This window comes from Fibrobacter sp. UWR4, assembly GCF_003149045.1.
In the GTDB taxonomy this organism is placed as follows: domain Bacteria; phylum Fibrobacterota; class Fibrobacteria; order Fibrobacterales; family Fibrobacteraceae; genus Fibrobacter.
Window position 1 is genome coordinate 1 of sequence record NZ_QGDU01000008.1, and the last position, 57,671, is coordinate 57,671.

Genomic DNA, 57,671 nt, shown 5'->3' on the forward strand with positions numbered 1-57,671 from the left:
CGTTGCTCGCCCCCTCGTGTACCGGAGTACACCACGGCGGCTCGCGCCTTGTCCCGCTCGTCCCTGGGAAAAATACGGTACGTCGGGCGTAATCGCGGCGCACGCCTCGCCCTGCTTGGCGCTCGGCGGAAACTTTCGGGTTGATGCCTTGTACGGCTGCGGCACCCGCGCCTCGCATCCCTCGGCCATCCGGCGGATATGTGCGTCGCGCCTTGTCCTGCTCGGTCCCGACGTGGACAGGTGTCGGGAGTATGTCATGCGTACGGCGGGATGGTTATCTTATTGGTGTTATAAATATGAAAGTAAAATTCCCTTTTTTCGTGGCGATTTCTGCTACTTTGCTTGTTGGTTGTGGAAGTGATGCCAAATCTACTGCTCCGGAACCTGTTTCAAGTTCGGAATCCAGTTCTTCGTTGGAATCTAGTTCCTCTGTATCATCGTCCTCGGAAGATTCAAGTTCTTCACTTGAGTCATCATCTTCTTTGTGGGTAGATAGGCACCTTGCCTGGGATTATCTTAATCCGGATATTGAATACAAGGAATTTACTGATGCTCGTGATGGCCATGTCTACAAGTATTTTGAATACGGCAATAATCTTCGGATTATGGCTGAGAACTTGAATTATTCGGATTCTGTGGCAAATTCCTTCCTTAGGGGGAATTCCTGGTGCATTGGCAATAGTCTTGATTCCTGCTCAAAGTATGGCCGTTATTATACATGGGCTATTGCAATGAACTTGAATCCGTACATTTACAATGAAGAAGTCTCTATGAAGCCGGAGGATAGCTTTAATTTGAACTACCAGGGGCTTTGTCCTGAAGGTTGGTTCTTATTTGCAGATGAAAATATTTTGGATTATACCCTAAGGAATGTTCGTGGAGAAGATTACTGCGCTTTACGGGGGTGGAATGCTTCTGTTTGTGCCGACAAGATTGGTTTTTCGGCTTTGCCTGGTGGTATTTATGAAGATGGGGAATTCAAGCATGTTGGAGAGGCCTTCTATCTCTGGACTGTGCTAAATCAAAAAATGGCTGATACGGGGGTTATGTGGATTCTTAGATTTAGCGAGACTGAAGATGGCGTGCGTACTCATTTTGGGAGGTACTCGATGAAAAAGTCTTCCGGAGCACCTATTCGTTGCTATCAAAAAATTGAAAAAAAATCATTGGATGTCATTGATTGATAGGGCTATGTTCCTTTTAACATAACTATAAAAAAAGGCGACAGCTTTATGCTGTCGCCTTTTGCGTTTAGCTTGCGGCCTTGCGGCTGGCCTGCTTCAGTTCCTTCGAGGCATGGCCGATCCAGCGGACGTTTGCGGGACCGCTGCCACCTTCTTCGATATCCGCCATCTGATCGTTGATATCTGCCAGGCATTCGGGATTCCTCATCAGGGGATTTTCATCTTGGATTTTTTGTTCCATATTGCATTTTCTCCTTGAGGCATTCATTTGCCTTATTATATATATCGTTTCTAATTGAGAAAATGTAAAGTCTAAAAACAAAAAAATCCGTCGGACGGGCCGGCGGATTTTTCCTTTTGAATTTTTTGGAAACTTAGATCTTCCATAGTGCAGGAATGGTGCTTGCGGAATCGTAGATGTCTTCGGCTTCGCGCATGGGGGCGGACTTGCTCTTGAGGGGGAGCATGCGGCGTGCATCTGCGTTGGCGTCGGCGTTGAATTCAACTGCTTTCTTGAACCAGCGAAGCGCGATGTTGTACATCTTGGCGCGTTCCAGAATTTTACCGATGGCGATGTAGGCGCTGCCGAATGCAGCACTGTCGTCGCTGGAGAACTTGTGGTAGGCCTCCAGTTCTGCTTCCCAGAAGTCCACTTCCTCGTAGCAGGGCGGAACCACGGATTCTGCGAAGGTGATGGCGTCCATGTTGCCTGCCTTTGCGTTTGCTGCAATGGCGAGGATTGCTTCTGCCAGTTCCTTACGGCCGGTCTTCTTTGCGATTTCTGCCCAGGGAGCCATAAAGCGGGTGACGCCGTGGAAAGACTGCATGCGGGCGAGTGCTGCATCAGCTTCTGCGAGGCCTGCGTCCTTTGCTTTCTTGTACCAGGTAGCTGCCTTGGCGTGGTTACCGGCTTCTTCGCACTTCTTGCCGAAATCGTTGGCCATGTTGCCGGATTCTGCGGCTGAAATGGCGGAGAGTTCCTCGGCGCTGCTACCGTCTTCATCCAGTTCGCTGGCGGAGAGGTACATTTCGTAAGCGACGTCCAGAAGGTTTGCACGTACGAAGTAGGTGGCAAGAGCCAGGGCGAGCTTGCGGGTGTAGGGCGGATTCTGGAGGACGTATTCCTGCCAGTCGGTTGCTTCGCCTGCGGGAATTTCTGCTGCGGATTCAGCACCTGCGGCAATTGCTGCTGCATGACCCTTGGCCTGGTTGATCTTTTCCAGAGCCTTGCGGCCTTCGGCGGAACTGGTATCCTCGACAGAGGAACCTGCGATCAGATCCAGCAGGGCCTGGGCAATCTTGAAGTGTCCCTGGTTCTTGGCCATGACAAGGCGGCTATAGTAGCTGGGTATTACGGATGCATCAAGATTCATTTTGCCCTCGGCACAAAAAATTTCAAGTGGTTAAAACCTAATAGTTCATAAATAGAATTTTTTATAAAGATGGTCTTTAGCTTTTGACACTTGAACGTCAAAATACGATAGTATATTTGTAGGCTGAAAAAATAGACCAGCCTGGAGATAGAAAATGAAACTTATTCATACTGCAGATCTGCATATTGGAAAGCGCGTATGCGAGCATTCCATGCTGGAGGACCAGAAGCGTATTCTGGATCAGATCATTAGGATTGTGGATGAGGAAAAGCCGGATGGCGTCCTTATGGCAGGGGATGTTTACGACAAGTCCGTGCCTAGCGCCGATGCGGTGGAAGTCCTGGATGAGTTCCTGGTAAAGCTTTCCCAGCGCAACACGAAGGTCTTTGTCCTGAGTGGCAATCACGATTCCGCCGAACGTATCGCCTTTGGCGGTCGCCTGATGGAAAATCGTGGCGTCCATATGTGTCCGGTTTATAATGGCAGTTTCGCTCCTGTGACCTTGAAGGACGATGCTGGCGAAGTGGACGTTTGGATGCTTCCCTTTGTGCGCCCGGCGACGGTGCGATCCTGCCTTGGTGCGGGAGAGCAGGCTGACGCTGAGCGTGAGCAGGTGACGGATTATACGAGTGCCATCCAGAAGGCGGTAAGCAAGATGGAACGCACACCGGGGCGTCGCAATGTTCTGGTGGCCCATCAGTTTGTGACTGGAGCCCAGGTGGATGAGGATGGTTCCGAGGAATTCGTGGGCGGCCTGGACAATGTGGAAGCCTACGCCTTTGACGGCTTCGACTATGTGGCACTGGGTCATATTCATCGTCCCCAGAATGTGGCGAAGAATGATGCGGGCGTTGGTCGCGTACGTTATAGCGGAACTCCTCTCAAGTATTCCCTTTCCGAAGCGAATCATGAAAAGTCCGTGACGGTGGTGGAATTGGGTGCGGTGAATGCCGATGGCGCTGCCGATCTTAAGATTCGTGAAGTTCCCCTAAAGCCCATGCGTGACGTGCGCAAGATCGAGGGCACTTTTGCGGAACTTGTTTCCCTGGATTTCCGTAATGCCCAGGAACGTGAAGGCAAGAGTCTGGAAGACTATGTCTACGTGTCCCTTACGGACGAAAACGACATTAACGATGCGGCCGCAAAGCTTCGCGGTTATTACCCGAACTTGATGCAGCTTAGGTACAATAATTCCCGTACCCAGAGCGCGGCCAACCTGGATTTCGAGAATGTGGACCAGAAAACTCCTACGGAAATCTTCCACGATTTCTTTAAGGAAATGAACAATCGTGAAATGGAACCTGAAGAAAGAGATTTCGTTAAGGATTTGATTGATTCCATTTGGGAGGGGAACAACTAATGAGACCGTTGAAGCTTGTAGTGACTGGTTTCGGCCCTTATGCCGAACGTACCGAAATTGACTTTGAAAAGTTGGGAACCCACGGTCTTTATTTGATCAGTGGCGACACTGGTGCCGGCAAGACCACCATCTTTGATGCCATTACCTATGCCTTGTTTGGAAAGGCAAGCGGAGATAATCGCGATGATGCGAAGCTTTTCCGCTGCACCAACGCCACTCCCGATGTTCCCACTGAAGTGGAATTGACTTTTGCCTACGATGGCAAGGAATACCGTATTTGCCGCAATCCTGAATATGAACGTGCGGCGAAGCGTGGTAGCGGTACTACCAAGGAACATGCTGCAGTTACGTTTTTCTACCCTGATGAAACAGGCAAGGTTTCTGCAACTAGCCGCAGTGTTTCCAAGGAAAAGGACGTTACGGATGCGGTAAAATCTGTGATGGGCGGGCTGGATAAGGATCAGTTCTCACAGATTGCCATGATTGCCCAGGGCGATTTCATGAAGATCCTTCTGGAAGATACGAAGAATCGCCGTGAAACATTCCGCAAGATTTTCAAGACCGAAAATTTCGAGAAACTTCAGAAGAGACTGAGCGATGAATACGGAAGGTTCAAGAAGAACTGCGAAGCGTTGATGCAGACTGCATGTACTCATGCACAGGGAATGCAGTGTGCAGAAGGGTCCGCCTATATTGCCGATGTGGAAACCAAGCTGGCTATGGCCCGTAACCTCCAGATTGCAGACTGGGGTGAAATTTGCGACCTTCTGAAAAATCTTATTGCTGAAGATGAAACTGTGGTAAAGTCTTCTGAGACGGAACTTGAAAATCTCAAGAGCCAGATTTCCGAACAGGACAAGGAACTGGGTAAGGCAAGCGCTGCCGTAAAGAACCGCAAGGACTTGAAGACTGCCCAGGAAAATCTTCCCCAGAAGAAGATTGAACTGCAGGAAAAGCTTGAAGCAAAGGCTGCCCAGGAAAAGAAACAGCCCGAACGTGACGATCTGCAGAAGCGGATTACTACCATTAACAATTCGCTGCCGCAGTATGATGGCGTCGAGCAGAAACGTGGCGACTTGAAGCAGAAGGAATCTGCCCTGAAGAATGCCTTGGAAAAGTTCAAGACGGAAGGCACTGCCGTAAAGACGCTAGATGACGAAATCCAAAAATTGAAGGCTGAACTTGCGACTCTTACGGATGCAGGTGCAAACCAGGCGAAGCTGGCTGCAGACATCAAGGATCTGGAAAAACGTCAGGTCGATATCCAGAATGTGGGCAAGCAGCAGAAGACTTATAACGATGAACTGTCCAAGTTGAAAGCCGCCCAGGAAGAATACCTGAAGGCGGAAGAAGGTTACAAGAATCTTCGTGATGAATACGAGGGAAAACATCGCGCCTTCCTGAATGAACAGGCTGGTATTCTTGCGGACGCTCTGACGGAAGGCTGTGAATGCCCGGTTTGCGGTTCCACGCACCATCCCCATAAGGCTTGCAAGTCTGTGGAGGCTCCCACTCAGGCCCAGCTGGAAACCATGAAGACTCAGGTATCCGCTGCAGAAACGAATCGCAACGACAAGAATGGAATTGCGGTCCAGTTGAAGGGCAAGTGCGAAAGCTTGAAGGTCGCTCTCCAGGAAGAACTGAACAAGCTCTTTGGGGAATGCGCCATCGAGGATGCCAAGGCACGCGGGAATGAAGAATTCCAGAAGAATCGCGATACCCTGAAGGTACTGAAGGAAAATCTTGATGCAGAAACCCAGAAGGTGAATCGCAAGCAGGAACTGGAAGATCTGGAAAAGGGTATTCCTGCCAAGGAAAAGTCCCTGGAAGAGAAGCGTACCGCAAACGAGGATCTGAACCGCAAGAATGCGGTGGCCGCTCAGGAAATCGAATCCCTGAAGAATACCATTGCTGAAATGCTGAAGGATCTTGCCTTCGAAAGTAAGGCGGCTGCCTCCGGGGAAATCCAGAAATTGCAGAAAGCCCTGGATGCTTCCAACAAGGCCCTGAAGGATGCTACGGATGCCTACAATGCTTGTGACGGCGAAATCAAGGCCTTGAATGGTCAGATCGATGCTCTTCTCAAGTCTCTGGAAGGTGTTCCCGAATATGACTTGACTGCTCTGGAAACCGCCGGCAATGCACTGAAGGATTTGCAGAACAAGAAGACGGAGGTCTGGAAGATTGCATCTGGACGTGTTACCGCGAACAAGAAGACTCTGGAAAATATCCAGACGGTTTCCGCCCAGCTGGGAAACGACTGCAAGAAGTTGCAGTGGCTCAAGACCCTGTCGGATACGGCAAACGGAACTCTCGGAGGCTGCGAAAAGCTGATGCTGGAAACCTACGTGCAGACTTCCTACTTTGACCGCATTATCCGTCACGCCAACAGGCGCTTTAGCCTGCTGTCTAACGGCCAGTATGAACTGGTCCGCCGTGAGGAGGCGTCCAATAACAGGACCCAGACGGGTTTGGACTTGAATGTCATCGACCACGCCAGCGGAAAGCAGCGTGAGGTGAAAACCTTGAGCGGTGGCGAAAGTTTCCTGGCGTCTCTGTCACTTGCATTGGGCCTTGCCGACGAAGTGCAGAGTTCCGCAGGGGGCATCCAGCTGGATACCATGTTCGTGGACGAAGGCTTCGGTTCCCTGGATGATGAAAGCCTGAAGTCTGCAATCAACGTGCTGCAGAATCTTGCAGGGGATCACCGTCTGGTGGGCATCATCAGCCATGTGAACGAACTTGAAAATAAGATTGACAAGATTGTTCGCGTGAAGAAGGATGAACGCAAGGTGAGCCGCGTGACTATCGAGGTTTAGGGATGGAGTAGTCCTTTGACACAGTTGATGAAGGATTGGGAATTGTCGTCGATATATGCGTATATCAGCACATCGTCATCATCATCTGCTGTGTCTCCGTCTCCATCCTTGTCGTCACCGCCATCGTCCATGTAAGTACCTTCCAGATAATTCCAGTATTCTTCCTTGCATAGGTCCTTTGTAATGGGCTTGCTCAAATTCTGATAGTGGCAGGTTTCCCCATTGCTAATGACATAGGCGGAATAGAGGGAATGACCATTGTTTTGGTCGTCCACCTGGACATGGTCTACGTTCACGAAAAAATCCTGCCCGGTGTACGTGAATATGAGGGAGTTGTCAATGACATCCCTGACAGAAATCTGTAGCTCGCTTTCGTACTTGGAATTGTAGGATTTTGCATCTTTCGCAAAGTGCCATGTGCCGATATAGCATTCCTCTCTTCCGCTAAGACAGCGGTACAAATCGTATAGAAAATAGGATGTACGTATGTTGATCGGGGTCTCTACCGGGGGATTCCCGTTTTCCGTTTGCCCAGATTCTTTTGGGCTTTCGAAAATAAGACTATCCCGCGTAATGATGCATCTTGAAAGAGTGTCCGTGCTGTCACCATACCAAACTCCGAAAACGGAAGTGTTTGTGGAATTCCAAAGTTCTGTGTAATTATCATCGCTAGTTACAAGTTCTAGGGTGCCGTCGTAGGAGATATAGTAGCTCACGCGAGCCTCAAAGGGATAGTTTTCCTTGCTCCATGCCAGTTTTCCATTCCTGTAAATGCACTGGTCGACCTTGAGGACTGAATTTATATAGATCTTCTCCTCTTCCTCATTTATGGAAATTGCGTATGCGGACCGGTTGAGATTTTCCTGGTTGTCGCTTGCGCTATTTGTCGAGCCATGATCGCAGGCGGTAAATATTCCCAGACAGGACGTTGCGATGCAAGCGCCTGTGATAAAAAGGATCTTTCTAAATAATTCGTTCAAGTACATTCTGACTCACTCCCAAAAAAGATGTAATCCTCAAAATTTAGTTTGTATAAAGTAAAAGGCAAGGTATTTTCTACCTCGCCTTTCATTTTGCAAACTATAGTTGCTTTTTGTAAAGGAATGTTTTAGTAGGTAACTATTACTTCCCAATCCATGGTGTAGTAGGCAGAACCGTCGTCGGTCTGTTTTATGGTCTTGTCGATTTTCTGTCCTACATCATTAATGGCGTAGCATTTTTTCGAGGTGTATTCCTCGTCGTCAAAGAATGCGTCTTCGTCGACAAACTTGGGGCATACCTGAATGATATTGATGCCCTTGGGCAATAGTACGGAAACTTCCTTGCTGCCAAACCAGTAGCCCACATCGTTACCGAGATTGATCGTTGTTGTCTTGACAGGATCCATTTCATCGATCCCATCTTTGCTGGACTTTATGGTAAAGGAAATTCGGGGTTCACCATCTTCCTTGTTTTTTTCGTCCATCGCTTTTAGCTGCTCGTATTTGAGCAGGTTGATGGTCAGGGTAGTCTGCGCTGTAGTGTAAACGGAAACTTCCTGCTTTGCAGGTTCCTTGATTTCTTCCTTTGGATTTTCGCCGGAATCAGAACTTGTAATTGCATCCGCGTAACCTCCTGAATTGCTGGATTTAGGAGTGGAGGCATCCTTTTCTGCAATCCATTCTCCACCGATGCACACATAGTTGTCATCCTTATCCTGGACGTATTTTGTTTCGCCTCTGTTGCTACTGTTACAAGCGCCCAGTTCGTAAATGCTGGAAACAGAAGAATCGTTTGGTGCAGATGATGACGAATCGTCAGAACATGCTGCGAAAAATGCGGTGACGGTTGCTGCAAGTAATATTTTCTTCATAAAAGCTCCTTTACTTTGTTGTGAATGCAACCTTTTCGAACTTAAGAAGAACTTGACGACTTTTTATGAAGAATGAATTTCGTTCAAATAAAAAAGGCGTGGTGTCGTTCTTCGCTTACTTACAGACTGAGGCTCGGCAAAGCCATTACGCATAAATAAACGACAACAACCCACGCCCCAATGGGACGTGAGCGTTTGCCTGCTATCTTCTGCGTTTGTGAATTTTGCCGATTCCAGTCTAGAAGATAAGAGCAAAGCTCAAAAAATCCGGTCGCGGTTTCCCGCTATGTATTGCAAATATATGTAAACAATTTATTTGTGTCAATAGCGCTTTTGCTAAAGTTGCCGTCTAAGCATCGAAAGTGTGCGCTTTTCTTGCCGATTCCAGTCTGCAATTTCGATGCGAAGACGGCGTTTGGGGCGTGGGGATGTTAGTATTCCGTAGCGAAAATTTTCATGTTATCGAAGTCGTGTGTTGGGTTGTCGATGATCTCCTGGATTCCGAAAGCGTTTTCGCCAGTTCGCAGATTGAACTTAGCGATGTCTTCCGCAAGCTTTGTTCCTGGGTAAACTTGCAACGGGAATTTCCCGATTTTGGAAATGCCATAACTGTTGATCAATTCTACATCGCGCCTGAAGGAGTCGTATGTCTGGAACGGGAGTCCGTAAATCATGGTAATTTCCGTTGCGATTCCTAAATCCCTGCACTTATCCAGTTTTTCAAGCAACAGCGATTCTGTTTTTTCGCTACCTCTTCGGATTGCTTTCAGAACGTCCGGCTGAAGACTTTGTACTCCGATTTCAAAAATAAGTTTAGGATTTTGCGCAGCCTCTTCAAGAAAGGAATCCGTTAGGAGTTCCGGTCGAATTTGGAGCGAAACCATTCCGTCGAAATTTATTTTACGAATAAGTTTCAAGTAATTAGCCCCGTGGCCTGCATAATCATTGAACAAAGGGTCAAGAATGTTAAGCTTCTTGATGTCGCTACTCTTGAAGAGTTCTAGCTCTTTGACCTGTCTTTCGTAGCAACCGACATGATGCACCTTCCTGCTGAGAGTGTCGCGGTGCTTGCAAAAACTGCAACGGAACGGACAACCCCTGCGAGTTTCCGCACGCACGGTGTTGATGGTTCCGCCAAGCATGATGTCTCCGGTGAGGTAAGGCGATTCCAAGTCCTCGAATTTCGGCAAGTCCAGAACGAGGGCACTTTTGGAATGGATATGGTTCTGTAGATTGGCGAAGACTTTTTCTCCGTATGAAAGTATGAATAAGTTTGCCTCCGGAAATCGTTTGCGCAATTCGCCCTCTGTTCCGAAAATGGCGGCCCCGCCCATGACGATGAAGGGTGTTTTTCCCGTATTTGCAAGGCGACTGCTCGCAATTTTTACGGCTTTTTCAAACCAGCCGAAAACGCTGAACGCCACTACATTGTACTTGCTTATGCGTACTTGGGTTACAATTTCGTCGGCGACAAGCTCCCAGTCAATGGAATACTTTCCCGATTGCGGGTCGTAAAAACGGTTCAGGTCGCAAGTGAAAACGTCTACGACGCTGCCGGTATTTTGCGGGCTTTTCTTGAATGCACTGACTAGGCAACTTACTCCGTAGGGAACCTCGGGCTCGTTTTCGCGGCAGAAATTGCTGCAGACGATAAGCATGCGGATGTGGTTTAGGTTTGCTATCATAAGGGCCTCCTATTTAACGCAGATGGTCCCGTTTTCGATAAGGAACGCGCGCAGATATTTGCAGTAGTCTCGTTTAAAGTTGGAAAACGCACGCTTGTCGCTAGGGGTGCCGGGCACGATAAGGAACTTTTTTGCTCCTTTGGACCTGTGCTGGAGAATGACGTGCTTGCCTTTGCGTGCAATTTCCCATAGCCGAGTGCTGAGAAGGCTGTTGCAGAGAGTGTTGATGTTCTTGTCGGTTGACAGGTTTACCATGTTGGTCTCCTTTTGCTGATGTTTTGCGGAAAGCGACAATCTCGCTTACGTTTACAGATTTAGATTTGCCTAAAGGGACAAAAGGGGACAAAAAATCCCTTGAGAAAAACTCAAGGGATTGGAAAGTACTTATCTTGGATTAGGTTAGTATTTGATTTGCTTTCTTATTTCTATGGAAATTTTTTTTATATCAAAGTCTGTTCTCGAATCGTCTACCAAATGCAGTAGGGGTGCAGGCTTTATGAGGTTTTGCCCTTGAAGGTAATCGCGGAGCTTTGACAGTTCCTGGTATGGCTTTGCCTTTGTGTTTTCGTCAAGGCGGGTGCGGTACTTCTTGAATTTTTCGATCCAGCGTTTTTCGTCCATCGATTCGTCGGCGGTGATTTCTGTAATCACCGAGGCGCGGTATTCGCGGACGGCACTTTCGAAGGACTTGCCTTGTTTGGCAAGGAGCGAATCCAGTTCTTGGAGAAGCGTGTTGTTTATGACTTTATTCATTGCAGCGTACGGTGAAGCTTTGTAACTTGTCGTTTGGATATTCCTTTTGAAGTTTCTTTATCTGTTTTATGCAGCACTTTACCTGCCGTTCATACTGATAGGAATACATGTTCTCACCGTGCGCGTTGACGCAGTTGTGTATGGCCTGGAACTCGTTTTCGATGGGTGCGCGGTTCTTGTATTCGTCTTGCAGTTTAGTGTAATCTTTCGCGTAGGCCTTTACCAGATTTTCAAGGCTATCCAGCTGGTTGTCACGAATTCTAACTTCGTTTTGCTCGGTTTGATAGGCGTTCACGTATTTTGCCTTCTCGTAAATGAGGCTGTCCTTGGTTTCCTTGCATTCCCTAATCTGCTCTATCTTTTCGTCGGTACAGGATTCCTTATCCCTCTTTAGATCCTCGGCAAGTCTTACATAACCGTTTAGCTGTTTTGCTATGCGCTGCAGAGAATCGACGGTAATCTTGTAATACGAGATGGTTGAATTTAGTTTTTCCTGTAGTGCCAGCCATTCGTTTTGTTTCTGGGCGGCTTCCTCCATCACTTCCCGGGCGATTTCGTAAGGCTGTCTTTCTTGTTCAAGCTTGTCATGCTCGTCAACTTTATCACCGCAGATGTACCCGCCCATGGCGCAAAGGGCGCCTGTGGCTCCTAGGGTTTTTGTCTTTTCAAGGAATGTCTTGTTCATGGTTTACCTTTGGTGAAAAAAATATACTTATTCTCGAAACTGCGAAATTATTATCCCAAAAATATTGAGATTTGGTAAAATTATTTTCGCTAATGTTTTACCAAATCTAATGAAAATATCGAGATTTGGTAAAACCCTTGTGTTGCTCAATGGCACAATATTTCAAAGACATAAGGTATTATTCCGTCTTTTTCTAGAAAACCTTGTCTTGTTTAACTTAATAAGTTAAATTTTAAGTTAAAAAGCGATGAAATGCAAAGGGGCGGAACATTATGGCAAAGAGCATCGGCGGAATCACTTACAAGACCATCAACGGTAAGCGTTATGCGTATTACCAGTGGATGGAAGATGGCAAGCAGCGTTCCCGCCGCGTGAAGGATGAGGAACTGCCGGCGCTTTTAGCAGAGATAGAACAACGCAAGGCTAAGAAGGATGCCTCTTCGCTCACGAAAGGCTTGTTGCTTCGCGATAATGGGGCGGCTTATTTTGCTGGTGGAGCTCTTGTCACCGTGACGAATGGCTCGGCTGGACAGTCTTTCAAGACGGATGTGAAGCTTGGCGTCACTCTGAAGAATTTTTCGGCCAATGTTTTGCAGTGGAAAAAACGCGATGGCTTTGAACGTCTGCGTGGTTACATTTATGGTCCTGGCAATGACCGTGTTTTCATTCTGTATGGGCTTCGCCGCACGGGTAAGACGACTTTGATCCGCCAGCTGTTTGGGGAGATGGCGCCTGGGGACTTGGCGAAGGCGGCTTTTGTCCAGGTGAATTCAAGGAACAGTCTTGCGGACTTGAACGCTGATCTTAAAATTCTGGAAGGTGCGGGCTTCAAGTATGTGTTCATCGATGAGGTGACCATGCTTGCGGATTTCATCGAGGGGGCTGCCCTGTTTGCAGATGTGTTTGCCTCTTGTGGCATGAAGATTGTGCTTTCGGGTACGGATTCCCTGGGTTTTGTTTTTTCCGAGGATGAACAGCTTTACGACCGTGCTGAAATGCTGCACACCACGTTTATTCCCTATCGTGAATTTGAGCGAGTCCTTGGCCTGAGTGGCATTGATGAATACATCCAGTATGGCGGTACCATGAGTATGGGCGGCCGTGAATACAATAAGGACCGTTTTACTTTTGCAAATGTGAAGAGCGCCAATGAGTATGTGGACAGCGCCATCGCGAAGAATATTCAGCATTCCCTGAAGTGCTACCAGTACGAAGGTCACTTTCGTTCGTTGAAATCTCTGTACGAGGCGGGTGAGCTGACCAATGCCATCAACTGCATTGTAGAGGACATCAACCATCGTTTTACCTTGGATGTGCTGCCCCGTGATTTTCGTTCCGGTGATTTGAGTTTGTCGGCAAAGAATTTGCGTAGAGACAGGTTCCACCCTACGGATATTTTGGACCGAGTGGATGTGGTGAAGGTTACCGCGCGGTTGATGAAACGTCTTGATGTGAAAAATCGTCAGGAAATGAGCGTCGCTATTTCCCAGGACCATGTACGGGAAATTCGTGAATACCTTGACTTGCTGGATTTGACGGTTGACATTGATGTGGAAAACTTTGGGAATTTCAATCAACGGGAGCGATTGACCACGATTTCACAGCCGGGGCTTCGCTATGCCCAGGCGAAGGCTCTGATTGATTCCCTTTTGCTGGACGATGCTTTTCGTAGTTGTTCCCTGGTGGAGCGCAAGTCTATTGCGGAACGCATTCTCAATGAAATCAAGGGTCGCATGATGGAAGAAATCGTGTTGCTCGAAACAAAAATGGCGCGGCCTGATTGCCATGTTTTCAAGTTGCAGTTTGCCGTGGGCGAGTTCGACATGGTTGTGGCGAACTCTGAAAAAGCGACCTGCGAAATCTATGAAATCAAACATTCTGAAATTGTGGCGAAAGAGCAGTATCGCCACTTGAAGGATACAAAAAAGTGCCGCGATACGGAATTCCGTTACGGCACTATTGTGAGTAGGAATGTAATTTACCGTGGCGCCTCACAGGTGGTTGACGGTATTAACTACTTGAACGTGGAAGAATACTTGAAGTCCTTGTAGCATAAATTCGCTGCTAAAATTTGCCGTCTTTCTCTTAAGTCGGATACAGAAATGCGTTCTTCAGATCCTTGGCGCTGTTGCTGGGGCCTGAGGCGGTTTCGCTGGGGGTGGATGCGTGGGTGGCGTTGTAGCGACGGTCTCCATCGATGAAATGCAGTTTCCAGTGGTTGTTGGTGTGGGTGGAATAGTCCATTCCCAAGGGGGCCAGTAGGTGGAAATTTCGTTCCAGTTCATTGCTTTTCATGGCGTCCATGAGCTGGTTCTTTGTATCCTTGTAGTTCTGGTAGGCGCGTTCTATATCGGGATTTGCCTGGATGATGGCTTTCCACGCATCAATGGGGCGGTTGCCGTAGGAATTGCTTTTGGAAGGCGTTTTCTCGATGGCCTTGTGCAGGGCGCTGAAGATGGCGATGCCATATTCGTTCTCGAATTTTTCGCTTTCGTTGGGGGCGTTCAGAAGGCCGCCGGCCAGTCCGTAGCTAACCTTGGCTAGGCGTCCCTTGAGGGATACGACTTTGCCTTCGGCATCCCGAAGTTTCTGCTTCAGTTCTTCACATTCTACTTTTGCGCTTCTACAGGCGAGTTGGAGTTCTTCGTTTTCCTTATCAAAATCCTCGCAGAATTTCGAGAACTTTTCGTCGGCGCTCATGTTGGCGCGCTTGTCGGCTTGCTTCATACGTTTCTTGATGCGTTCGTTCTTATCCTTTAATTCGCTGATGGTGCGATTCTGGATTATCTTATCGTTCTGGAGTTTGCGTACGGTGTGCTGGCTGTCTTCCAGCTGCTCCGTCAGGGCGTTGTTTTCGTTGACGGTTTCCTCCAGGCTTTCTTCAAGTTGTCTGATTCGTTCCTGTAGCTTGGAATATTGCTCGGGAGGATATTCCCCGGTGGATTGTTTTGCGGGTAAACATTCTGGATTGGAACATTCTTCCGTCAAACATTTTTTTGCCGAATATTTGGTAGCCGAATATTCGTTTGCCGAATTTTCCATGGGGGAATGTTCCGGTTTGGAAGTGTCCCCTATGGAATTTTCCAGGCTGGAGGAATCCTTGGTGATGGATTCCAGAAATTCCTGGGTGTCGATTCGGAGGTCTATACCGCGATTTGCAATGTGTTTCCAGAGGGTACTGCGGGAGGTCTGCAGGAAAATGCTCTGGGGTTCCTTCCCGAAGTACAGTTTTGGTGCGTACGCCGTATCCGGACCGTTTACAGAGAAATCCCCTAGCTTGTGGTGTAGGGAAAGGTATGCGCCCTGCATTTTCCTTCCGGATGCAAGGTCCAGGGTAGTGTATAAATCCGCGACGATATTGCCTTCGTCAACTCGGGTAGCCGTGAATCGCACTTTAATTGTGCTACCGTCCCTGTAGCTTAAACTATGGTCAAATCCCAGAAAATCCAGGGGATATTCTTCGGGTCGTTCTTCCTGAAGAAGGTGGTGGATAAAGTTTTCCGAGAACTCGTATTGTAGCTGGTCCTGTAATCCATCCGAATTAAAGAATCGGGATGTTCTTTCCAGGAGGTTCCAAGGACGCTGTCCCTTGATATAAATTTGCCAGGGACTAAAGCACTTGGTGAAAAGTACGTCCCAGGGGATATTTCTTAAGGTGTAATGAGAGGCCAGTGTTACGGGCATAAGATCTCCTGTTGTTTCTTCTTATTTTTATCGGCTTCTCTAAGGAAAGTGTCAACGTAATCTTTCTAAATTTGCGAGGAAAAAACATAGCGAGGTAAAAATGTCAAAGAATACCGATGCAAAGAAAGTCAAATCCGTAAATAAGAAACAGATCGTTATCTGGGTGGTGGCCCTGATTCTTGGTGCCATTCTGGGCCTGATCCAGAGTGAAGGTCTCCAGAACCTGATCAACTTCATCGCTTCTGTTTATACGCGCCTGTTCCAGTTTGTGGCTGTGCCTACCATTGCCCTGGCTCTCATGACCACGCTTTCCGCTCTTGGCGTGCAGAAGAATACGGGCCGTATTTTTGGACGTACCATTATCTATACCTTGCTCACCACTTTTGCCGCTGCAATTGTTGGCCTGCTCCTTTACAAGATTATCGGCCCTGCAAACCTCCCCATGGACCTGGTGAATGGCGGTGCTGCTGAAGTTCCCCAGAACCTGAGCGCCATGAGCTACTATGACCATTTCCTGAGCATTGTGCCTAACAATGTGGTGCAGCCCTTCCTCAGCGGTAATGTCCTTGGCATTTTGATGGTCGCCGCCGCAGTTGGTCTTGGCTTGGCTTTTATGCCTGAATCCGAAAACAAGTCCGCCCTGATGAAGGCTATTCTCGGTCTTCGCGAGCTCCTGTTCACCCTGATTCGCGCTCTCGTCTGGGCCTTGCCTCTTGGCGTTGTTGCTTTTGCCGCCCAGCTTTCTGCACAGGTGAACGCCGGCGTGGTGGTGGGTTCCCTGGGAAAGTATCTGGCTGTGGTCATGGGCGGTAATGCTATCCAGTTCCTCATTGTGCTGCCCCTGTTCCTTATTGCCCGCGGCCTGAATCCGCTGCATGTCCTGAAGAAGATGAGCCCCGCCGTGATGATGGCTTTCTTCACCAAGAGTTCCGCTGCAACTCTCCCCGTGACCATGCAGTCCGCCGAAGACAACCTGAAGGTGAATCCGGAAGTTTCCCGCTTTGTGCTTCCCATCTGCACCACCATCAACATGAACGGTTGTGCGGCCTTCATTTTGGTGACGAGCCTTTTCGTGATGCAGAACAGCGGTGTGGAACTGACCCTCGGCACCATGATTACCTGGGTGTTCATTTCCGTGCTTTCTGCGGTGGGTAACGCTGGCGTTCCCATGGGCTGCTACTTCCTGACCCTCTCCCTTATGGTGGGCATGAACGCAAACATCGGCGTTATGGGCGTGATCCTTCCGCTGTACGCCATCATCGACATGATCGAGACTGCAGAAAACGTCTGGTCCGATTCCTGCGTCTGCGCCATGACCAACAAGGATCTGGAAAAGTCCGCTTCCTAATTTTTTAGAACATCACGCGCGTTCATCGCATAGCTCTGCGACGCATTATGATAAACTCGTTGGTCTTGAACCGACGAGTTTTTTTGTAGCTTTTGAGATGGTTATGAGGAAAATAATCCAAATAGTTCTTCTTTCTGCTATGGCTTGCCTCTGCTTTGCTGAAGGTTCTCTCCAGCTGCTTTTTGAAACTCCAGCGGAACGCAAGGCCCGTAAAGAAGTCATGATTAAGCGGCAGATTCTGGAGACGGCGACCCGGGATAGGGACTGGGGGCGTTTTATTCCCTATAACCAGCTGGTTGATTTTTGCAATCCCGGGAATGCAAGAAAAAGTGCCGACATGCCCGTTTTTTACGGAGCTGTTGCCGAGGCGTTCCAGGATTCGATTACGCTTCTGGAGCATGAATCCCTAAGTAATCCGTCGCAGACTGAACGTGAGTATTATGAGGCTGTCCTGCAGCGTTACGGCGGTCCGGAATTCCGCCACAAGAGGGTCTCTTTCAACGTATCCAAGGTTTTTAATCCTTCTACGAACGCCTGGGAGGAACCCACCACCGAATTTACGACAGTAAATTTCAGGCTGAAGCGTGGTGTGGAAATCGACAGGGCTACAAACGAGATTCGTCATCGTGAAACTGACATTCCCTTCTGGACGACTTACGTCTTTACACCCTACGGCTATATAAAAAGCTGGGGCCCGGATTTCAAGCTTCCTGACCTTTCCTGTGCAGATGGCAATTCCATTATGCTGGTTCCTTATGAGGTGTCGTTTATCAGCAGTCTGGAATACTATTACAAGGTTATTGCAGACTTGGTCGCCCAGGGGAATTTTGACGACGTTGCTGCCATGAGCCAGATTGTTCTGGAAGATATTACGTACGATGATAATGTCTTTCGGGGAAACTCAATCTTGGATATGGATGCCGTCCTACCGCTTCTGATTTTATCCCGCCAGTATTCGGAAATTCTTAAGGTAGATGACAACTTTATGAATTATCTGGACGATGGCTATTTTTATCACGAGGAAAACAGAAGGCTCGGCATGGGTGAAGTGACCTCCCTGTCCCCTTACCTTCAGGAGGCTTTGCTTTCCTGGCAGAAATCTGAATCTGAACAGGAGGCACTGTCAAAGGAATCCCCCGAAGTTCAGGCTTACGTCAAGGTGATGGTGGCGAAGTCTCTGGGTTTATCCCAGGAGAAAATAAACAGAATCGTGAAGGAGGTTGTGCCCGGCATTGACAATGTGTCGAAGGCCTTTATCCTCCGGCATTTTTTCAGTGAGCAGGAACGTGGCGGAATCATGAATATGGGCTTCTCCTATGGCAAGCCCGTGCCTTTAGGCGATCGCTCCAGCAGGCTTCTGGATGGCGACTTTTCTTTTGATTTCCTTCTGGATTTGTCATTTGACCGTGTGGTCTATGGGTTATATGTAGGAGCCACGACGTATAACATCAAGGATAAGTCTCTCTATGAAAAGGGAGGGCTCAGCGAGGACGAGGATTACTCGCTGAGAAGCTTGAGGATCAATTTCAATATCGGCTACAGGCCTTTTATCTTTAGCTATATGGATACCTATCTATACGGTAGCCTCATTGTGGAAGAAAATTTGATTGCCGATGTTGATTCTGCGGCTGGCCTGGGATTTGCTGTGGGCGGTGTATTCGATTTCTTCTTTACGGAAAGGCAAGTTGTTACCACGTTCCCTTTGGAGGGTAACCATACCATTGAACCTATTGAGCCTGGAACTGTTCCTGTTAGGCCTGCCGTCGGTTTTTCACGACCGGGATTACGCCTGCGTGTGGAATACTCGATTCAGAAACTTCTGGACGAATACCGTAGTGGTCTTGATATTTCCCTAGGCCTTGTGTGGAACTTCTACGGATATAAGCAAGTGAAATTTGAATGATAGCTGCGCTTGTGTTTTCTAAATTTGCGTCATGCCTGAAAATTCCCGCAATATCTACCTGGATAGCTTCCTGACCTTCTTCAAGATCGGGCTGTTTACGATTGGCGGTGGCTATGCCATGATCCCGCTGATCGAGGCGGAAATTATCGAGAAGAAGAAGTGGATTGCCCGCGACGACTTTATGGACTTGATGGCTATCGCCCAGAGTTGTCCGGGTGTATTTGCCATCAACATTGCGATCTTTATTGGCTACCGCCTGCGTCGTGTGAAGGGTGCCGTTGTGAGTTGCATCGGGACGGCGCTACCTTCCTTCATTATCATTTTGCTAATCGCTTTGTTCTTCCATCAGTTCAAGGATAACGAAGTGGTGGCTGCTGCGTTCCGCGGCATTCGCCCTGCAGTTGTGGCGCTTATTGCGGTGCCCACCTATAACCTTGCAAAAAAAGCCAAGCTGAACCGCTATACTTTCTGGGTGCCCATTGCAAGTGCCCTCCTGATTTGGCTTCTGGGTGTTTCTCCGATTTTGATTATCATTGCCGCAGGTGTGGTGGGCTATCTGGTAGGTCGTCGTGGAGGAAAAAGATGATTTTCTTCCAGCTGTTCGTTACCTTCTTTAAGATCGGTCTGTTTGGATTCGGTGGTGGCTACGGTATGCTGTCCCTGATCCAGCAGGAGGTGGTGGTAAATCACCCCTGGATGAGTTCCGCGGACTTTACGGATATTGTGGCCATTAGCCAGATGACGCCTGGCCCCGTGGGAATCAACTCAGCAACTTACGCAGGCTATACCGCGCTGCAGAATACAGGTGCGGATCCCTGGGTTTGCGTGCTGGGAAGTTCTGTAGCTACCTTCTCTTTAGTGCTGCCATCCTTGATTTTGATGCTCCTGATTAGCCGCTACTTTATGAAGTACGCCAATCACGGCGCAGTTCGTTCCGTTTTCGACGGGCTCCGTCCTGTAGTGGTTGGCCTGCTGCTGGCCGCAACTCTCATGCTCTGCAATAGGGAAAACTTTGGAAGTCCAGCCCCCACGAGGGAGTTCGTCACTGGAATTGCGTTATTCGTTGTGACTTTTGCCCTTACCAAGGGAATTCCCCTGGGTTCTGGTCCTAAGGGACCCCGCAAGATTAAGATCGGCCCCATCAAGATGATTATCATCGCCGCCCTTGTGGGAATCCTTTTCCTATAAAGGATGTTTGTACACAGATTGCGTTATAATCCAAGATGGATTATTGATGGACGTCGCATAATAATGTAGTTTCGTTCATTGAGGTGAGCGAAATGGATACATCCTTTAAAGATCTTGATAGTCAATCAGTTGCGATTAATGAATTTCTGTTCCTGTTGAGCGCTTACGATAGTGGTGGCTTGATGGTCGAGGAACTGCTCCAGCGCCTGTGCGAATACTATGATGGCGATCGTGCCTGCGTCTTCGAAAAGAGTGATGTGGGAGAGGAGATCCATAGCACTTTTGAATGGTGCAAGGAAGGGGCTGTATCTGTTATTGAAAATCCCAGGGATAGCAAGAAAGGTACCTTCAAGAAATGGGATGACCGTTTCAAGAGTCAGTCTGGCCTCTATATTGAAGTGGACGAAAAACTCAAGTCCGAAAATCCCGATATTCATGCGGTTCTATCTGGATCTGGCTTGCGGAATCTTGTGGTAGCCCCGCTCCTGTATAAGGGTGAAATTATTGGTACCCTTGCGGTGGAAAATCCAAGGAAGCATGAGGATCATCTGTTACTGCTCTCCGTGGTTGCCGGAGCCTTGTATCGCGGCATCCTTTTCTCCAGAGTGCAGGAACATGAAAAGACTCTTAAGAAACAGCTGGAAGACGATATTGACGCTATTAGCGGCCTTGCCAGTGAATATCATCACCTGCTGGTAATTGATCTTGAATCAGGTGAATTTGAAACCTACTCCGAAGGTCGTAAGCTTCCCAAGGATGCAATGGATATGGGAAGTGGTTCATCCAGTTTCTATCAAGGCTTCGTGGGAGCCATGAAGTTCCTTTGCCACCCTGATGACCTGGAACAGATGTTAAAGTTTGCGAACCGCTCCTATATTAGCGAATGCCTGAAGGGAAAGAAGAGATTCTCTACGAAATTCCGCTGCCTGGACCTGGAACACAACTATATCTGGGCGAACTTCATCATGATCAAGTTCGACGATATTGACCAGGAACCCACGAGAATTTCTATTGGCTATGTCAATACCGATGCGGAAGTGGCTGCCGAAAATGCCCGTCAGAAGGAACTGAAGGAAGCCCTTGAAAGGGCTGAACTAGCCAACAAGGCAAAGACCGTGTTCCTCAGCAACATGTCCCATGATATCCGTACTCCCATGAATGCGGTGCTTGGTTTTGCGAAGCTCATGGAGAAGGAAGTGGACCATCCGGAAATTGTTTCGGACTACTTGAGAAAGATCCGTTTTTCCGGTGAATATCTGCTGTCCATTATCAATAACGTGCTGGACCTTGCAAGTATCGATAGCGGGAAGGTTCGCCTGGACGAAGGCTTTATGGATGTGATGGATGCATCCAATAGCTTTGACGCCATCATCGAGGTGGAACTGAAGAGAAAGAATATCAAGGTTATTCCGACGTCGGATATCAAGCACCGGTATGTGTATGCGGACTCCCCGAAGCTTAGGCAGATCATGGTGAACCTGGTCAGTAACGCCGTGAAATACACTGGCGAAGGTGGCGAAATTCATCTTGACTTTAGGGAACTGCCTTGTGACCGTGAAGGTTACGGCACCTACGTAACTACAGTGAGCGATAACGGCATTGGCATGTCCAAAGAATTCCAGGAAAGGATTTTTGAATCCTTCTCCCGCGAGAGGAATACTACGGACTGCGGCATATCTGGCACGGGTCTCGGCATGTCCATTGTGAAGAGGCTGGTGGACCTGATGGGCGGCAAGATCGAGATGGAAAGCGAACTGGGGAAGGGAACGACTTTCCGGATTACCAATGTCCATCGATTCGTGGAATCTCCCGAACAGTACCTGAAAGATAACATAGGCCAGAATAGTGAGAATATGGATTTTGCCGGCAGGAGAATTTTGCTTGCGGAAGATAACGAGCTAAATGCAGAAATTGCCAAGGCCATCCTGGAGGACCTGGGTCTAGTTGTTGACCATGTCATCGACGGAGTTTCCTGTGTGGATGCCATGACCAAAGCCAGCACGGATTACTATGACTTGATCCTGATGGATATCCAGATGCCCAATATGAATGGCTATGAGGCGACTCGCGAGATTCGAAAGATGGATAACCGCTTGAAGGCGAACATCCCCATTTACGCAATGACTGCGAATGCCTTTGCCGAAGATAGGAGACGAGCCCTGGAAGCGGGAATGGATGGCCATTTGGCAAAGCCTATCGATATAAGCCTTTTGCTGAAGGCCTTGTCGGATGGTTTCAGTAAACCGGCTTGCTTTGTGTAACAAAAGGCTCCGCATTAGCGGAGCCTTTTTGTCATGAAAGTTTTTTAAGCTGCTTCGTCAGAATAATCTTGAGAGTATTTCTTTTCCATCTCTCGGTAGAGAAGCATCAGGCTTGTGGAAGAATAGCTATGGATCCAGATATATGCAATTCCACAAGTGATGATGCAGAGAAGATACCATCCTGTAAATCTTGCGAGAAGCCCGAGGTATCTTCCGAGGTTCGCTTTCATAAGCTGGATGGAGTGGATGATTACGCCTATTGCATTCAGTTTCAGATTTGTGGACAGGATACAAAATGAAATTTCGTAAAAGATGTACCAGACAAGAAGGTAAATGGTATAAAGTAAGGCTGAAACAAGGATTGCTATGGGCGAAGCGAAAATGGAATCTACGTAGTCGGGATTGGTAAAGACGATGACAAACCCCAGTATGACTCCTACAATGATGTTGGGTATGTTTGCAATCAGATTTACAAGAATCGTGCGCCAATACTTGTAGCGGAAATTGCAGAAAAGATCGCTGAGTCTTGCGTCGCGCTTGAGGGCAATGTTATAGAAGAAAAAGTAAAGGCCTGCCATCAAGGGGCTAGGAATAAGAATGATGACGACCCCGCAAATTAGGAGGAAGGGCAGTTTGTAGAAAGGGTTGGAGAACTGGATGTGATCTACAGGGACGTCAAGAAAGGTGCATGCCACAATCAAGAGGTAACAGATGAAGCTAGCCCCAATGGTGAGACCCCATTTGCCACGAAGTGCTTCGCGGGCCTTGTCCATAATCTCTTTATTGCTTAACATGTTTTCTCCATACCTTGTTGTAGACTTCTATTTGTCGCTGGATGATTCCATCCCAAGAGAAGCATTCGGCAATTCTCTTGCGGGAACCTGTCAGTAGCTGCTGCACGAGGGCGGGTTCATCTGCCAGTCGCTTGAACGCATTTGCGAGGGCTTCAGGATCCTTTTCGGGTACCAGTAAACCGGACTGCCCATCCACCACTACGTCGGGGATGCCGCCCACGTTACTTGCCACGATGGGGAGGTTCAATTCCATAGCCTCGATGAGTACAACGCCCAGGCCTTCGGTGTCTCCCTTATGGTCCACAATGGCGGGTAGCGTAAAGACGTTGGCGTTCCTGTATTCAGCTTCAAGATCTTCCGGAGAAAGCTTTCCCGTAAAGATGATTTCGCAGGGACCGCCATATTCGTTCCCCGTAATGAATTCGTCGGAGGCCATGATTTCGCGAGCTTGCTTCTTCAGGTCTTCCGTCAGGTCACCTACGCCTACGATGCGGATTTCGAACTTGTCGGCGGGCAGGTACTTGGCTGCTTCTATCAGGTAGCAGATGCCCTTACGTTCGATGTGACGGCCGACGAATAAAATCTTGAACTTGCCGTTTACGGGATGGACTGCTATGGAGGCCGCGCTGGATTCTTCGCTTCGCTCAGAATGACGTGAGGATGAGTCTATGTTGTTTCGTTCAGAGATTTTCTTGTAATTTGTACTTTGTAATTCGTCATTGGAAGCGCTGCTTCCTAAGGTGGTGCCATAGGGGCTCCACTCTACGTTCACGTCGCGAAGGGCCTTGATCTTACCTGCGGTAAAGCTGCTGTTCGCAAAAATTCCTTGCGCCTGGCCTATGGCGAATTTCAAGAGGGGACGTACCCATTTCTTCTTTCGGATCAGGAGCAGTTCCGCCCCGTGGAAATTCAGTACCAGCGGGATTCTAAAAAGCTTGGCGGCACCCAGTGCGATGTAGGCGTGGGGGAATGGCCAGTGGGCGTGTATCACGTCCGGCTTCCACCTGCGGCAAAGCTTGATGCACTGGAAAAATCCGTTGATGATGTAGGGGATGGCTAGGAGCTGCAGCCAGGGTTTCGAGGCCATCTTGCTGGGGGCCCCTTCTTCGTGGGTGAGCATTTCCCAGTTTTTGGGAGCGTAGCGGAAACGGTTTACCTTTACGCCGTCGATCTCGTGGCTTTTCAATCCCTTGTAGGTGGGTGCCAGGACTTGAACGTCCATGCCTGCCTTACGCAGGTGGGCGATGGAGGCGCGCAGCCAGGGGACTTCCGCATCCTCATGGAATCGGGGGTACACGGACCCGATAACAAGAACTTTCTTGACCATCTTAGGGAGCAGGCTGGTTCAGATTGGCCAGGCCCACATTCTGGATGCAAGCGGGATACAAAATAGGCTTGATGGAATTTTTCAGGAAGTCGTCAACCTTGTCGAAACCTTCGGTCTTTGCCATCTGCAGGATACGTCCACGGACGCGTTCCCAGCCTTCGACATTGGAATCCAGCAGCAGCATGCCGAGACCGGTCTGGTTTTCCAGGAAACCGATAATGTCGCTACCGCGGCTGCTCTTGTGCAAGGACGCCATGAAGATGCTCCAGAATTTCAGATTGTCCTCGTCGGAGCCCATAGCGTTCTTGATTGCTTCAAAGTCCAGTTCAATGTACACGAAGGAACTGGAATCTTCGTCACTGCGGATAATTTCTTCCTGGCAGCGCCTTTCAAATATTTCCTCAGTGTAAATGGAAATATTATAGTTGCCTTTTCTGATTAAATTGAAAAGAGTCTCTTTCATCATCCCGTAGAATTTAGTCTATTTTTAGGGTATGCAAAGACTGCTGAAGTTGAAAAAAGTATTGAAGAATAGTGTTTTGGCCGCCTCCGTGGAAAATTTCAAGGCAATCAAGGCCGCCACCTCCAGATATCGTGCCCTGACGGCGGAAGAAATCGCCATCCTGGAAAAGAACGGCAACCGTTCCGAATCCTGGGACAAGGTTCAGGTGGAGGTGGATTTTGACGCAAATAGAATTCATCGTTCCACTTTTGCGGGCGATGTATACCTGCCTCGATTTTTTGGTACCCTGCTTCTGCCGGGTGATGTGTCTTACCCCACCGGTATTTATGACAGTCTTGTCCACAATAGTATCGTGGAGAACGCTCTGGTGTATCGCGTGTCCATGCTGTCCAACGAATTGATTCGTTGCGGCGCCGTGGTTCATCATGTGGGTTCCCTGGTAAGTTCCGGCAAGATCAACTACATGATCGGCACCTCCATGTGCGTAGGTAACGAAATGGGTGGCCGCTCCATCCTGGTGTTTCCGGAACTGACTACGGAACTGGTGGACCTGCAGCTTTTCCATAAGGCCGATGCCGAGGTTGCGGCATCCTTTGCTGAACAGTTGAAAATTTATCGTGACGAGATGGCTCTGCCTTTCGGTATTGTGGGGAAGGGTGCCGTGGTGTCCAACACCAACATCATTCGCAACAGCTGGATTGGCGCCCATGCCCGTATTGAGGGCGCCTCCAAGATTCGTAATTCCGTGGTCATGAGTTCTCTGGAAGAATCTACCCACGTTTACGATTCCGTTATTCTTGAAAACTCCAATGTGCAGATGGGCGTGAAGATTCACACCGGCGCAGAAGTGCAAGGCTCAGTCCTGATGACTCGTACTAAGGTTTGCTGCAAGGCAATCGTGAAGTCTTCCGTAATCGCACCCTGCTGCCACATTGAGGAAGGCGAAGTCAATAGCTCCTATATGGGCCCCATGACTCAGATGCATCACCACTCCTTGCTCATTGCTGCCTTGTGGCCCGAGGGATGCGGCAATTTGGGATATGGAGCGAACGTGGGCAGCAACCATACGGGTCGAATGCCGGATCAGGAAGTGATGCCGGGTCAGGCCATGTTCTTTGGCCTGGGCGTGAACATCAAGTTCCCTGCCAACTACCGTGAGTCTCCGTTTACCTTGATTGCAACGGGCGTGACGACTATGCCCCAGCGTCTGAAGTTCCCCTTCTCCCTGGTGCGCCCCGGCGATCCGCAGCTCAATGGCGTTCCCGCTCGCCTGAACGAAATTGTTCCTGGCTGGAACTACGCTTGCAATGCCTATGCCCTGGACCGAAACTCTTACAAGTATTCTGTACGAGGCAAGGGCGTGGTGCCTGCATCCTTCTATAGCATTTTCAATCCTGAAACGGTGCGCTGTGTATACGATGCATACTGCCGCTTGCAGGTAGCGACCATTCGAGACTTTTATACCAAGGAGCATATTGACGGCCTTGGTGAAAACTTCCTCCGTGAACGCGTGCGCCAGCAGGCGATCCACACTTATGCAGAATATCTGGAACGCTATGTCCTTGAAAGCATCATCACCATGGTGGTGAACGATGTGAACCTGCAGACTCAACCTGTGAAGGAATTTCGTCGCCTGATTACCACGGAACTAAACAAGGACGTGGTCCGCGTGGTGCCTCTGCCGGAAAGTTTTGAAGAACTGGTCAAGCGCTATCGCCAGCTGGAAAAGGATTGGTTTGAACGTGTATCCCATGGTCTGGACAAGGACAACGAACGCGGCCGAAAGATCTTTGATGATTATGATGATGCGCACCCGGTAGATAAGGGCTTCACGGAATGGGAAAAGTCCCGTGTGGAAGAAAAGCTCCGTCGCCTGGCTACCATCGTGAAGGTTGCAAAGCCTGAAACTGTTTAGTCCGATGGATCCTATTGTCTGGTTGATTTTTTTACTCCTGGTAGAGTTTCTGGGACGAATCGTTTTGGAAATTAGGGAGTGCCGTCTTACTCAGCAGGGTGGCGGCATCCTCATGGTTCTCCGTACGATTCCGCTGGTGAATGACATCGTTCCCCTTCCGGAAAATCGCAGGGAACCTGTGGTAGGTAACTTCGTGAAACTTCACGAGGAAGGCCACAAGATGCTCCGTCACGCAACGCTGCGCAATGTGTTCAAGATAATGATGCTCATGCTGGCTGTTGCCTGGATTGCGTTCGTCCTGACTCAGATGGGCGCTTCCTTCATGGAGGCAATCCTGTGGCTGCACCTGGTTGCAATTCCCGGCAGGATGGTTTTCCATGGTTTCTGCTGGAATCAGGAATACGAAGCGGACACTTACGCTTTCCGCCAGCTGGACAAGAAAGTCGCGAGGAATGCCCTGCGGGAACTGGAATCCTGTGAAATCCCCCATACCAAATTGTTCGCCTTGATTTATCGAGAACACCCTACCGCAACTCTCCGCAGGACAAAGCTGCACGTTTAAATTTTTTGTGCGGGCCATGTTTTGTGGGTAAATACGAGCGAGCGGTTGTTTTTTACCCACAAAAATTTAGTTTGTATGTAGTGTAGGCTGCGCTGAAATAAAAAAAATGTGGGTAAAACATAGGGGGGGGGATTTGTTTTACCCATAATTCCTGGGGTGGAGTGGGCGCTATTCCCCTTCAATTGGAATTTTTTGTGGGTAAAACAGAACGACTTCTTGGCATTTACCCACATTTTTTCTGGAAATAGCTTTTCTCCCCGGAAGCTGCCCGTTATGTCAACTACTGGTTGCAAAATGAATACTTGTCAAAATATTTTGTACTTTCGTTGATTTTTTCTTAGAACTTTAGGTGCATGGGTAAAAAACGCAATAATGAAGTCCTCCGCGAAGAAGAATTATCTGAAGAAGACATTGAAGGTTTGTCCCCAGATACAGTAGTACCTGCTGTCTCTAATCGGATTGTCCAACTTGAACGTCTGCTTGATAAAGTGACCCGCTCTCAGGTTCGGTTAAAGCGCGATGCACCGGTAGGAAGGCTTCGTGTGGACAAGTCGGGCAAATATGTTCGCTATTATCATATCCAGGAGAAAGGCGATACCCATGGAGTCTATATCCCTAAGAGCGGCTTGTCTTTTGCTCGGAATCTTGCTCAACAAGAATACAATTCGAAAATATTGGGTGTTATTGAAAAACAATTACGGATTCTGCAGCGCCTTTCCAGGGAATATACTCCTGGGCAAATGGATGAACCGCTAGAAAACTTAAATGCGGATAAACGACCATTGATTTTACCTGTTCAGTTATCCTGCGAAGATTTTGCTCAACGCTGGCTACGGAAAACCTATGAACATAAATCCTTTGCCGAAAATGCGTTGGAGTATTATACTGCAGACGGGCTTAGGGTACGTTCAAAATCTGAAGTGATTATTGCGGATACGCTTTCCCGTATGGGTGTGCCTTTTAAATATGAGTGTCCCTGCAGAATCAAGGGGCTGGGTAAAATTCATCCGGATTTTACTTGCTTGAATCTTCGTACCCGAAAAAATATTCTCTGGGAACATTTCGGTATGATGGATTCTCCGGATTACAGCGCTAGGGCGGTCGCTCGAATAAATAATTATGGGTCGTCGGGATATAACCTCGGTCTGAATCTTATTGCGACCTTTGAGACTGCATCGGATCCCCTAAGTGCCAAGACTGTAGTACGAATGATTGAACTGTACTTAAAATGACTCTCTAGAACTTGCGGGTGAACGTCATCATGATGACCTTCATGCCCCATTCGTGTCCCTTGCGGTTCTGCAGCAGTTCTTCTGTAGCTTCGTAATGGTATTTTTCGTAGGCTCGATCCCTGTTGAAGGCGGTGAGCAGCATTCCACTCCAGTCGTCGCTGATTTTTACGCTCAGCATGGGCATGATGCTGATAACCGTAAAGTACGGGTCGTAGCCATCGTAGACTTCGTCGAACTTTGTGGACCTGAAGAAATTGCTGGCGTTGACGTTGACCATCAGCATGGGGATCCGCTTGAAGGGCAATATGTAAATGAGGGTTCCGCCATAGCGGTAACGCCAGCCGTTTGCCGAGTACTCGGAACCGCATTTCCAGATTTCGCCGTCGTCTGCATCTGTGTAAGCGGTATAGGTCCAGCTGACATTTGGACGGAGGATGATTTTTGTCCAGTCGTTTTTGGGAAGGAACGCGATGAGAGGGATGGTGGCCACTACCCGGAACTTTGCCCCGTAGGCAAAAGATGTTAGGAAGGTGTCTCCGTCAAAGTTGCCTTTTTCCGGATTGTACACCCCCATGAAGGTGGCGTAGTCTCCGTAATTGAAGGACGAGTGGATATTTCCGGAAACACCCAGCTCCAGCAGGTGCATCAGCTCCAGGGCGGCGTCCAGATTGATACCCATGTCCATGATGCTGAGGTTTCCGTCGGCTAGCCCCTTGAGGGTGATGAACCTCCCGAAGTCCTTCTGTATGGTTCCGGTGGTGTTCCATGCCACAGGGAATGCTAGCGGGAAAAACGGCCAGTTATGCAGTTCCTTGGAGTTTTTTAGGGCCTTGTGCGTCAACGCGAATGCTGCCCAGGTAAAACTATGGTCCAGACGGATTTTAAGACTGGAGCTGTCGCCGGATGTATCTGCAATAGGGGGTGTACCTGTATTCTCCGGCGTTTTATTTACATCGCTGGCGGAAGCATCCTTAGGTGTCGCAAAAACAGATGTTGCACAGAATATGACCAGGAAAATTGAACCTAGCAGTTTTATCTGGAAACGTTTATTCCTGGACATTGGCTTCATCATAAGGGAAAATTTAGAATGAATGGGGATGACGAGGGGCGAAAGGGCTCTTTTAGCGGATGAGAAACGGAAATTTGAGGATGAGCAAATTTGTATATTCCTTCTGCAAAGAGGTATTTATGTCCTGTAGATTTTTGTCCCTGATGATTTTGTCCTTGGCCGCAGCGTCCTTCGCGTTTGACGTAAGCGTCAATGCCAAGGTGGATAACGCCCAGGTTTTTATCGGTGACCGTTTCAATTACGAAATTGTGGTAACCGCTCCTGAAGACGCCATTGTGGACTTGCCCAGCTTTGTGGGTAACTTGGGTAGCTTCGAAGTGAAGGAAATCGTCAACGATCGTGTAACCGAAGGTATGCCTAAGGGAACTGCGAAATTCCTGTGGCAGGCAACCCTCAATACTTTCATCAGTGGCGATTTCATGATCGCTCCCCAGCAGGTTACTGCCGTGGTGGGAAAGGATACGGTCCGCACCAATACGGACCCTGTTGCCGTGAAGGTGGCTACCCGTACCACTGGCGATGAACAGGATATTATTGAAGTGGAGGATCCTCTGGACGATCCTCGTATGCCTCAGTGGGTCATTGTAGGTGCCATTGTGATGGGCGCTATCATCCTGGTGCTTCTGGGTATGCTTCTTCATAAGAAATTCCGTAAGCAGGGCGCAGCTCCCCAGTTGCCGCCTTACGAAGAAGGGGTGCTTGCCCTCAAGGAACTCCGCGGTAAGAACTATCTCGCAATGGGTGACCAGGCCAGCTACTTTATGGGTGTTGGCGTCATTGCTCGCCGCTATATCGAACGGCGCTTTGGTGTGGATATTTTGGATGCTACCGTGGCCCAGCTGAAGCAGCGTATGTCCCAGGTTTCCGGCTTGCCTCAGGCTTACAAGGAATCCGTGGTCACGTTGGCTGTAGAGACAGAGCCGGTCAAATTCGCCAAGATGAAACTGGATGGCGAACGCTGCAAGTTCTGGGATGAATGGGCCGATCGCCTGCTGGAAGATACCAAGCCCACTCCCGAAGAGGAAGCCGCCAATAAGGAAGCCTTGAAGGCCGCTCTCAACGATGTCAAGGCCGCCAAGAAAAAGGCCAAGAAGAAATAGCCCCGCACATCTTTTCCCTTAAAAAAACGGTCGGCGCTCCGAAGAGGGCCGACTCGTTTCTGTAACCTTTTTCGTCAAAAATTGCGTTTTGATACTAGTCCTGGATACAGCGGACTGAGTTGAAGTCGAATTTACCGCCTTCACCAAGTTCGGCGTCCCCGAAGAGATGGTCTGAAATGATGAGAGTCGTCTTTTTTTCGCTGTACTCTGGAGTCATCACCCACATGACGGCGCGATCGTTATATTCCAGGAAGGTGGAGCCATCGATTTCCATGCCGCCGAAGTCAAGGATAGAACCAGACGGATAGGCGGTGAATCCATAGTCATCTTCATGGGTGTACTCGTCCCATCCTTCTGCGGACTTGAGAGTAAGTCTTGCTCTAAGAGCGAAGTCATCTACAAGATCCAGCAGCGGTTGCCACTCTTCGGCTGATGGCAGGTGCCAGCCGCTGGGGCAAACTTTTTCCGCATCGCTATAGGTGTAGAGCTGGCCGTACCTGTGGGGATTCTTTTCCTCGCCGGTGAGAGTTCTACTGGAATCTGTTTTATAATTCAGGTTTTCTCCCATCCATACCTGGTTCCCGATGACGATGGTTCTGTATGTTTGACCATCGCGGGAGTCCTTCATGGTCCCCTCGGTTTCCTTGATGCAACGAACCGGCAGACGGTAACTCTTGGAGGGAAGAGCGTACATATCGCTGAACAGGAAGGTTGGTGAACTGTTGGTTTTGTTCATCTCTACAGCGGCGGCGTGATTTTCATCCAGTTCTTCGCCGACCCAGAAATAAACGGAGTAATTCAGTCCACTCCAACCCTCTTCACCGAGGGTGTCTGTGCCTACGGTGTCAATGCCGGTAAAATGAGCGCCGAAGCCGTAAAGTCCAGCACCGTCCAGGCCTTTAGACGAAGTGAGGAAACCTGTGTATTCGTAATACCCGGCGCGCCAAGTTTCCTTGTCGATTAACTTCCAGTCCTTGCGGGTCGGCAAGCGCCAGCCTTCGGGGCAAGATTTCATCGCGCTTTCCCAGGTGTAGAATCGGCCGTAGTCTTCGCAGTTTTCGGGATTCCAGTAAATGCAGGTGCTTTCGCCGTCGTCGTAGTTCAGGTTTTCTGCCATCCACGACTGGGTGAATATATGGGCTACTTTGTAAGTGCGACCGTCGCGGGAATCCACAAAGTGGTCGGGATCTACCGGTTCCTTGGCCTTGGAACTGGAGGAAACGCTTTCATCCAGAGAATTAACAGTGCTGGAGCTGGAACTCTTAAGGGAATCTGCAGCGCTGGACAATTCATCGTCATGTATATCGGAACTGGAGACCGCTGTGTCGGAGTTGCCGTTGTCCGAAACCGGTGCGGAACTTGAGTTGTCGTCTCCGCAGGCTACGAGAAATAGAGTCGATGCAAGGAAAATAAGCCATCTGTTCATGAGAACGTCCTAACCTTAGTTATTTGATATTGCTTAATGTATATTTTTTTTCAATGTCAAGATTTCGATTTGTAAATCGTTCAACTTTGACATTGATGCCGCTCCTACTTCTTTCTCTTGGGTGAGATGGCAATAAATGCCAGCACGCTGATCAAGAGTAAGAATGGGTAGAACATATAGGGGATGATGTCGAGGGCGCTGACGTTAATGGCGCCTGCGGCGTTACCTGCGGCGACTGCTGCAGCACTTGCCGCGGCGATGGCGGAAAGGGCCACCAGCATTTGGGCTCCATAGGGGAGCAGCCCCTGGACGATACATCCGAAAATGTCAAGGAGGGAGGCGGTCTTCTGCGGGGAAATTCTGTACTCGTCGCTCATCTGCTTGGCGATGGGAGCCGCCATGACGATTGCCACGGTGTTGTTTGCGGTGGCTACGTCCATGGCGCTTACCAGAAGGCCTACGCCCAGCTGGCCGCTCTTGTGGCCCTTAAATACCTTGTGGATGAAATCGAGAAGGGCGGCAAAGCCACCGTGAATGCGGATGAGGCCGCAAAGGACGCTGACGAGAACCGCCACCATGATGGTTTCGTACATGCCGGAAATACCGTTGCCGATATGGGAGAGAAGTCCGACAAAGTTGAGCTCGCCGCTACCTACCATGACGACGGCGGCCGCTACGATACCCACCAGAAGGACTGTAAAGACGTTTATGCCTGTAAGTGCCAATACCAAAACCAGAACGTAAGGCACCAGCTGTATCAAATGGTAATCGGAAGAAACAACCTGGTGCGCATCCGTCATAAAGGAGATGATGGTGATAATCACGATGGCGGCGAGGGCTGCGGGGAGTGCGATCCAGAAGTTGACGCGGAACTTGTCCTTCATGGCGCAACCCTGTGTGGAGGTGGCTGCGATTGTCGTATCGGAAATGAACGAAAGGTTGTCGCCGAACATGGCGCCGCCAATAACGGAGGCTACGCAGAAAGGAATGCCGAATCCTGCGGCGCCTGCAACTTCAATGGCGATGGGGGAAACCACGGCGATGGTGCCTACGGAAGTTCCCATGGCGGTAGAAACGAAGGCGGCAACTACGAACAGGACCACAACTGCAAACTGCGCCGGGATGAAATCCAGAAGCAGGTAGGCTGCGGCGGAAGCGCTTGAACGTCCGAGAATTCCCGCGAAGATGCCTGCGCAGAGGAACACCAGAATCATGAGGAAAATGTTGCGGTCGCCGATGGCCCCTGCCATGACGTTCATCTTCTTGTCGAAATTCAGTTTGCGGTTCTGGATGCAGGCGACGAAGATGGCCACCAGGAATGCGGCCACAATGGGAATGTTATAGAATCCCATGGGAATCTTCAGGACGTATTCGAAGGTGATGCCCATGCCCAGGTAAAGCACCAGGAAGACGGCGATGGGGAGGAGGGCCTTGGGATTGCCCTTGATATTTTCAAGATGGGTGAGGGAAATACTTTCGTTTTTCATGTTCAATAAGATAGTATTGTTTTTGATTACTTGTTTAAAATCGTCATCCTGAACGTAGTGAAGGATCCATATCCTTGAGTGCAGCTGAAAGGCTAAATTTCTATTTCCAAACCCGTATACATTTGCTCTGCGCGGTCTCCAAGGACTTCTCGAAGAATCTCGAAGGCGCGTTCCCCGGTGCAGTGGCCGGTATAAATTTTCTGAACATCGAGGGCGCGGAGGCGTTCCGCAAATTCCCGGACTTTTGCGTCGGGCGTTTTGAAGAGATGGAACCCTCCCAGGAGAGCGTAAATTTTCTTGTCGGGGAAAGCCTGCTGGACTTCCTTCACGATGTTGTCCGCCCCGCCGTGACTGCAGCTGTTCATGACGAATAGTCCCTCGGGAGTGTCAAATACCAGACTCTGCTCGTGGTCATAACTGTCGGGGCGGAACTTGCCGTTTTCCTTGACGTACTGACCTACGGAGCGCCCGATGGCGGCGCGTCCTGCGGAATCCAGCACGCGGTCGGAATGCCCTACCAGATATACGCCCGGCTGGATTTCTACGGGACTGCCGGCGGAGTCTGCGGAACCGCCCACAAATTCAATGCGGTGACTGTAGCGCTTGAGCCATCCGCGGTGTATGCCGATGTATTTATGACGGGTGAAGAACTTCAGAAATTTCCGTGTGCTGTAGCAGTTCTCGCCGGCGCCTTTCCGTAGGTAGAATTTGGCGTGGCTGTTGACCTTAAAGAAGGCTTCCAATCCATCGGAGTGATCGAAGTGGGCGTGACTTAATACGCCTGCGTCCACAGCGGATAAGTCCAGATTCATGGCGCTTGCATTGGCGGCGAACTTCTGGGAAGCGCCTGTATCCAGCAATATCTTGCGGCCATTGTATTCAATAAGGGCGGCGAGGCCCCATTCCGGCTGCAGAATGGCGCAGGAATCTTCCGAGGATTCACGGTTATCGATCAATACTTGTATTATCATCCAGCGTCAATTATAAAAACGAAATCACGTAAATTTTTTTTAAGGTATATTTATGGCATGGTCAGGATGGTAAAAACAATTGTTTTCGCAGCGATAATCGCCATGTCTATGGCGTGGTCCGAACCTGACCCCAATTTCCATATTTACATCGCTTACGGTCAATCCAATATGGAAGGTGCCGCAAATGCCGAAGACGGCGATCTGGTGGAACATCCCCGATTCAAGCTGATAGCTTCCCAGGTTTGTGACCGACATCATCGTGATACAATTGGTGCGGTATATCCTGCCATTCCGGGGCTATCCGGTTGTGGTAACGGAATTTCCATTGCGGACTGGTTTGGCCGTACCATGGCGGATAGCACGCCGAAGGTGACCATCGGTATCGTGAGTGTGGCGGTGGGTGGCGCCTCCATTAAGTTGTTCGATAAGGATCAGTACGCAGATTATATTCCTACCGAGGATTGGGATTTTCAGAGGCGCGTAAAGTTGTATGCAGAGGATGGAAACATCCCGCAGCTTTTGGTTGATTTGGGAAAGAAGGCAAAGGAATTGGGCGTCATCAAGGGTTTTATTTTCCATCAGGGCGAAACGGACAACATTGATCCCGAATGGCTGGAGACGGTGCGTAAGACTCGCTTTGATCTTTTGGAGGCCTTGGATTTAAGTGCCGATACGGTTCCCTTTGTGGCGGGACAGTTGCTGCGTAGTGGCTCTGTTTATCCTGGCCAGGTTGACCGATTGCCCCGCATTATGGAAAATACTTACGTGGTTTCTTCCGAAGGATTGGGCGGGAAGGATAACTTCCATTTCACTCATGATTCCTACGTTGAGTTTGGCAAGCGCTATGCGCAGAAAATGCTGGAGACTCAAATGCCTGAGCCTCCTACAAAGATTTATGCCCGGAAAGAAACAGCCCGTCATCCAAGGAAAGTGGGTGCCGGACGTGCCTACGATTTGATTGGCCGTCTGTTGACTGGTAATCAAAAATCCAATTCACATATTTGGCGTTTTAAATGAGCTGTAGAATTTTTTTATTCCTCTGCATGATGTGTCTGCCTGTAATGGCGCAGGTCCTGAAGGACCCGCGTGACAATCAGGAATATAGGACTGTGCAAATCGGGACGCAGACCTGGATGGCGGAAAATTTGAGCTATGAAACTGAAGGGAGCTTTTGCTATACCCGCTTTGGTTATGACTGCCGTAAGTATGGTCGCTTTTATTCCTGGGATGTGGCGAAGGATGTTTGCCCTGTGGGATGGCACCTGCCTACTGCCGAGGAATTTGACCAGCTTTTTGCTGCGGTGGGCGGTCGTGACTCCGCGGGCATCAAGTTGAAATCTTCCGATGGCTGGAGCCATTATGGAAATGGCAGCGACGAGTTTGGGTTTAATGCGACGCCCTCGGGTTTCCGCGATTACCGCGGCCGCTTCGATCGCCAGACCATGTATGCGTACCTCTGGAGTGCAACGGATGCCGCCGAACTGTCTACGGATGAGGCTGCGGCAAGCGCAGGACCTAGCAAAAAGGCTGTGGGCGTTCACATGATGGCTGGCCGCAAGGATGTTTCCGTTTATCCTTACGCTAAAGACTTTGGGCTGTCTGTGAGATGCGTGAAAGACGGAAAATGAAGTCGGAAAAAGGCTAAATTTGTAAAATAGGTTACTAATTGTTCTTTTAGAGGGCGTTTAGTAACCTATTTTTCGAAAAAGAACTTTTTAAACCGTTCTTCCGCCCCATTCGATTGAATGGCTGCGCTCGTGTTCCAAGGTCTTGTCAAAATCGGCCAGAGGTTCGCAGTCTTTTTCGATGGCAAGTTGCGTTGCGTGTAATCGATTCAAACAGTCCATCTTTTCGCGATCGCCAATTTTGGCGTGCTCGATGGCGCCTTTTAAAACGCGGATGGATTCGTCGTAAACGCGGGTGGGAACAGGGAAGGGATGGCCATCCTTTCCGCCGTGGGCGAAGGAATAGCGGGCGGGGTCCCTAAAGCGGGAAGGTGTTCCGTTAATCACTTCGCTTACAAGTGTCAACGATTGCAACGTGCGGGGGCCAAGTCCCGGTGTTAACAGCAGACTTTCAAAATCCTTGGGGTCGGATTCGTAGGCGGTTGCAAGTACGCCCCCAAGGCGCTTCAGGTCCACATCTTCTGCGCGGACTTCATGGCGGTTGGGCATAATGCAATCCCGGGAAGAATTTGCGATAATGGGATCTCGGCAGGTTGCCCTTGCGACGTCCATTCCTGCGCGAGCGATTTCCCACGGGGCTGCACTTGATAGGGGATTGCCGGAGGCGTCAACAAGTTGGGATTCTGGCGGGGCGAACAAATCCATTTGGGGCGAAACAATGACAGAAGAATTGGGAGCCACAATCTGCTGGATTTCCCGCATCATCCTGTCGGGATTTTCGTGAGTGAGTTCTAGAATGGAACTGCGAGTGCTACGCGCGTCTTGGTGCGTGAGGTTCAGGATTTGCCCGCGGTTTTCGCCCACCACGCCGGCGTGGGGCTCTTCCACAAAGGACCGCAAGCTGGATGAACACCAGTGGTAACGTCGGGCGGCTTTGGCGCCTGTATTCATGCCCTGCTGAACTACCGCCCAGTCCCCTTCGTCGGTCACAATAAAGTTATGCTGGTAAAGCTGGAAACCGTCTTGAACCGCAGTGTTGTCCACCTTGGCGCAAAGGCAGCTAGTGCGCTTCAGGTAATACCCGTCCACGCCGGTCTTGTCTGCTATCTGCAGCAATTCATTTGGCGTCTCCCGAGAGAATTTTCCGCGTCCGCCGCACACATAAATTCCAAGGTCCCTTGCAATGGGGTTCAGCCCACGTTTTAATGCGTACATCACGCTGGTGGTAATTCCCGAAGAATGCCAATCCATTCCCATGACCGCTCCGAAGGACTGAAACCACAGCGGGTCGCTTAAACGAACCAGGAATTCCCTCTTGCCGTAATTTTCTACGATGGATTCGGCAATGAGCCTGCCCAAGTCACGCATACGGTCCGCAAGCCAACGGGGAACAGTCCCCGTATGCAAAGGCAAGTCCGCTACACCAGTACGTTTGGGCATAAATAAAAATTAGTTCATTCTAGAACAAAGTTTATTCAATGAAGTGGTTAACAGACTAAAAAAGCCCCCGGAGAAATATCCGGGAGCCTAGTTTTGGGTTTGTATTAATTTCGCATTATTCGGTGATGCGGAAGGAGTGCATCTGCTTAGTGTTCTTGTTACGGATGTAGTAGACTCCCTTTGCGAAATTAACGTCACTATCCTTGATGAAGGAGATTGCTTGGCCGAAGCTGTAGGCTCCAATGCGGCCCATGAACGTGCCCTGCATATCAAAGATGTCGAAGTCCTGACGGGTTGCAAACTCGAAGTTGAGACCCTGTCTGATGGCATCGCCTCCTTCAATAGGAGAAGAGGATGATTCGGGATTCGGATCGGTTGCCACGGAGCTAGAAGACTTTTCAATCGGGTTCGGGTCGGCTTCACCCTTGGCCACGATGTTCATGTAGTCAATGTCAAGCCAGGCGCCTGTGACAGTGAAGCGCAGGATATGCTTGCCCTGGGTGAGGTTCACATCGAACGCAACCTTATTGTAATCGTCGTAGTTATCTTCGCCAGATGCGGCTGCAGGAACGGCAATCTTTTCGGAGATAGCCTTGCCGTCCATGGAGAGCTGGAAGCTGGAGGTGGAACCTGCGGCTGCAACGGCAGCATAAACGGTGTATGTACCGGTTTCTGCAACGTTCACAGTGTATTCCAGCCAGTCACCTTCGTTGTTGTAGCCAACCACGATGCGGTTGTTGGATTTCTTGTAAAGGTCGACGCCGGTATCCTTACGGTAGTCGCTATCTCCGTGATTTTCGAAATCAGCGTCGCCGTAGGAGTCATTGCCGGAACCAACGCCCGGAATATCGAAGTCTTCCATCTGGATGATGCCAGGAATTGCAAGGGGAGAGCCTTTGAACGGTGTCTGCGGTTCCGGTTCAGCGGTAATGCCGGTAGCAAGACCAGTTGCATTTACGCCCTTGTTGTTTTTAAGATATTCCTTCATCCAAGTCAATGCCGGACGATCCTGGCCATTTCTGACGAGGCCGGAGCAACCGTTCGCTTTACCATTACAGTTAAGCCAGGTCTGACCGTAGATCCACCCCCAAATGGTGATACCGGCAACATAGGGGTCCTCCATCCAGTACTTCACCTGTTCGGAGTAGCACTGCTTCTGGATGCCATCATCAGTAGACGGGACGTCGTATTCAGAAATCAGCACGGGGAAATTATTAGTTTCCTTATGGATCTTCTGCATGGTAGCAACGAAATTATTGTAATTCATGCAGACGCCGCCACCGCCAGTACCACCAGCCTGACCACCGTCACTCATCAAGTCATGAGCCTGGAGGCCATATGCGTCAACCGGAGCGCCGTTCTTTCGGATGGTGTTGATCAGGTTGATGCCCTGGTCCACATGCCACTGGATGGTGTTATAGTCGTTATAAATAAGGATTGCCTTGGGCCAGCGTTCACGGGCCATCTTGAAAGCGGTAGTCAAGAATGCGTAATCGCCGTTGTTGTCGCCACCCAGTGCAGGGATAATCTTGGTTCTGGTATAACCGGAATGATACTGACCATTGCCAGTACGAATTGCTTCGTTGGCCACGTCGATCATTTCGAGGTCGGGATAGTGGGCCTTTACAGCGTCAAACCAGGTGGTAATAGCCTTCTTGGTTTCGTCAACGCTCAAACTTTCCAGCCAACCGGGGTACTGACCGCCCCAAAGGAGGGCGTGGAACTTGAAATGACCACCATTGTTTTTTGCCCAGTTGTAGGCAGCGTCGCAACCAGCCCAGTTGAACTTGCCACGGGTGCCTTCGATGGAGCCCCACTTACAGCCGTTTTCGGCGGTAGCTTGGTTCCACAGCTGAGTAAACTGGTCGTTAGGGCCAGGAGCTGTGTTAGACTGGGTAATGTTACCGATAAACTTTGCGGCACCATCGGCAATACCCGGACCAGCAACGGCCGGTACTGCACAGGAAGCTGCTAGAGCAAGGCCTGCAGCGAAATTTGCGAAATGCTTTTTCATTTCCACCATCCTCATACAAGATTTTTACACCACCACATGTTAAACTATTCTGAAATGGAGTAATGGATGATAGGGGTGAAGCAACTTCTATGGACAAAATATCCATAAGGAGGGATTGTTTAAAAGTTCTGTACAACGCGTTTTTTTGCTTATTTCAAATATGGCCGTGGTCAATTCGACATTTTTTAGAATATTTCTAGGGAGTGCAGTTGTGTAAACAATTGTGTACATAAAAAGGAATGCTATATGAACTTCAAAAAAATTCTCCTAGGGTCCGCCATTTTTGCGGCAGGCTTCGGTCTTATCGCCTGTGGTGACGATAGTTCTTCTGGTACCAATGACGATGAAATTTCCGAAGAATCTTCTTCCTCTGCAAAATCATCCTCTTCCGTCGAAAAATCTTCCTCTTCGCGCTGCATTGAAATGGTGCTGGATTCTGCAATCCTGACCAATGATATCAACTCCGATACGCAGCAGTCTATTAGCCTTAAGACTGGTGGCGAAATTCCCAAGCACCTGGAGCTTCGCGTTGATGTCGATACCGTTATGTTTGAAAGGAGCATGCTTCTTTCTGTCTACGAAGCCGACTTAAGCACCGGCCTGAAGCCTGGCACCCTGCCGGCAGAAACTCCCGTATGCAAGAGCATGTTCGAAATCAACGAAGATACGGAAATCAGCAGCTCTATATTCGGTGCAACCGATGGAACTTGGTACATCGCAAAGGATAGCGACAATGAGATCTATCCGTTCTTTGCAACCGATATCAAGGTAGAGTCCACAGAAGATCAGACCATAGGTCAGCTGAAGCTATACTACTACAAGAAGAAAGATCTTCGCTAAGCTTACGATTGTTCCGCAAAGAAGCCTCCCCTTGAGGGAGGCTTTTTGTCTATTTATAAGGGTGCAATATGTATTCATATCCCCCAAAAAGAATGTATTTTCAATAGAGTCTGCACTTCTTTTTGAGACCCGTTATGAACTTTGCTCGTGGAATTTTTGCAATGGCTTTGGCTTGCACTTCGGCGTCCTTTGCCGATGTGGTGTTTTCTGCGGATTTTGAAAATCGTGCTGCTGGTCAGTACACCAATAAGATGGCCCAGGAGGATTTCCCTAAAAAAGCGGGCGTTTCTAGCTGGTATGCCATGGAACAGAATGGCGGCCAGAATGCAAAGATTGTGCAGGACGATGAAGAGCACGGGATGGTTCTGCAGCTAAAATATCCCAAGGGTTGCGTAGGGCCCAACGACGAAGGCGAACGCCCCGCCTGCGCCGGGCAGGTGAAGCAGCCGCTCGATGTTTCTGCAGAAGAAATGTGGGTGGCATACGATATTCAGTTTGAGCCAGGCTTTGAATTTGTAAAGGGCGGCAAGCTACCGGGACTTTGTGGCGGCAAATGCTACACCGGCGGAAATCGCCCCTCTGTTGGCGACGGCTGGAGCGCCCGCATCATGTGGCGCGCGGAAGGTGCCGTGGTGCAGTACCTCTACTTTGTGGATCAGGGCAGTACCTACGGCGATGACGCCAAATGGAATCTGGGCGAGACTGCGGAACAAAAACATTTTGTGCCGGGAACATGGCACCATGTGGTGACCCGCGTGGTCATGAATTCTGTAACTACAGAAGGCAAGGGCGACAAGAACGGCATTGTGCAAAGTTGGTTCGACGGTGAACTTTCCCTGGACTTGGATACTTTGCGCTTACGTGATTTCCAGGATCAGAAAATAGACGAGTTCTATCTCTCTACATTCCACGGCGGAAACGACGATACCTGGGCACCCACTAACGATGTGTTCGTGCGCTATGATAACTTTGTAGTTTCGACGGATTCTATTCCTGTGGCGAGCGCGAAGCCCGGCGTATCCGACGAAGGCTCTACGGCTATTAAACCCGCGCTCTCCAATAATCGTGACGGAAGTCGCGTTGGCGATTATGTTGGCAAACGCAGTGCCAAGCGCCCCGGCGAAACTCCCAAATATTTCAAGAACGAAAAAGACTTTAACGCCAAGGGGCAACAGCAATAATTAAATTTGCTCCCATGCCTAACGCCCTTATTTTTGATCTTGATGGAACTCTGTGGGACACTGTCGCTCCCTTGACTCTCATATGGAATCAGGTGTTCCAGAAGAACGGTACGGGCAAGGTGATTTCTGAAGATGATCTGCGAAATGTGATGGGAAAGAACCTTCAGGAAATCAGCGCAATTTATTTCCCGGACATGGAGAAGTCACGCCGCGAAGACGTTATGAACCAGTGTGCCGTGGCCCATTGCGCCTACCTGAAGGAGCATGGAGCGCCGCTATTTTTAGACCGCGCGACACTCTCGCAGCTTTACGAAAAATACGAACTGTTCATTGTCAGCAATTGCCCCTGCGGATACATCGAGGCGTTCCTGGAATCCTGCGATTTGCAGAAGTACTTCAAGGATTTTGAAATGTCTGGACGCACTGGCAAAAGCAAGGGCGAAAACATCAAGGCTATCTGTGAACGAAACGGTTTGTGCGCCGGCGCTGCGGTTTATGTAGGCGATACTCTTGGCGATGAAACCGCCGCAAACTTTGCGGGCATTCCCTTTATCCATGCAGCCTACGGTTTCGGCACCGCAAAGAATCCTGCCGCCGTTCTCCATAACTTTAACGACCTGCCGGGAGTCTTGGAAAAACTTTTCTAGAAATTACAAATCTTTAACAAAGTAACCCTTGCCAATTTTTATATAAAAGCTATTGTTCATCCCGAGCGTTACGAATAGTCTCCTGAACACCTGATAAAATTCAGGTGTTTTTTTGTTTTGTAGAAAAAATTTTTTCAAAAAAAAGGAGATACTATGCCCAGAAAAAATCCAAATAATCTGCCACAGACTTACGCTACTTGGATTTCTGAACTCAAGAAGCGTTATGCCCAGTCGCAAATCAAGGCTTCCATTGCTATCAATGGCGAGTTGATAGGCTTTTATTATTGCTTGGGTCGCGATATTCAGCAGAAACAATTCCAGAATACTTATGGCAGCGGGTTCTATAAAAAACTCAGCGATGATTTACGCCGTGAAATCCCGAATGCCAAGGGTTTTTCGCCAACGACTCTGAAATACGCCGTGTATTTCTACGATTTGTACAAGGATTTTGTAGAAGGACAAAATCGTCAACAACATGTTGACGATTTGAGGAAAATTCCTTGGGACCATCATAGACGTATTATTGATAAGTGTAAAAATTCCCCTAAAAAGGCTCTTTTCAGAGCCGTTACTAACTTCACAACGACTTTACCTAAGGAGCAGGGGGATCTGGCTCGTGAATTGACTCGAGACCCGTATTGCTTTGACTTTGTGGAAGTTCGTAGCGATTTTGAGGAACGGGAATTGAAAGACGCTCTGCTCAAGAATATTGAAATGTTCCTGATGGAACTTGGTCGCGGTTTTGCCTACATAGGGCGAGAATATCGTTTGCAGGTCGGTGAAACTGAACAATTTCTGGATATGCTTTTTTACAACACCAAGTTGCATTGCTATGTGGTAGTTGAAGTGAAAACAGGGAAGTTTGAACCTGCTTACATTGGACAACTTAGCACTTACGTGGTGGCTGCGAATCACCTATTGAAAAGTCCAGAAGACAAGCCTACGCTTGGTATTTTGGTGTGTAAGGACAAGGATGAAGTTCTTGCGCAATATTCCTTGGAGGGTTCAGTCAATCCCATTGCCATTTCGGAATTTGAATTGTCGAAAATTTACCCGAAGGATTTCAAGAGTTGCCTTCCCTCTATCAAGGAATTGGAAGATCAGCTAGGTGGATGAACTTTTTTCAAAGGAGATACTATGCCCAGAAAAAATCCCAATTCTCAAAATGCAGTTTCCATTCCGGTAGCTGTTGATACAATCAAGTCGGCCATTCTGCAAAGCCAGTACATGGCGGCTAGTTCCACCAATAAGATTCAGTTGGCGTTGTACTTTTCGGTGGGTCGTTTCGTTTCCCAGAACACGCGTTACGGGCGTTGGGGTGGCAATGCAATCAAGCAGATTAGTGAACTGTTACAAAAGGAATTGCCCGGTTTGCGTGGCTTTTCAGAACGGAATGTGAAGCTCATGCGGCAGTTTTATGAAGGTTGGTCATTTGCTGAAAAAGAGTCTAATTCGGCAGTCGTAACTGCCGAATTGGCGAATTTGAACGAATTTAGCCAATTCTACGGTTTTGATGCCATTTCATTCACTCATCACATCAATATTTTGACGGGTGCAAAATCTCGGGAGGAACGACTTTTTTATATCGAACGTTGTGCAAGGAATTCCTGGACGGTTGAATTCCTGAAATCCGAAATCAAATCGGATGCATTTCGCCATCAGGGGAAAATTTCAAACAACTTTACAGCCACTTTGAATACCCCTCAGTCTGCTTTGCAGGCGATTTCCATGTTCAAGGATGAATATCTGTTGGACTTTATGAATGTGGAGGAGCTTGGCGAACGGGATAAATCCCTTGTAGATGAACGCGTTGTTGAGAATGGAATTATCCACAACATCAAGAATTTCATCATGACTTTTGGCAAGGATTTTGCATTCATCGGGAATCAGTACCATCTTGAAAAGTTCGGAGAGGATCAGTATATCGACTTGCTTTTTTACAATCGGGAGTTGAATGCACTCGTTGCCTTTGAATTGAAGATGGGAGATTTTAAGCCCGCATACCTGGGACAGCTGAGTTCTTACCTTCGTATCCTTGATGATGAAGTTCGCAAGCCCCATGAAGAACCGTCCATCGGCATAGTCCTTTGCAAGAATGCGAACAAGGCATTTGTGGAATACGTCATTCAGGATTATAACCACCCCTATGGGTGTTGCCACCTACAAGTTGATGCAGGAGAAATTGCAGAAGGTCCTGCCCGATGAAAATGAATTGAAAAAGTTGCTGTAGAGGAGACACTGCGGAGGTTTGTACCAAGTATCAGATTGGCCAATACATTGTAGAGGAAGAACAGAATGGGACAACAGTGTTGCCCCATTCTGAACAAACTCAAAAGTTTGTTCTCTCCTGGTCCCTCTATCTTGTGTTAATGCGTATTAAGAATGACGATGAACTCCGCTTATAATGCCCTTTAATGCGGCGGCCTTTTCTTCTTATATGAGGAAAGCTTTTAAAATAATGTCCAAAGCGATGTAGGGCTTCAGGGTGAGAGACTCCTTGTTTTTCTCTGTAGATGCTCCGGCGCGGAGTCTTAGGCCAATTGCATGGTACGGCGAATACAAACCAATGGAAGTTCCGAAATCGAGTCCTGGAAACAGAGTGGTGGTTTCATCTTCTGTGTAGCTGCTTGTCCAATTTTCAATGGTTGTACAGGTCCAGTTCAGAGTTGGACCGATGTAGGCGTCGGCTTCAAAATGCTTTGTGAATAGCAAATTATAGTGAAAGTCGATACCCAGAAACAGGGTACTATAATAGCGGTTGTCGCCTATGCCTCGAGAGTCGTATCCCTGGATCAGGAATTCAAACCCAAGTTTATTCTTGCCGAAGCCGAGGTTAAAGTTAACTCCATAAATAGGATCTGCATGCGAACCTAGTTTTCCAAGAGGATAATCCAATGTGGGACCCATGCCAAAGTAGAAGTATGGAAGATTCGCAGGTAATTTCTCATATCCTTTGGGGTAATCCGTTTTTTTTATAGAAAGGAAATCGTACCGAAGAAAATCTTTTAGGCGAACATCATCGATTTTTTCAATGTCGCTGTCTGCAAAATCTATAATATCCTCTTTAGAAAACCCCAATGAATTTTTTTGTAAATACTTGATGCGTGCAAATGCACGACTAAAGTTGTCCGAGATTTCCTTGATATCTTTTTTTACTTTTTTAGATGTTAGCCATTCTTCGATTTCGGCACCTGTTTGTTCACTAAATCCGTTCAGGCTTGGATGCATTTCAATGTGTTTTAGGCTGTCGTAGGGAGTTAGTCGAATGCCGTTTCCGGAAAGAAGATTTATCCAAGCGTAATCTTCCTTGCTGAATGGAGAGGTGAAAAAGGGGTGGGTGGAATCAACTGCAGATAGCGCTTCTTCCATGGCGTCTGCGGCTTCGTTGAAACGTCCTTCTTTGAATAAACGGAGTGCTTTTTCTTTTAGTTCGGGACCTCGATTTTCGGGGACTTGGAATGGGTATATGTAGGGCTTGACTTTGAGTTGCCTGATATCTTCGTTGTCCGTGATTTTTGGGGAGAACCCGTCACTGAAAAATACTCTTGTAGAATATCCAGGAATGTGAAAAAAATTCATGACCATGTCTACGGCGTCGTCTGTTCCGTTTTTGGGTGGAACCCATTGTGGTGCGACGATGATTGGTAAATGCAAATAGACTGTCGTGTCTGCTTTTATCCAATCTTTAGAAGATGAGTCGTAAAGTGCACTGGCCCGGATTTTTATCAAGAGCAACTGGGTGAAAATTTCATGAGTGAAGTCGCCGTGTTTTAAATGGTGATATGAATCCCTTTGTATGTCAGACGTTTTGATTTTTAGTTCTTTCTGGGTGGAATCAAAGCGCTTGCTCCACTCGCTGAACTGATGAAGTACTTCTGGATCGATGCCGCCTATGGAAGTAATTTCCATTGAGCAATTTGCTGGATCAATTTTTTTATTGAAATAAAGCTCTAATTTCTCTGGGTCAAGTCCATAGGACTTTGCTGCAATTCTATATGATTCTACAGTACCTATAACCGGGGTAAACTTGTTCTCTGGATTTTCCAGTTTTTCCTGCACCGAGGGGAGGTTTTCTTCCTGCATGGAGTACAAGTTTTTGAGTATGCCAGGAAGAACCAATGTGTCTGGATCGGTATTGGGTTTTTCCCAACCATCAACAGTGTATTCGTTGTCGTTGTCCCAGCAGTCCCAGCAGTTAAATGCGTGTACAAACCCGCTTACGCACAATAACAATATTGCAAATAAAATCCTCATAGGTCCTCCCAACATAAACATAATCTACAAATGTTCCCCCAGCATTTTTTCCATCCAGATCATGTTGTACCACTGCCCGAATTTGTAGGCGCAGTCATGGAAGGTGCCTACCAGCGAGTAGCCCATGTGTTCGTGGAATTTCTGGCTGCTGTTGTCCAGGTGGGTGCTGCCAGGTTTTGGCGAAGCGATGCAGGCGTAGGCGTTTAGAATCCCGCGGGCCTTTAGTTCGCGATCCAGTTCGTTGTACAGGGCGCGACCGTAGCCTTTCCCGTGTTCGCCCATCTTGACGTAGATGGATGTTTCTACGCTGCGGTTGTAGGCGGCTCGGCCCTTGAAAACGCCGGCGTAACAATACCCGAGGATTTCTGCGGCACCTGCGCAGTTCCCGCTCGTGGTTCCGTCCACGATGCACTCCGAACTCGCGACAGTCCCGATGTTCCTTGCGTTGTCCCCAATTCGTTCCAAAACTAGGTACGGGTACTTTTCCAGCGTCCCGCGGATTCGTCTTGCAAATTCCTCCACAGAGGGGGCGTCATACTCGAAGGTGATGGCGGTGTTTTCCACATAGGGCTTGTAAATTGCCAGCAGTGCCGAGGCGTCTTCAACTTTTGCAGAACGTATTCTAATCATGACAAATAAAACTATTTAATGCTCTTTCCGTCCTTAAAGGCGTTGCCGATTTTTTCGCCTAGGGCGTAATAGCCGTGGCCTTCGGGATCGTAGCACAGGGGGCAAAGCTTCTTGATGTCCACCTTGCCTTTTGCATTCAGGATGGATTCGTCGGCGGAAACGCCTACCACCTGGGTGTAGAGCAGTTCCGTTTCCTCGTCGTAGCTCAAGACCTTGCATTCCAAGGTCAGGGGAAGTTCCTTGATGATGGGGGCTTTGACCTTCTTGCTCTTGACGGCGGAAAGTCCGGACTTTGCAAATTTGTCCGCCACCTTGTGGCCCGAGGTGATTCCCATGTAGTCCAGCTGCTTGATGTTTGCGGCGGTGGCCATGCTCACGGTCAGGCACTTGTTCGCCCTGATATTGTCCATGGTCTTGTGAGTCTTGTCGATGCAGATGGTCACCTTGTCGAAATCGTTGACGCATCCCCAGGCGGCCACCATGGCATTAGGGGTCTTGTCTTCGTTGTAGGTCCCGATGATCAAAACGGGCTGGGGGTAAAGTAGAGCTTTCTTTCCGAGATCCTTGCGCATAAAAATTTCCTTTTTCTTTTGAATCGTAAAATAAGAAATGTTTTTTTAAAAGGCCGTTTTTTTATAAAAATTGCAGTTTTTATTGAAAAAAATAGGCTTATAAGGTTGTTGTCGGCGGACAACGGGAAGATTGGCTTCGCCATCCTTTTTTAGGCAAGGTCAATCTATTTTTATGGTGGGAAGTTGTGGTAATAGTGCTTTTTATGGTATAAAGCCGCTTCGACTTTCCAAGGGATGTGTATGAAAAAGTTTATGGTGTGTGCCGGCCTTACGCTGGCAATGGGTTTTGGCCTAGCAAATGCAACTCGCCAGATGGAAGCTCTGGATCGTGGCCTGGTGGCTGTAAAGACCGGCAATGGCGTGTTCCTGAGCTGGCGCGTGTTGGGTACCGATGGCAATGCGACCGGCTTCAATCTTTATCGCGACGGTGCAAAGATTGCAAGTTTCGATGGAAAGGCTGCCTCCAATTATACGGATGCCCAAGGAACTGCCGCAAGTAAATATTATGTCCGTCCGGTTGTAAACGGCGTCGAAAAATCTTCGGACAAGACCGTTTCCGTTTGGGGTGAACAGAAGCTGACCGTCAATCTGGATCGCCCTGCTGGCGGTTCTGATTACACTTACAGCCCCAACGATATTGCCGTAGGCGATGTGGATGGTGACGGCGAATACGAACTGATTTTGAAGTGGGATCCCAGCAATTCCAAGGACAATTCCCAGAAGGGTAAGACCGGAAATGTGTATGTGGATTGCTACAAGTTTAGCGGAAAGAAATTGTGGCGAATTGACCTTGGCGTAAATATTCGTGCAGGCGCTCATTATACCCAGATTCTGGTTGGCGACTACGATAGCGATGGCAAGGCGGAAGTGGCCATGAAGACGGCCCCCGGCACCAAGGATGGTTCCGGCAAGTATATTAGCAAGGGTGCTGCCGCCGGCGAAACCAACCACACCAAGGATTACCGCAATTCCAACGGCTACGTTTTGAGCGGTAACGAATATCTGACTCTTTTCAATGGCGAGACAGGTGTTGAAATGGCCACTGTCAATTTCAATCCTGCTCGCGGAACCGTCTCTAGCTGGGGTGACTCCTACGGCAATCGCGTAGACCGTTTTTTGGCTACTAATGCTTATCTGGATGGTCAAAAGCCCAGCATGGTTTTCCAGCGCGGTTACTACACACGCATGGCCATTGCAGCTTACGACTGGGACGGAAAAACTCTGAGCCAGCGCTGGTATTATAACGCAGCCACCAAGGGATCCGAATGCTATGGCCAGGGAAACCACAATCTTTCTGCAGGTGATGTGGATGGTGACGGTTTCGACGAAATCATCGAAGGTGCCTGTGCCATCGATCATAACGGCAAGTTTATGTACAGCACTGGAAAGGGCCATGGCGACGCCATTCACTTTGGCGACTTGGACCCGGATCACGAAGGTCTCGAAGTTTGGGAAGTTCACGAAGAAAAGCCCTACGGTTACGACCTTCACGATGCCCGCACTGGCGCAATCCTTTGGAGCGCAACCAGCGATGCCGATAATGGCCGCGGTCTTGCCGCCGACGTAGACAGCACAAGCCGTGGTTACGAAATGTGGAGTACTGCCAATGGTAACGTGTATTCCGCAAAGGGCCAGGTTCTGGGCAGCCGCTACTCCGTCAATTTCCGCATCTACTGGGATGGGGACCTTCAGGATGAACTTCTGGATGGTAACAAGATCAGCAAGTGGAATTATTCCTCCAAGAAGTTTGGCGATCTGGTGACCTTGACCGGCAACAGCTGCAACTCCACCAAGGCGACGCCCAACTTTAGCGGAGACATTCTCGGCGACTGGCGCGAAGAAGTGATCCTTCACGATGGGGCTTCCAAGCTGTACGTTTATACCACGACTATTCCCACGACACATCGCCTTTACACTCTGGCTCATGACCCCATTTACCGCCTTGGAATGAGCTGGCAGAACACCGCCTATAACCAGCCGCCCCATCTTGGCTTCTGGCTAGGTGCTGGTGTCGACAAGGCTCCTACTCCGGACATTATGCTGGTGGGTGGCGAAGTTGGTCCTAGAATTCCTGCCATCCAGAAACAGGGTGCAGGCTCTAGTTTCCAGACTATCATGCTGGGCGATGCCATTACGGAATACGCCTTCGGTTACAGCAACTGCGACGGCCTCACTATTACGGGCTTACCGGCCGGCGTTACTGCAGTGCTTGATGCCGCCAATTCCCGCTATGTCATTAGCGGAACTCCCGAAAAGGCTGGCGTCTACAACATTTCCATTACCACAAAGGGAGGCTCTACCGAAGTGGATGCCGCTACCCGCGACGCAAGCATTACTGTTCTTGCGGAAGCTAAAATCGAAAACGCTGCAGTGAAGGTTCTCTCCTCCATTGAAGCGGGTATCCCCACCGATGGCGTTGGCGTCTGCGAAACGACAAACGGCGGATTTGTGGACACCTGCTATTTCAACTTCGACAACGTGGTTACCAGTTACGGTATCTGGAATCTATATTCCGGTTCCCCGCAGGAAAACGTTACGCTGGTCCTGCGCTACGCCCACGGCAAGACAGATACCCGCAAGATGGAACTGTTCGTAAACGAGACAAGCTACGGCGTGGCAACCTTCCCGCCCACTCCTGATTGGACCACCTGGGATTCCGTGGCTATCAAGATCTCCCTCGACAAGGGCGTGAACGTTCTGAAACTTCAGTCCGTTTCAGAACAGGGCGGCCCCAACATTGACCAGCTGGAATTTGACATTGCTGGTATTGTACTTGCCGCAGATTCCTCCATCGTGGATTCCGATGACGAAGAGGGCGAAGGTGGCGACGAAAATACCGATGCCATTGACGCTCCCTTGCACTTTGGCGCAGCTGGTATGGCTCAGATCCAGGTATTCAATCTCGTAGGCAACCGTGTGGCAACTTTCAGTGCAGAATACACTGGCGACATTTCGAGCCTAAGACAGCACATGAACGCCCTGCCCAACGGAATCTATATGGTCCGTGTAAAAGTGGGAAACCGCGCTCAGATGATTCGCTATAATTTGAGATAGCTTTCGATTCCGCAGAAATACCGTATTTAAGTCCCTACGGCAAACGTTGTAGGGACTATTATTTTATATTGAATTGAAGATTTTATTTTTACCTAATCTTTACAAACGAATGCTTGCCAGAATTAGGGGTAATACTATATTCTGTCCCGAGCGTTTCTGATAGTGCTCCGAGACACCTGATTTAATCAGGTGTTTTTCTTTTTAAGGAGTACTATACCCATATGATTAATGAACATGTAATGGAAATGCTCCATGCAGGCGAGGGCTTGCGTGTGGAATTCAAGAAGGCAAAGGACAAACTGCCTGGCAATATTTTTGAGACTGTCTGCGCCTTTCTCAACGCAACAGGCGGATTCATTTTTTTAGGGGTTGATGACGATGGGACTATCGTGGGTGTGAATCCGCAGGCTGTTCCTCAAATGAAAAAGGATTTGGTAAATCTTGCCCATAATCCGACGAAGATAAATCCCGCTTGTAATTTATATCCAGAAGAATGCGTCGTTGATGGCAAGACGATTATTGTCTGCCAGGTTCAGGAAAGTTCCGAAATTCATCGCTGTGATGGGGATGTTTACCTGCGTAGTGATGACGGCGATTATGTGACTCGCAATACCAACGTGCTTTCGGGTGTGCTGACCCGTAAGCTGGGACTTTTTACAGAGAAGCGCCCCATGCACGGATTTACTATGGCGGACTTGCGCCCGGAACTTTGCCGCAAGGCGCAGAACCTGATGGCGGTGACATTCAATAACCACCCGTGGGCGAATTTGTCCTTTGAAGAACTTTTGCAGTATGGCGGTTTCTATACGGTGGATCGTAATACCAATGAACGCTGCTTGAACCTTGCAGCGGTTCTGATGTTCGGTACGGATGAGGCTATTTTCAGAGCGGATCCGGCATTGCTTTTTGATTGCCTGCTGCGCCGCGAAGATGAAATCCGTTACGATGATCGCGAGATGATTCGCACCAACCTGATTGAGACCTACGAGCGGGTGATGGATTTTATTGCGAAGTATCTGCCGGATCCATTTTACCTGGAAGGAGACCAGCGCATCAGTTTGCGAGGTAAGATTTTCCGTGAGGCGGTTTCAAATATCATTTCCCATCGCGAATATATGCATGGGTCGCCTGGTCGAATCATGATTTACAAGGACCGCGTGGAATTCACCAATCCCTGCGTTCAGTATTACATCGATAGGATTACCCCTGCAAACTTGGAACCTTTTGCCCGTAACCCGACCATCTGCAATTTTATGGTCCAGATGGGCCGTTTTGAGCGCCTCGGCTCCGGTGTGCGGAATACCTGGAAATACTTGCCCATTTACGCCAAAGGGGCGTTGCCGATCTTCGAGGAGACAAAATACGGCTTTAAGTTGACGCTTCCGTTGAACGGTACCCCCAAAGTCACCCCCCAAGTTACCCAGCAAGTCACCCCCCAAGTTACCCAGCAAGTCACCCAGCAAGTCACCCAGCAAGTCACCCAGCAAGTTGATGGGTATGTGTGGGCACTGTTGAAACATTTAGATGGGGAGATGGGGCGCCGTGAATTGATGCGAAGGCTGTATTTAAAGGATAGGAACAATTTTAGTTGGAAATATTTGCTTCCCGCACTTGCTTTAGGCTATGTAGAGCAGACGGTTCCAGATAAGCCGAACAGCCGTACTCAAAAGTACCGCCTGACAGAACTAGGGAAACAGATACTTGCAGATTTAAACAAGGAGATGTAGCAAAACACTCAAATAAACACGAACTTTCTACATCTTGAGTACGTTTTTTAAGCTATATTCAACGTAAATAGAGAGTTTCTCTTGTTCACGGCTAGAAAACTTCGACACTTTCAAGACACAGTGAATAAGACAGAAACGAACACGTCTGCCGTCAAGTTTATCTTGGCGACATCGTTTAGTTGTATGCATATTTGCTTGTCATATGTGCATTGCTGGATGACCAGTTTTGGGGCGTGGATCGTTCGTGTTTATTTGTGTCAGGTTGTCGAAGGCCTCTAGCTGGTAAATGCGTTCGATTCCACGCCTTCTTTTTTTTGAAACGTCGAAGAATGTTGAATAAGGGTTGCTCTTGGTGAGTTTTGCTCTTGTTCTCAGCTAGGAACCTTCGACACTCTTTTGCACAAGGAATAAGACGAACCTCGAAAGCCCATGATGCCATGGGCGTATTGCACCCTGGGGGTCGTGTACCCAGTGGTCTAGACCCTCGCTTTCGTGCATGCGCGCCAAGGCGTTTTTGGTGTACGCCCACTTTGCTGATGCAGATGGGATAAGCGAGTTTTGTTTTTGAATTGTACAGTGTCTTAGTGAATCGCTCTAAACGGGGGTTGAACTCAAGTTCAACCCTTTTCTGTCTGGAGTGCGCATGGCTGACGAAAGTCAGATAAAGTCTAAGGAAAGAGTCGCCAACCATGGTGAGGTTTTTACTGCAGAGCGTGAAGTGAATGCCATGCTTGATTTGGTCAAGCAGGAAACTGAACGCATTGACTCCAGATTTTTGGAGCCAGCTTGCGGTACAGGCAATTTCTTGGTGAAGATTTTGGAACGTAAGCTTGACGTGGTCAAGAAAAAGTACAAGCGCAGTCCTCTTGATTTTGAAAAGAATTCCATTCTCGCTTTAAGCAGCATTTATGGGGTTGATATTCTGCAGGATAATACGGAAGCTTGCAGGGAAAGATTGTTTGGCATTTGGAATAAAGCCTACAAATCCGTGTGCAAAAAAGACGTTGATGAAAATGCGCAAAAGTCTGCGCAGTTTATTCTTGAAAAGAACATTGTCTGTGGCAATGCGTTGAGTTTGAAAAGAGTGGATGGCGAAGGCAACGATACTAGCGAACCCATTGTGTTTTCGGAATGGGCGTTTGTAATGGGCGCAAAAATGCAGCGTAAGGATTACACCTTCGATGAGCTTTTAAACAAGGCTAGTGAAGCGGAAAATGATCCGTCTCTTGCCTTGAATGACGAAGGACATTTTTTACAACAATACGTTTCTGATTACAGGAGGGTCTGGGAAAATGGCTGACCTTAAATTGTATAATCCTGACGTACTCAGTTGCCTTGCCAATTTGAGTAACGATGAAGTGTTTACTCCGCCGGAAGTTGTGAACCGTATGTTGGACATGCTTCCGCAGGAATTATTTGAAAGCGAAGATACGACTTTCTTGGACCCTTGTTGTAAAACAGGTGTTTTCCTTCGTGAGATCGCCAAGCGTCTTTTGAAGAATCAGATGCCTGGTTATGAAGAAGCTGTCGAAGAAATCAATGCGAAAAAGCGTAACGATGAAAAGCTTTCGCCCGAAGAAAAACATTTCATGAACGAATTGCAAAAGACTGTGGATCACATTTTCCACAAGCAGCTTTATGGCATTGCTATTACCGAAATGACGAGCCTGCTTTCTCGCCGTAGTGTTTATTGCACCAAGCATCCTGATGGAGAATACTCCATTTCAAAGTTTGGTCGTGCTGATGGCAATATTCGCTTTAAGAAAATTCAGCACACATGGGTGGATGGCAAATGCAAATATTGTGGAGCCAGCGAAAGTCAATACGATCGAGATGATACTCTTGAAACTCATGCCTACGAATGGATTCACACCGAAAATTTAGAGGGAATTTTTAACATGAAGTTTGATGTAATTATTAGCAACCCTCCGTATCAGCTGAGCGATGGTGGTGGCACTGGTTCTAGTGCTAAGCCAATCTATCAACTCTTTATTGAAAAAGCAAAAAAATTAAAACCTCGCTATATGTCGATGATTATTCCTTCTCGTTGGTTTTCGGGTGGTAAGGGTTTGGACGATTTTCGCGAGGAAATGCTTAAAGATAAAAGCATTCGTAAGTTAGTCGATTATGAAAACTTTAGAGATGTTTTTCCTGGTGTAGATCTTGCTGGTGGTGCCTGCTATTTCTTATGGGATAGAGACAATAAGGGTTCTTGTGATGTTACGAATTTCTCTGCTAATGAGCAGACATCGCATACGCGATATTTGGATGAATTTGATGTATTCGTAAGATCAAATAATGCTTTGAAAATTGTTAGAAAAGTTTGCAAACTCTATTCCGAGAAAAAGTTTCTTAATGAGCGTATTTCTCCAAGATTGCCGTTTGGAATTACAACGACGTATTCACCTTTAAATTCTGGAGTTCCTTGCTATTTTACGCAAAAAATTGGTTTAAAATATGTGCAAAAAAAGGATGTGGATGACTCCTTAAAACTTCTCAATAAATGGAAGTTTTTAGTTCCCAAGGCTCCGATTGCAGGACAAACGGATTTTTCTAAACCTGTTGGATTCTACTATGATGGAAATACAAGGATTGCGAAACCAGGAGAATGTTGCTCTGAATCTTGGCTTGTGGCAGGAGCTTTTGATACAAAAGAAGAAACGATAAATTATAAATCCTACATATTTACAAAAACCGTTCGCTTCTTGCTGTTACAAACAGTAGTTGGTCAAAATATTACTAGAAAGAATTTTTGCTTTGTACCTGATCTAGAAAAATATGACCAAGTTTATTCAGATGATTATTTAAGAAAACAGTGGGGTATCACAGATAAGGAATGGGAATATATCGCTTCTCGTATCGGCGAGATTGGAGGTGATAGATAATGCCTGCCGTAAATCTTGACAGTTATTTAACGCCCCGTCCTCAAGTCGTTCCGACCATTTATGCTTACACCCTTCCGGGTGTTGCGTCCCATGACGGTTACATCAAAGTAGGCTTTACAGATCGCAATGTAGAAGACCGTATTAAGGAACAGCTGCACACTGCTGGAATCAAACCGAAAATCCTTCTTCAGGAATCCGCCATGTGTCCCGATGGTTCTTGCTTTACGGACCATCAGGTTCACAAGATTCTTGAACGTAATGGCTTTACCCATTTGAATCAGGGAAAGGATCGCAATGAATGGTTCTTCTGCAAGGAGAAGGATATTCTTGCTGCCATCAAGGAACTGAAAACGGGTATTCGTGCGGATCGTGAGCGCACCGAAAGTTTTGCGATGCGCCCGGAGCAAGAAGAGGCTGTCAAGAAAACCCAGGAATATTTCAAGTCTGCGTTAAAAGAAGATCCTGGCCATTCGCCCAAATTTTTATGGAACGCCAAGATGCGTTTTGGCAAAACTTTTGCCACTTATGAATTGGCGAAGAAGATGGGCCTCAAGAGAATTCTGGTGCTAACTTTCAAACCTGCAGTAGAAAGTGCCTGGGCAGATGACCTTGCCCATCATGTAGATTTTAAAGGCTGGCAATTTATTTCCAATAAGGACGCCAAGGAAATTGGCCATACCATTGATTCGGAATTTGAATTAGCAGACAAGGGTAAACCTATCGTCGTCTTTGGTTCTTTTCAGGATTTGTTGGGAACCAATGACCACGGCGGCATCAAGGCGAAGAATGAATTCATTCACACGACCAACTGGGATTTAGTTGCCTTTGATGAATATCATTTTGGTGCTTGGCGTGAAAATGCTAAGAAACTTTTTGAAAATACTGACGAAGAAGCTAACGCTGACTTTGACCAGGAAAAGTATCAGAAGGAAGAAGCCGCAAACGCATTTAATGAAACGTTCCTTCCTATTACCACAAAATATTATCTGTACCTTTCGGGTACGCCGTTCCGTGCCTTAAACTCTGGCGAGTTCATTGAAGAGCAGATTTTCAACTGGACTTATTCCGATGAGCAGCGTGCAAAAGCAGAATGGCACGGCAAGGATAATCCTTATGCAAGCCTCCCGCGAATGGTGATGCTCACTTACAAGATTCCAGAAAGTATTCGCCAAATTGCTGTTGGCGGAGAATTTGATGAATTCGATTTGAATGAATTTTTCAAGGCAGAAGGAAAGGGAATTCTTGCAAAATTCAAGCACGAAAATGAAGTGCAAAAATGGCTGAATCTTATTCGTGGTTCCTATTTGCCTTCCAGTGTTGATGATTTGAAATTGGGCCAGGATAAACGTCCTCCTATGCCTTATTCTGATACGCGCTTGCTCAATGTTCTTCAGCATACATTATGGTTCTTGCCTGATGTTGCTGCTTGTGATGCAATGGCAAATTTGATTGCGCAAAAACAGAATGTTTTCTATCAGGATTACGAAATCATTGTTTGTGCGGGCTCAAAAGCGGGAATTGGTCTTGAAGCGCTAAAGCCTGTGCGCAGCGCAATGAAGGATCCGCTGAAGACAAAGACAATCACGTTGTCTTGTGGTAAACTTACCACTGGTGTGACGGTAAAGCCCTGGACCGGTGTGTTCATGCTTCGCAATTTGAAAAGTCCGGAAACGTATTTCCAGACGGCATTCCGCGTGCAGTCTCCTTGGGATATGAAGAATGACCTAGGTCAGACGGAAATCATCAAGCAGAACTGCTATGTATTTGACTTTGCCCTGGATCGTGCGCTGAAGCAAATTTCAAGTTATAGCTCCCGTTTGGACATTAATGAGAACGATCCCGAAAAGCGAGTGGCTGATTTCATCAAGTTCCTTCCGGTTCTTGCCTATGATGGAAGCGCCATGATGCAGCTCAACGCAGAAGCAATTCTTGATATTGCCATGTCAGGAACTTCTGCAACGCTTCTTGCACGCCGTTGGGAATCGGCTCTCTTGGTAAATGTGGATAACGAAACCTTGAATCGCTTGCTATCGAATCCGGACGCAATGAATGCTTTGATGAAAATCGAAGGTTTCCGCAGTCTCAATTCCGACATCGAAACCATCATCAACAAGTCCGAAAAAGTCAAGAAGCTAAAGACGAAGGATAATGATACTCCCCTTACTCCGAAGGAGAAAAAGGAACTTACAGAAGCGGAAAAGGAATTCAAGACGAAACGCAAACAGATTCAGGAAAAATTGATCAAGTTTGCCACTCGAGTTCCCGTGTTCATGTATCTTACGGATTATCGTGAACGCTGTTTGAAGGATGTTATTACTCAGTTGGAGCCGGGCCTTTTCAAGAAAGTGACTGGTTTGGACG

45 protein-coding genes and 1 pseudogene (1 of these 46 running past the window's edge) are annotated in these 57,671 nt (G+C 48.3%); 25 read left to right on the top strand and 21 right to left on the bottom strand.

All coding sequences use genetic code 11. From position 1 onward, the window contains the following. The first annotated feature begins 296 nt into the window (after positions 1–296). Entirely contained in the window at positions 297–1,184 is an 888-nt protein-coding gene (locus BGX12_RS04475) for an FISUMP domain-containing protein (protein ID WP_158278166.1), read from the top strand. Positions 1,185–1,251: 67 nt separating this feature from the next. On the opposite strand, the gene BGX12_RS15465 is transcribed toward BGX12_RS04475, so the two are convergent. Together BGX12_RS15465 and BGX12_RS04480 are read right to left on the bottom strand one after the other, a co-directional pair. Beyond that, positions 1,252–1,425 carry a hypothetical protein gene (locus BGX12_RS15465; RefSeq protein ID WP_158278167.1) on the bottom strand — a complete coding sequence of 58 codons (174 nt, stop codon included), beginning with the start codon at positions 1,423–1,425 and terminating at the stop codon, positions 1,252–1,254. Positions 1,426–1,558: 133 nt separating this feature from the next. Further along, complete coding sequence (locus BGX12_RS04480) at positions 1,559–2,557, bottom strand: hypothetical protein (RefSeq protein ID WP_109734896.1); 999 nt, start codon at positions 2,555–2,557, stop codon at positions 1,559–1,561. Between the two features lie 154 nt (positions 2,558–2,711). Between BGX12_RS04480 and BGX12_RS04485 the strand changes: the two genes are divergently transcribed. Further along, the gene (locus BGX12_RS04485) at positions 2,712–3,917 is read left to right on the top strand and encodes an exonuclease SbcCD subunit D (RefSeq protein ID WP_109734897.1); all 1,206 of its coding nucleotides are present in this window, start codon (positions 2,712–2,714) and stop codon (positions 3,915–3,917) included. Next, positions 3,917–6,736, top strand: coding sequence for an AAA family ATPase (locus tag BGX12_RS04490; RefSeq protein WP_109734898.1), 2,820 nt, complete (start codon positions 3,917–3,919; stop codon positions 6,734–6,736). The genes BGX12_RS04485 and BGX12_RS04490 overlap by 1 nt, the downstream gene beginning before the upstream one ends. Here BGX12_RS04490 and BGX12_RS04495 read toward each other — a convergent pair. The 6 genes from BGX12_RS04495 to BGX12_RS04520 form a co-directional block, all read right to left on the bottom strand. Next, positions 6,733–7,722 (bottom strand): hypothetical protein, encoded by a 990-nt coding sequence (locus BGX12_RS04495; RefSeq protein ID WP_109734899.1) that lies wholly within the window; start codon positions 7,720–7,722, stop codon positions 6,733–6,735. The two genes, BGX12_RS04490 and BGX12_RS04495, sit on opposite strands and share 4 nt — an antisense overlap. Before the next feature lie 122 nt (positions 7,723–7,844). Next, complete coding sequence (locus tag BGX12_RS04500) at positions 7,845–8,588, bottom strand: hypothetical protein (RefSeq protein WP_109734900.1); 744 nt, start codon at positions 8,586–8,588, stop codon at positions 7,845–7,847. A gap of 431 nt (positions 8,589–9,019) precedes the next feature. Then, a complete protein-coding gene (locus tag BGX12_RS04505) occupies positions 9,020–10,273 on the bottom strand; it encodes a radical SAM protein (protein WP_109734901.1) in 1,254 nt (417 codons plus the stop codon). 9 nt (positions 10,274–10,282) lie between these two features. Beyond that, on the bottom strand, positions 10,283–10,528 hold the full coding sequence (locus BGX12_RS04510) for a hypothetical protein (RefSeq protein ID WP_109734902.1): 246 nt from the start codon (positions 10,526–10,528) through the stop codon (positions 10,283–10,285). Between the two features lie 144 nt (positions 10,529–10,672). Further along, positions 10,673–11,026, bottom strand: coding sequence for a hypothetical protein (locus BGX12_RS04515; protein WP_109734903.1), 354 nt, complete (start codon positions 11,024–11,026; stop codon positions 10,673–10,675). After that, complete coding sequence (locus BGX12_RS04520; protein WP_109734904.1) at positions 11,019–11,711, bottom strand: hypothetical protein; 693 nt, start codon at positions 11,709–11,711, stop codon at positions 11,019–11,021. Before BGX12_RS04520 ends, BGX12_RS04515 begins: the two co-directional genes overlap by 8 nt. Positions 11,712–11,983: 272 nt before the next feature. Between BGX12_RS04520 and BGX12_RS04525 the strand changes: the two genes are divergently transcribed. Next, positions 11,984–13,762: an AAA family ATPase gene (locus BGX12_RS04525; protein ID WP_109734905.1), complete on the top strand. Its 1,779-nt coding sequence runs from the start codon at positions 11,984–11,986 to the stop codon at positions 13,760–13,762. 34 nt (positions 13,763–13,796) lie between these two features. On the opposite strand, the gene BGX12_RS04530 is transcribed toward BGX12_RS04525, so the two are convergent. Next, positions 13,797–15,395 carry a hypothetical protein gene (locus tag BGX12_RS04530; RefSeq protein WP_109734906.1) on the bottom strand — a complete coding sequence of 533 codons (1,599 nt, stop codon included), beginning with the start codon at positions 15,393–15,395 and terminating at the stop codon, positions 13,797–13,799. 100 nt (positions 15,396–15,495) lie between these two features. Between BGX12_RS04530 and BGX12_RS04535 the strand changes: the two genes are divergently transcribed. The 5 genes from BGX12_RS04535 to BGX12_RS04555 all read left to right on the top strand — a co-directional run bounded on the left by BGX12_RS04535 (position 15,496) and on the right by BGX12_RS04555 (position 22,095). Continuing rightward, complete coding sequence (locus tag BGX12_RS04535) at positions 15,496–16,743, top strand: dicarboxylate/amino acid:cation symporter (protein WP_109734907.1); 1,248 nt, start codon at positions 15,496–15,498, stop codon at positions 16,741–16,743. Between the two features lie 103 nt (positions 16,744–16,846). Continuing rightward, complete coding sequence (locus tag BGX12_RS04540) at positions 16,847–18,646, top strand: hypothetical protein (protein WP_146196246.1); 1,800 nt, start codon at positions 16,847–16,849, stop codon at positions 18,644–18,646. A gap of 31 nt (positions 18,647–18,677) precedes the next feature. After that, the gene (locus BGX12_RS04545) at positions 18,678–19,232 is read left to right on the top strand and encodes a chromate transporter (RefSeq protein WP_109734909.1); all 555 of its coding nucleotides are present in this window, start codon (positions 18,678–18,680) and stop codon (positions 19,230–19,232) included. Continuing rightward, entirely contained in the window at positions 19,229–19,834 is a 606-nt protein-coding gene (locus BGX12_RS04550; protein WP_109734910.1) for a chromate transporter, read from the top strand. Before BGX12_RS04545 ends, BGX12_RS04550 begins: the two co-directional genes overlap by 4 nt. 92 nt (positions 19,835–19,926) lie before the next feature. Continuing rightward, positions 19,927–22,095, top strand: a complete 2,169-nt coding sequence (locus tag BGX12_RS04555; RefSeq protein ID WP_109734911.1) for an ATP-binding protein — start codon at positions 19,927–19,929, stop codon at positions 22,093–22,095. A gap of 44 nt (positions 22,096–22,139) precedes the next feature. On the opposite strand, the gene BGX12_RS04560 is transcribed toward BGX12_RS04555, so the two are convergent. From BGX12_RS04560 to BGX12_RS04570, 3 genes are read right to left on the bottom strand one after another with little or no spacing between them, the layout of a single operon-like run. Further along, complete coding sequence (locus tag BGX12_RS04560) at positions 22,140–22,889, bottom strand: DUF975 family protein (protein ID WP_109734912.1); 750 nt, start codon at positions 22,887–22,889, stop codon at positions 22,140–22,142. Next, positions 22,876–24,216: a glycosyltransferase gene (locus BGX12_RS04565; RefSeq protein WP_109734913.1), complete on the bottom strand. Its 1,341-nt coding sequence runs from the start codon at positions 24,214–24,216 to the stop codon at positions 22,876–22,878. Before BGX12_RS04565 ends, BGX12_RS04560 begins: the two co-directional genes overlap by 14 nt. A gap of 1 nt (position 24,217) precedes the next feature. After that, entirely contained in the window at positions 24,218–24,682 is a 465-nt protein-coding gene (locus BGX12_RS04570; RefSeq protein ID WP_109734914.1) for a hypothetical protein, read from the bottom strand. A gap of 28 nt (positions 24,683–24,710) precedes the next feature. On the opposite strand from BGX12_RS04570, the gene BGX12_RS04575 reads away from it, so the two are divergent. The 3 genes from BGX12_RS04575 (at position 24,711) to BGX12_RS04590 (ending at position 28,388) form a co-directional block, all read left to right on the top strand. Beyond that, positions 24,711–26,594 carry a DUF4954 family protein gene (locus BGX12_RS04575; protein WP_109734915.1) on the top strand — a complete coding sequence of 628 codons (1,884 nt, stop codon included), beginning with the start codon at positions 24,711–24,713 and terminating at the stop codon, positions 26,592–26,594. A 22-nt stretch (positions 26,595–26,616) separates the two neighbouring features. Beyond that, entirely contained in the window at positions 26,617–27,156 is a 540-nt protein-coding gene (locus BGX12_RS04580) for a M48 family metalloprotease (RefSeq protein WP_158278168.1), read from the top strand. A 353-nt stretch (positions 27,157–27,509) separates the two neighbouring features. Further along, complete coding sequence (locus BGX12_RS04590) at positions 27,510–28,388, top strand: hypothetical protein (RefSeq protein ID WP_109734918.1); 879 nt, start codon at positions 27,510–27,512, stop codon at positions 28,386–28,388. A gap of 4 nt (positions 28,389–28,392) precedes the next feature. Here BGX12_RS04590 and BGX12_RS04595 read toward each other — a convergent pair whose 3' ends face one another. Then, positions 28,393–29,460, bottom strand: a complete 1,068-nt coding sequence (locus tag BGX12_RS04595; protein WP_146196247.1) for a hypothetical protein — start codon at positions 29,458–29,460, stop codon at positions 28,393–28,395. Positions 29,461–29,576: 116 nt separating this feature from the next. Between BGX12_RS04595 and BGX12_RS04600 the strand changes: the two genes are divergently transcribed. Further along, positions 29,577–30,557, top strand: coding sequence for a hypothetical protein (locus tag BGX12_RS04600; RefSeq protein WP_233246252.1), 981 nt, complete (start codon positions 29,577–29,579; stop codon positions 30,555–30,557). A 94-nt stretch (positions 30,558–30,651) separates the two neighbouring features. Here the strand turns inward: BGX12_RS04600 and BGX12_RS04605 are convergent, their stop codons facing one another. The 3 genes from BGX12_RS04605 to BGX12_RS04615 all read right to left on the bottom strand — a co-directional run bounded on the left by BGX12_RS04605 (position 30,652) and on the right by BGX12_RS04615 (position 34,441). Then, complete coding sequence (locus BGX12_RS04605) at positions 30,652–31,983, bottom strand: FISUMP domain-containing protein (protein WP_109734920.1); 1,332 nt, start codon at positions 31,981–31,983, stop codon at positions 30,652–30,654. Positions 31,984–32,087: 104 nt separating this feature from the next. Continuing rightward, the gene (locus BGX12_RS04610; RefSeq protein WP_255416862.1) at positions 32,088–33,536 is read right to left on the bottom strand and encodes a Na+/H+ antiporter NhaC family protein; all 1,449 of its coding nucleotides are present in this window, start codon (positions 33,534–33,536) and stop codon (positions 32,088–32,090) included. 26 nt (positions 33,537–33,562) lie between these two features. Continuing rightward, positions 33,563–34,441, bottom strand: coding sequence for an MBL fold metallo-hydrolase (locus tag BGX12_RS04615; protein ID WP_109734922.1), 879 nt, complete (start codon positions 34,439–34,441; stop codon positions 33,563–33,565). 66 nt (positions 34,442–34,507) lie between these two features. On the opposite strand from BGX12_RS04615, the gene BGX12_RS04620 reads away from it, so the two are divergent. Further along, positions 34,508–35,458, top strand: a complete 951-nt coding sequence (locus tag BGX12_RS04620; RefSeq protein WP_233246253.1) for a sialate O-acetylesterase — start codon at positions 34,508–34,510, stop codon at positions 35,456–35,458. After that, positions 35,455–36,069, top strand: a complete 615-nt coding sequence (locus BGX12_RS04625; protein ID WP_109734924.1) for a fibrobacter succinogenes major paralogous domain-containing protein — start codon at positions 35,455–35,457, stop codon at positions 36,067–36,069. The genes BGX12_RS04620 and BGX12_RS04625 overlap by 4 nt, the downstream gene beginning before the upstream one ends. Before the next feature lie 87 nt (positions 36,070–36,156). Here the strand turns inward: BGX12_RS04625 and BGX12_RS04630 are convergent, their stop codons facing one another. Continuing rightward, the gene (locus tag BGX12_RS04630) at positions 36,157–37,506 is read right to left on the bottom strand and encodes a DUF763 domain-containing protein (protein ID WP_109734925.1); all 1,350 of its coding nucleotides are present in this window, start codon (positions 37,504–37,506) and stop codon (positions 36,157–36,159) included. Positions 37,507–37,621: 115 nt separating this feature from the next. Further along, positions 37,622–39,520, bottom strand: a complete 1,899-nt coding sequence (locus BGX12_RS04635) for an endo-1,4-beta-xylanase (protein WP_109734979.1) — start codon at positions 39,518–39,520, stop codon at positions 37,622–37,624. A gap of 246 nt (positions 39,521–39,766) precedes the next feature. On the opposite strand from BGX12_RS04635, the gene BGX12_RS04640 reads away from it, so the two are divergent. The 5 genes and pseudogenes from BGX12_RS04640 (at position 39,767) to BGX12_RS04660 (ending at position 44,418) form a co-directional block, all read left to right on the top strand. Then, positions 39,767–40,360 carry a hypothetical protein gene (locus tag BGX12_RS04640; protein WP_109734926.1) on the top strand — a complete coding sequence of 198 codons (594 nt, stop codon included), beginning with the start codon at positions 39,767–39,769 and terminating at the stop codon, positions 40,358–40,360. A 134-nt stretch (positions 40,361–40,494) separates the two neighbouring features. Then, positions 40,495–41,541, top strand: coding sequence for a polysaccharide lyase (locus tag BGX12_RS04645; RefSeq protein ID WP_109734927.1), 1,047 nt, complete (start codon positions 40,495–40,497; stop codon positions 41,539–41,541). A 14-nt stretch (positions 41,542–41,555) separates the two neighbouring features. Continuing rightward, positions 41,556–42,188, top strand: coding sequence for an HAD family hydrolase (locus BGX12_RS04650; protein ID WP_109734928.1), 633 nt, complete (start codon positions 41,556–41,558; stop codon positions 42,186–42,188). Positions 42,189–42,341: 153 nt separating this feature from the next. Continuing rightward, positions 42,342–43,304, top strand: coding sequence for a YhcG family protein (locus tag BGX12_RS04655; protein WP_109734929.1), 963 nt, complete (start codon positions 42,342–42,344; stop codon positions 43,302–43,304). A 21-nt stretch (positions 43,305–43,325) separates the two neighbouring features. Beyond that, positions 43,326–44,418 (top strand): annotated as a pseudogene (locus BGX12_RS04660) (YhcG family protein). 203 nt (positions 44,419–44,621) lie between these two features. Here the strand turns inward: BGX12_RS04660 and BGX12_RS04665 are convergent. The 3 genes from BGX12_RS04665 to BGX12_RS04675 are packed head-to-tail and all read right to left on the bottom strand — an operon-like array spanning position 44,622 to position 47,644. Continuing rightward, positions 44,622–46,442, bottom strand: a complete 1,821-nt coding sequence (locus tag BGX12_RS04665; protein WP_146196248.1) for a hypothetical protein — start codon at positions 46,440–46,442, stop codon at positions 44,622–44,624. A 24-nt stretch (positions 46,443–46,466) separates the two neighbouring features. Beyond that, complete coding sequence (locus BGX12_RS04670) at positions 46,467–47,072, bottom strand: GNAT family N-acetyltransferase (RefSeq protein ID WP_109734931.1); 606 nt, start codon at positions 47,070–47,072, stop codon at positions 46,467–46,469. Between the two features lie 11 nt (positions 47,073–47,083). Then, positions 47,084–47,644, bottom strand: a complete 561-nt coding sequence (locus tag BGX12_RS04675) for a flavin reductase family protein (protein ID WP_109734932.1) — start codon at positions 47,642–47,644, stop codon at positions 47,084–47,086. A gap of 240 nt (positions 47,645–47,884) precedes the next feature. On the opposite strand from BGX12_RS04675, the gene BGX12_RS16010 reads away from it, so the two are divergent. From BGX12_RS16010 to BGX12_RS04700, 5 genes are all read left to right on the top strand, one after another. Then, a complete protein-coding gene (locus BGX12_RS16010) occupies positions 47,885–50,698 on the top strand; it encodes a carbohydrate-binding protein (protein WP_109734933.1) in 2,814 nt (937 codons plus the stop codon). A gap of 221 nt (positions 50,699–50,919) precedes the next feature. Further along, a complete protein-coding gene (locus tag BGX12_RS04685) occupies positions 50,920–52,425 on the top strand; it encodes a Fic family protein (RefSeq protein WP_109734934.1) in 1,506 nt (501 codons plus the stop codon). A gap of 643 nt (positions 52,426–53,068) precedes the next feature. After that, entirely contained in the window at positions 53,069–53,725 is a 657-nt protein-coding gene (locus tag BGX12_RS04690; RefSeq protein WP_109734935.1) for a DNA methyltransferase, read from the top strand. Then, positions 53,718–55,310 (top strand): Eco57I restriction-modification methylase domain-containing protein, encoded by a 1,593-nt coding sequence (locus BGX12_RS04695; RefSeq protein WP_109734936.1) that lies wholly within the window; start codon positions 53,718–53,720, stop codon positions 55,308–55,310. The genes BGX12_RS04690 and BGX12_RS04695 overlap by 8 nt, the downstream gene beginning before the upstream one ends. Then, positions 55,310–57,671: the 5' portion of a GIY-YIG nuclease family protein gene (locus tag BGX12_RS04700; protein ID WP_109734937.1), read on the top strand. Its footprint extends 527 nt past the window's final position; 2,362 of the gene's 2,889 nt are visible here — the first part of the coding sequence; the start codon lies at positions 55,310–55,312; the stop codon falls past the right edge of the window. The genes BGX12_RS04695 and BGX12_RS04700 overlap by 1 nt, the downstream gene beginning before the upstream one ends.

Bases quoted from the DNA above. Each gene is read 5' to 3' on its own strand.
- BGX12_RS04475 (WP_158278166.1), top strand. From the start codon at position 297: ATGAAAGTAAAATTCCCTTTTTTCGTGGCGATTTCTGCTACTTTGCTT.
- BGX12_RS15465 (WP_158278167.1), bottom strand. From the start codon at position 1,425: ATGGAACAAAAAATCCAAGATGAAAATCCCCTGATGAGGAATCCCGAA.
- BGX12_RS04480 (WP_109734896.1), bottom strand. From the start codon at position 2,557: ATGAATCTTGATGCATCCGTAATACCCAGCTACTATAGCCGCCTTGTC.
- BGX12_RS04485 (WP_109734897.1), top strand. From the start codon at position 2,712: ATGAAACTTATTCATACTGCAGATCTGCATATTGGAAAGCGCGTATGC.
- BGX12_RS04490 (WP_109734898.1), top strand. From the start codon at position 3,917: ATGAGACCGTTGAAGCTTGTAGTGACTGGTTTCGGCCCTTATGCCGAA.
- BGX12_RS04495 (WP_109734899.1), bottom strand. From the start codon at position 7,722: ATGTACTTGAACGAATTATTTAGAAAGATCCTTTTTATCACAGGCGCT.
- BGX12_RS04500 (WP_109734900.1), bottom strand. From the start codon at position 8,588: ATGAAGAAAATATTACTTGCAGCAACCGTCACCGCATTTTTCGCAGCA.
- BGX12_RS04505 (WP_109734901.1), bottom strand. From the start codon at position 10,273: ATGATAGCAAACCTAAACCACATCCGCATGCTTATCGTCTGCAGCAAT.
- BGX12_RS04510 (WP_109734902.1), bottom strand. From the start codon at position 10,528: ATGGTAAACCTGTCAACCGACAAGAACATCAACACTCTCTGCAACAGC.
- BGX12_RS04515 (WP_109734903.1), bottom strand. From the start codon at position 11,026: ATGAATAAAGTCATAAACAACACGCTTCTCCAAGAACTGGATTCGCTC.
- BGX12_RS04520 (WP_109734904.1), bottom strand. From the start codon at position 11,711: ATGAACAAGACATTCCTTGAAAAGACAAAAACCCTAGGAGCCACAGGC.
- BGX12_RS04525 (WP_109734905.1), top strand. From the start codon at position 11,984: ATGGCAAAGAGCATCGGCGGAATCACTTACAAGACCATCAACGGTAAG.
- BGX12_RS04530 (WP_109734906.1), bottom strand. From the start codon at position 15,395: ATGCCCGTAACACTGGCCTCTCATTACACCTTAAGAAATATCCCCTGG.
- BGX12_RS04535 (WP_109734907.1), top strand. From the start codon at position 15,496: ATGTCAAAGAATACCGATGCAAAGAAAGTCAAATCCGTAAATAAGAAA.
- BGX12_RS04540 (WP_146196246.1), top strand. From the start codon at position 16,847: ATGAGGAAAATAATCCAAATAGTTCTTCTTTCTGCTATGGCTTGCCTC.
- BGX12_RS04545 (WP_109734909.1), top strand. From the start codon at position 18,678: ATGCCTGAAAATTCCCGCAATATCTACCTGGATAGCTTCCTGACCTTC.
- BGX12_RS04550 (WP_109734910.1), top strand. From the start codon at position 19,229: ATGATTTTCTTCCAGCTGTTCGTTACCTTCTTTAAGATCGGTCTGTTT.
- BGX12_RS04555 (WP_109734911.1), top strand. From the start codon at position 19,927: ATGGATACATCCTTTAAAGATCTTGATAGTCAATCAGTTGCGATTAAT.
- BGX12_RS04560 (WP_109734912.1), bottom strand. From the start codon at position 22,889: ATGTTAAGCAATAAAGAGATTATGGACAAGGCCCGCGAAGCACTTCGT.
- BGX12_RS04565 (WP_109734913.1), bottom strand. From the start codon at position 24,216: ATGGTCAAGAAAGTTCTTGTTATCGGGTCCGTGTACCCCCGATTCCAT.
- BGX12_RS04570 (WP_109734914.1), bottom strand. From the start codon at position 24,682: ATGATGAAAGAGACTCTTTTCAATTTAATCAGAAAAGGCAACTATAAT.
- BGX12_RS04575 (WP_109734915.1), top strand. From the start codon at position 24,711: ATGCAAAGACTGCTGAAGTTGAAAAAAGTATTGAAGAATAGTGTTTTG.
- BGX12_RS04590 (WP_109734918.1), top strand. From the start codon at position 27,510: ATGGGTAAAAAACGCAATAATGAAGTCCTCCGCGAAGAAGAATTATCT.
- BGX12_RS04595 (WP_146196247.1), bottom strand. From the start codon at position 29,460: ATGATGAAGCCAATGTCCAGGAATAAACGTTTCCAGATAAAACTGCTA.
- BGX12_RS04600 (WP_233246252.1), top strand. From the start codon at position 29,577: ATGTCCTGTAGATTTTTGTCCCTGATGATTTTGTCCTTGGCCGCAGCG.
- BGX12_RS04605 (WP_109734920.1), bottom strand. From the start codon at position 31,983: ATGAACAGATGGCTTATTTTCCTTGCATCGACTCTATTTCTCGTAGCC.
- BGX12_RS04615 (WP_109734922.1), bottom strand. From the start codon at position 34,441: ATGATAATACAAGTATTGATCGATAACCGTGAATCCTCGGAAGATTCC.
- BGX12_RS04620 (WP_233246253.1), top strand. From the start codon at position 34,508: ATGGTAAAAACAATTGTTTTCGCAGCGATAATCGCCATGTCTATGGCG.
- BGX12_RS04625 (WP_109734924.1), top strand. From the start codon at position 35,455: ATGAGCTGTAGAATTTTTTTATTCCTCTGCATGATGTGTCTGCCTGTA.
- BGX12_RS04630 (WP_109734925.1), bottom strand. From the start codon at position 37,506: ATGCCCAAACGTACTGGTGTAGCGGACTTGCCTTTGCATACGGGGACT.
- BGX12_RS04635 (WP_109734979.1), bottom strand. From the start codon at position 39,520: ATGAAAAAGCATTTCGCAAATTTCGCTGCAGGCCTTGCTCTAGCAGCT.
- BGX12_RS04640 (WP_109734926.1), top strand. From the start codon at position 39,767: ATGAACTTCAAAAAAATTCTCCTAGGGTCCGCCATTTTTGCGGCAGGC.
- BGX12_RS04645 (WP_109734927.1), top strand. From the start codon at position 40,495: ATGAACTTTGCTCGTGGAATTTTTGCAATGGCTTTGGCTTGCACTTCG.
- BGX12_RS04650 (WP_109734928.1), top strand. From the start codon at position 41,556: ATGCCTAACGCCCTTATTTTTGATCTTGATGGAACTCTGTGGGACACT.
- BGX12_RS04655 (WP_109734929.1), top strand. From the start codon at position 42,342: ATGCCCAGAAAAAATCCAAATAATCTGCCACAGACTTACGCTACTTGG.
- BGX12_RS04665 (WP_146196248.1), bottom strand. From the start codon at position 46,442: ATGAGGATTTTATTTGCAATATTGTTATTGTGCGTAAGCGGGTTTGTA.
- BGX12_RS04670 (WP_109734931.1), bottom strand. From the start codon at position 47,072: ATGATTAGAATACGTTCTGCAAAAGTTGAAGACGCCTCGGCACTGCTG.
- BGX12_RS04675 (WP_109734932.1), bottom strand. From the start codon at position 47,644: ATGCGCAAGGATCTCGGAAAGAAAGCTCTACTTTACCCCCAGCCCGTT.
- BGX12_RS16010 (WP_109734933.1), top strand. From the start codon at position 47,885: ATGAAAAAGTTTATGGTGTGTGCCGGCCTTACGCTGGCAATGGGTTTT.
- BGX12_RS04685 (WP_109734934.1), top strand. From the start codon at position 50,920: ATGATTAATGAACATGTAATGGAAATGCTCCATGCAGGCGAGGGCTTG.
- BGX12_RS04690 (WP_109734935.1), top strand. From the start codon at position 53,069: ATGGCTGACGAAAGTCAGATAAAGTCTAAGGAAAGAGTCGCCAACCAT.
- BGX12_RS04695 (WP_109734936.1), top strand. From the start codon at position 53,718: ATGGCTGACCTTAAATTGTATAATCCTGACGTACTCAGTTGCCTTGCC.